The organism is Caulobacter zeae, from assembly GCF_002858925.1.
In the GTDB taxonomy this organism is placed as follows: Bacteria; Pseudomonadota; Alphaproteobacteria; order Caulobacterales; family Caulobacteraceae; genus Caulobacter; species Caulobacter zeae.
This window is the reverse complement of the sequence record NZ_PJRS01000010.1, coordinates 53,325-107,041: the sequence shown is the minus strand read 5'-3', so window position 1 is coordinate 107,041 and position 53,717 is coordinate 53,325. Positions and strand designations below refer to the sequence as shown.

The window sequence follows — 53,717 nt, the reverse complement described above, 5'->3', positions numbered from 1 at the left end:
TGGCTGCTCGAGCGGGAACTGGAGGCGAGCGAGCCGAGCCGGGCCATGCTCAAGGCGCACTGGAGCACGCTGTCGCGCGCGCTGGACACCCTGCGCCGCACCGCGCCTGACATGTGGGACGCCAACATGGACGGCGCCCGCCTGTATGTCGACGAGAGCCTGGCCGGGGCTGCGCCCGGGGCCGCCGTCAGCGCCCTGCGGACCTTCGTGCGCATCGGCCGCCTGCAGTTCTTCGGCGTCGACAAGGCCGTTCTCGACCAGTGCAACCGCATCAGCGCGCTGCGCCGCCCCATCGAAGAGCTGTTGAAGGAGACGTAGATGGCGAGCGCCTTGCGATACTCCGCGACCCTGTCGCTGCCCGCTGTCCGGGCCCGGCACCTGCGCCTGATGCAGGGCTGGAGCGACATGGGCGACGAAGAGCGGCGGCAGCAGGCCACGGAGCTGCGCCACACGGCGTCGGCGCTCGGCAAATGGCTGCAGGATCCGGCGGAGCGCGACGCGGCCCAGGGCGTCGTCGACTACTGGACCAGCGCCCTGGCCGGCTTGCCGGGCCAGGCGTTCCCGGACCTGCTGCGCCTGGACGCGCCCGATCCCGAGGCGGGGGCGGCCGTCGAGGAGCGGGCGCGCACGGTCTATGACGGCCTGGCCCCGGACGAGCAGGACCAGGCGCGCAAGCTGTTCCTGCGACTGCTGGGAGGGCCGGTCGGGCCGGACGACGCGCGAGGCGATCCCGATCTCGATCGAGTCCGGCGACGCTTTCAGGACGAGGGCGTCATCGTCGAGGGGCCGGGCGACGAGGGGCTGGTCATCGCCCACAGGGCGCTGCTGATCGCCAACTGGCCGCAGCTCGACGGCTGGAGCGCCGATCGCGCGCTCGACGAGGCGATGGTCCTGAAGCTGGAGAAGTCGGGCGTCCTGTGGGCGCGCTACGGGCGGGTGGACGACCTTCTGCGGGGGCGCGCGCTTTCGCAGGCCTTGCCCTATCGCGAGCATTCGCCCGGCATCGCCGACTATATCGACGCCAGCCTCCGGCGCCGGGCCGCCCGTCGCGTCGGGCTGGCCGGCGCCGTGGCCGGCGCGGCCCTGGTGATCGGCGGCTTCGTCTGGACGACGCTTTTCCTGAACCGCGAGCTGAAAGCCACGGAACGCAGCAACGTCACCCTCGAGAAGAACAACACCACGCTGAAAAACACCGTCGATGAACTCATCCAGCCCTCGGACACGACCCAGGCGAAGGCCGAGGTCGCCAAGGCCGGCGAGCCGCCCGGCGTCGAGGGCTACATCTGGATCGGCGGGCAGTCGCAGGCGCTGCTGGCGGGCTATCCGGACGGCGAGCGGGTGACGCCGGGAGGCGTAGTCAAGGACGGCGTCTATCGGGCGCGGGCCAATATCGCGCTTCGGCAAGGCTATCCGGACGAGAACTACAACTCTGCGCCGCGTACGGGGGTGGTCGGCGACGGCGCCTTGCTGACGGCTCTCGACGCCCCGTTCGCGATCGCGCGGCCTTCGGGCCCGCAATACTGGCTGCACGTACGGCAGGCGATCACGGTCTACATCCAGTACCGGGGGCGGCCGGAACAGGCGGCCGCCCTGCGGCGGCGGCTGCTCGACCTGGACTACGACGTGCCGGAGCCCGAGAACCGCAGCGATAATCGGATCCCCATCGCTCAGGTCCGCTATTTCCGAGACGAGGAAACGCCTTTCGCGACGCGGTTGAGGGGCGACCTGGCCGGGGCGCTCGGCGGCGAGCCCGTCCTGCCAGCGTATCGCCGGCATGCAGCCCGATCGGACCTATGTGCTGGAGGTCTGGGTCGACTTCACCGCCAAGCCCACGGCGTCGCCGGTCCGGCCCTGCGCCTAGGGGCGGTAGTCCGGGCGCGGCGGGACGGGCCAGTGCTGCTGGTAGTGGGCGTCCGCCGTGAACGACGGCGTGCGCCGCTCGCCGGTGCGCCAGTCGCCGAAGGCCTTCGACCAGGTGTCGGCCTCCTTGGCGTAGGCCCCGCCGCCCGCCACGCGCACCGTCTGGTACATGATCGTGCGGCGCGGAAGGCTGACGCCCAGGTCGTCCATCGCGTCCAGGAAGATGCGGTCGGCGAAGGGACGCTTCCCAGGTTCGCCGATCAGGTAGAGCCAGTCGTGCAGGACCGCGGCCTTGGCGTGCCTGCCGAACGGCGGGAACACGCCTCGCGCGGCCGCCGGGATCGAAGCGAAGTCGGTGACATAGCCTTCGGGGACGTCGACCTGCGCGCCTGAGGCCGGGTGAATGTAGCGGAAGGCGAAGGTCACGATGGCGCAGGTGCGCCCCTCCTTCTCGTCCTCACTGTCCAGGATGGCCACCACCAGCGGCTTGGGCATGACCTGGGGATAGGCCTCCAGGCCTTTCTCCAGAGGGGGCTGGAGGGTCACGAAGGGCATGGCGGATCTCCTCGGCCGCGGCCAGGGCGTGTCCCGGACGAAGGGTGCGCGCCCTTTGCGTGTGTCGATTTTGTCGGGCGCTTCATAGTTGTGTAACGGTCATTTCAAGCTCAATCTTGAGCTTGGGGGATGCGATGGTCAGCAGGACGGATATCGAGGACGCCATACGGGACGATCTCGTGCGCGCCGAGCAGGCTCTGAAGGCCATCCAGGGGGGCGCTCAGCCTCCCGTGACCCTAGAAGCGCTGAGGCCCGTGGCCGAGGAACGCGGCATGTCGTTGGAGAGCATGCTGGCTGACCGGCTGGAGAAGCAGGGGCTGCTCGAAGCGTATGGCGAGGCGCTGGCCGGGCGCGAGACCGCAGCGCCCATGGACCGGCGCGTCGTCGATTTCAGCGCCTTCGAGCGGGTCGGAAAGGCGGCGGCCTGCCGGATCGTGCTGGGCGACAACATCACCGGATCGGGCTGCCTGATCGGGCCCAGCCTGGTGCTGACGGCTTGGCACGTGATCGCCAGCGGAGCGCCCGGCAGCGTCGATCCAATCCGCGAGCCGATCAGCGTGCTGCTCGCCGACCAGACGCGGCGCAGCGTGCTCAAGGTCAGCCATTACCTGTCGCCCTGCACGATCGCGGAGTTCGCCAACCAGTTTCCGGCCAACGACGCCGACTTCGTCGACTGTCACGACGTGGCGTTGTTGCGGTTGAGCCGCCCGGACGGCATGCGGCTGAACTTCCTGCGCGTGCCGGACGTCGCGCCCAGGCTGCCGTCGCAGGCCAACGTGTTCGTCCTCGACTTCCCGAAGGGGCGTCCAATGGGCTGGGGCGTCGGCCGCGTCGACCCCATCGTCGGCTTCGAGGCTCGTGTTCCGCATGACAGCGCCACCGACGGCGGTTCGTCCGGGGCGGCCTGCGTCAATACACGCTACGAACTGGTGGGCATCCACCAGGGGCGGTGGGCCCTGGCGCGCCGGCTTGTGCCGTTGGCCCGCTTCCATGGGCCGGTCATGGAGCAGGTGCGGACCGACGTCGCGCCCAGGTTCCTGTGGTCCCTGACCGATACGCTCGATGGCCAGTTGGTCATCGGCCGCGATCTCTTCTTCGAAGGGGTGGCGGAGGCCTCGCGCCCCGGCGCACGCGTTCGCGGCCTGCGGGTCAGTCGCCTGGACGTCAAGGCGGGAACCGCGGGCTTGGCCTTTTCGGCGGCGCTGCTGGAGAACGTGCTGGAGCGTGACCCGGGCCGTCACGTCCTGATCCGCCTGGGCTTCGACCAACCCCTGCAGGACCTGCTGGGGCAGGTTCGCCGGCGCGCCGCCGAGGCCGGCCTGACGCTGGAGCCCGATGTGGCGCCGGAGGGGGCGCGGGCCGGCGACACGACGCCCGAGGCGGCCGCTGGCGACGAGGCTCGGCGGCTGGCGCAGGCGCTGGACGCTGCGGTTCTGGCGAAAGGTCCCGACCGACTCCTGTGGTTCTTTTTCGAGAACCCGGCCGCGGGGCTGACCGAAGGCGAGCGGATCGCTTTCGAGGCGTTCGTGGGCGCGGCGCTCAAGCAACCGCGACTGCGGATGGTGATTGCCGGCTTCGAGACTATCAGCACCCCGGGCGCGGAGTTCGCCGACGCTGGGGCGGGCGTTGGCGAGGGGCCGGCCGGCCTGGTCGTGGACTATGTAGGCCATATCAAGCGCCGCGAGGTCGAGATCCTTGTCGAGCGCGCGGGGCGCGCCTTGCAGCTGGACCTGGGGGACGTCGGCGTTCGGCAGATCACGAACCGGGCGCTCAAGAACTTGCCTCAGCAGAACGGCGTCTTCGACATCGTCCACAGCGTCGAGATCGTGGCCGTCGTGCGCGAGAGGCTGGCCGAGTGGCTCGACGACCAGGAGGACCGGTCGTGAATGTTTCCGATCCCCCGCCGCCGGAGCTGGAACCGCCGCTTCCCGAACTGGATGCTGCGGCGCCTTCGCTGACGGTGATGGAGGCCGGCGCCGAGGAGGCGATCGGGTTCGCGCGTGAGTACGCGGCCCTTTCAGGTCCCTTCGCGCCGGGCGACGCGCTGCGCGCGGCGGGCGCGTTCGGCGCGGACCAGCCGCTGGACCTGGCCGTCTCGGTGTCCGCGGCGCTGGCGGCGGCCTGCGACACCGGCGTCGGAAAGGCGGGGGCGTGGCTGCTGCGCGCCAGCGAACGCGCCTGGGACCTGAAGCGGCTGTCCGATCAGGGCCTGCTCGAGGTCGCCAAGCTCTGGCGCCGCAAACAGGGCATGGATCCGGCGACGAACGATCTGCTCGACGCGTTGGACGGCAGGGGCGATTTCTCGAGCGCCGCGGTGGCGGCCGCGCTGGAGGCGACGGAGGCGGGAAGGGACGGGGCCCTGCCCGATCTGCCCAGGCTGGCGGCGGCGCTGGAATGGAGCGGAGGGTTCGCACCGGCGGCTTCCCTGCTGGCGCGCGTGCAGGCGGCCCTGAGCCGCGCCGACCAGAAGCGCCGCGGCGACCTGCTGCTCGAGGACGGCTTCCATGGGCGCGAGGACCTGTCCCAGGCGCTGGTCGATTGGATCCGGGCGCCGGAGGACAGGCAAGGCCGGGTCCGTGCGCTCTATGTCAGCGGCCTGCCCGCGATCGGCAAGTCGACGCTTCTGGAGCATGCCTTGCGGCAGGTGGCCGGGCTTGGCGTGAATGTCGTCGTGGCGAGGCTGGATTTCGATCGAGCCAGCCTGGACGTGCTGGATCGCCTGGGACTCAGCCTCGAACTGGCGCGTCAAGTCGCCAGCCAGGCGCCGGAAATCGCCGCCGAACTGCGCGCGGCGCGCCTCGAGGCGGTCTCCACGCGGGAAGCCAGGGTCAAGGGCGGCAGAGGCCGAGGCTTTCTGCCGTACGCCCTGATCGAAGCGCTCTCCGACTATCTGCGCGATTCCAAGCGCAGGCTGGTGATCGTGCTGGATACGCTGGAGGTGCTGCGCGGCCGCGGTGAAACCCATCCGGGCCAGCTGTTCGAATGGCTCGACCAACTGCGCAGGGCCGGCTTGGGTCCGTTGGTGGTTGTCGCGGCCGGTCGAGGAGACGCCTTGGAGCCGGTCCAGGACCGGGTGGCCGTGCCGCTGGCCCTCGACAGTCTGACGGAGACGGACGCCGCGGCCCTGCTGGCGCAGTCCCAGACGCCGCCGCAGCTGTGGGGCGCGATCATCCAGCGCGCCGACGGCGACCCCATGCGGCTGCGCCTGCTGGGCGCGGTCGCCCGGCGCGAGGGCGCGGCCGGCCTGGAAAGGGATGAAGGCGCGACCGTCACCCTCTATCGAAGCCTGGAATCGCGCCTGGGCGGCCGTCACGGCAAGATAGCGCGCTTCGTCCCCTTGTTTCGCCGCTTCGACAGCAGGCTGCTGGGCGAGGTCATCGCGCCAGTCGTTGTTCGCAGGCGGCTGAGCGCGGTCGATGCCGCCGACCTGTGGGCGGGTCTCAAGGAGCAGACCTGGCTGATCGGAGGGCAGTCCGCCGCCGGCTGGCTGGAGCCTCACCGCGACATCCGTCGACGGCTGGCGGGCAAGCTTTACGAAGAGGGGTCCGACCTCGCCCACAAGCTGCATAGGCGCGCGGCCCGATGGTTTTCGCGCCAGGCCGCGCCCTGGGCGGCCGCCGAGAGCCTTTACCACCGGCTCCAGGCCACGCGCTGGGAGGAGGACGACGCGCTGAAGGGCATGAACCTGGAAGCGGGCATCGCCTTCGAGCAGAACGACCTGGACGATCTACCCGCGCCCGCCCGCGACGCGGTGCTGAGAGCCAGGGGCGAGCGAAGCTACGAGGGGCGCGGCTACGCCGCCGCAGCGGCGGGCCCGGTCTCGGCCGAAGCGGCCGGGGAGCTGCGGATGCTGATCGGCAGGGGCGACCTGACCGAGGCGATTTCCTTCTACGAGAACGTCTTTCGTCCCGCCTCCATCGATCCCGTCGGCGAAGCGGCCGAGGCGGCGCTGGTCCTGCTCTGGCGGACCGGTCGCTGGCGTGAAGCCCGGCGGTTGGCGGACGAGCGGGCCTGGTCTCGTCCATGGGACGAAGCCCTGTTCGACGCCTGGCCGGAAGCGGCGCTGGTTCGGCTGGAGATGCGGGCCGAATTCAAGTTCGCCGATCTGCGGCGCTGGTTCGGCGAGGCGGGGAACGAGGACAGGCGCGATCGAACGACGCGGCTGATCATGGCCTCCAAGGCCAACCTGGCCGCCGGCGCCTTGGGGTTCGCCGCGGCGCCTCAACGCCTACTGCCGGAACGCACCGACACCGTCGCCGCGGTCCAGGCGCTCTGGTCGCTCGATGCGCCCCGCGAGGATCTGCAGAGCGCGCTCCTGATCGCCGAGGAGCGGCGGCGGCGCATAGACCCGGCGCCGGCGGCCGAGGCGCGTTCCTTCTTTTCCCAGGCGAGGGACGCCCAGGCGATGGCCATCCTGTCGCCGTATGACGATCTCGGCGAGTGGCTGCTGCGCGACCGGCGTGACGGACGCCTCCACGACATGCTGAACGCCCGGGTCGCGGCCTTTCCGGAGTTCGCGGCCCTGCGCCACGACCCCGCCGCGCCGGCCGCTACCTTGTCGGCGCTGGGGCTCACGGCCGAATGGCTGTCGGCGGCCGGCTTTCTGCTAGGCGACCAGGACCTGCGGAGCATCGGCCGCAGCGCCGAGCGCTGGCGCAGCACCGCCGCGGGCTGGTGGCGCTATGGGCGACCGCCGCGCAACTGGCAGGGCGTGGAGACCGGTCTCGACGTCGTCACCGAGGACCGCCTCGAGGACCTGTCTGGCGGCGCTTCGCCCGGCGAGGCCGCGCGCGCCCAACTGGCGGCTTGGGCCGGCGGCGAGGTCGGAATGGCGCGGATCCTGCGCGCCGCCAAGCTCGATCGGCTGAGGGAAGATCTCGCTCAAGCGTCGCCGAAGGAGCCTCGCGAGCAGGCCCAGCGCGCGGCCTCCAAGCTTTCGCGGCGCTGGATCCCCGCCGCTTTCGTGCCCGCTTTGGCGATCCTGGCAATCGAACCCCAAGGGACGGACAGGTCATGAGCACCAAGTTGGAAGAAAGCCGGAACAGGCTGGCGAGCCTGCTGCCGCGCCGGAGCAGGACGATCGAAACCCTGGCCAACGGCGGCGGCCAGCATCTGCACAATCTGGGCCTGAACGCCCCGATTCTCGATACCCAGACACTGGCGCGCGCCCTGGAGGTCGGGCCGGGCAGGCTCGAGGGCATTGGCGTCAACAGCCTGGCGCTGGAGGCGATCGTGCGTATGACGGGCCGCCCGCCGCTGGTCGTGCGCAACAACGCCGTGGTCATCGAGCCGGAGCTGTTGAAGGAGTTTCCGAACACGATCGTCGGTCAGATCAAGAGTGTCGAACCCTCCATCCCCTCCGTGGGCCGGATCGAGTTCGTGAACCACGAGATGGCCTGGGGCGGCACGGGCTGGATCGTGGATCGCAACAGGGACGACGCCCTGGTCGTCACCAACCGCCACGTCGCCAAGCTGGTCGCCAAGCGCAACCTCGACGGCAAGGCCGTCTTCACCCGGTCGCCCTACACGGGCGCCCGCTATGGCGCGAGCATCGACTTCAACGAAGAGGTGGACGCCAGGATCAACGACGCCCGCAATGCGTCGGTCACCGCCATCGAGTACCTCGCGGACGACACCGAGGCCGATGTCGCCCTGCTGCGCGTGGGGCGGCCGGAAGGCGTCGACTGGTCGTGGCCCGATCGCCTGGAACTGGCCGATCACGAAGCCGTCCATGGCGAACTGGTGGCCCTGATCGGGTACCCCGCCTACGACACGCGCAACGACCTTACCGCCATGGAGCAGTACTTCCGCGGTCTCTACGACGTGAAGCGCTTCTCGCCCGGCCAGATCACCCATCCGGCAAGCGCGGGCATCATCATCAGCCACGACTGCACCTCGACGGGCGGCGCGTCGGGCTCGGCCCTGATCAGCCTGGAAAGCCGGGCGGTGGTGGGCCTGCACTTCGCCGGCGAGTACGGCGTGGCCAACAGCGCGGTCTCGGCCGGCACCCTGCGCCGCCTGGCGTTCGGCGCTCGCACCACCGTCGCCGGCGCGGTGCTGAAGGAGAACAGGGACGAAGCGCCGGACGGCGTCCACAGGAAGGCGGACCTGAAGGACCGGGGAGGCTACGATCCGCACTTCCTCGGGGCGGAGCTTGATGTCGGCGCGGAGCTTGATGTCCCCTGGCCCGAGCTCGAAGCCACGGTCGCCGCGGGGCTGGCGAAGCCCGACGACGCGCTGGCGGATCGGCCGCACGAGCTGCGCTACACCCATTTCGGCGTGCTGTTCTCCGAGGCGCTGAAGCTGCCGGCCGCCACCGCGGTCAATATCGACGGCGGGAAAGCCGTTCGCATCAAGCGCGGCGACGACAAGTGGTACGTCGATGCGCGCATCGATCCCGCCTCGCAGTACACCGCCAAGCACTATGCAGACCGGGCCATCGACCGGGGTCACATGGTCCGCCGCGAGGACCCCAACTGGGGGCCCGATGCGACCCAGGCCAATTTCGACACCTTCCACTACACGAACTCGGCGCCGCAGCACTCGCTGCTGAACCAGGGCAAGACCTTGTGGCAGGGGCTGGAGAACTACATCCTCGACAGCAGCCGCAGCGAGGGCTTCCGGGCCTGCGTCTTCACCGGCCCGGTCCTCAACGGCGACTACGAGTATCTGGACGAGGAGGGCGGCGTCCGCGTGCCGCTCGAGTTCTGGAAGGTCGCGGTCATGCCCGTCAAGGTCGGGAACGGCTGGCGCCTTCATGCGACGGCCTACCTGCTCAGCCAGGGCCAGCTGATCCGCAAGCTGCTGGAGGATCGCAACCGCAGCGAGGCGGTGGAGGGCTTCAGCCTCGGCGCCTATCGGACCTTCCAGATCGCGATCAAGGATCTGGAGGAGGCGACGGGCATGAACTTCCATGGTCTGCGGGACCACGACCCCCTGGCCGCCACCAGGGCCGGGACGGAGGCGATCAACGACGGCCTGCCGCTGTTCATCCCGTTGGCCGAGCCTGAGGACCTGGTGCTTTAGGCCGTACCGACAGTCACCGAATGAGACGAAAACCTCATCCTTCGACAAGCTCAGGATGGGGTTTTCTATCGCTTGGGCCTGTAACTGGTCCTCACCCCCCAGTTCGTCGAGGGGCGAGGGCCACGCACTGGGCCTGGCCGGGCCGGGATAGGCGCGCGCCTCAGGCGCCGGGCGATTTCGTGCGCGGGCCCAGGGCGGTTTCCAGGCAGCCGATGATGCTGTCGCCGCTGAAGGGCTTCTTGAGGAAGCAGGTGGCGCCCAGGTCCAGGCCCCGGGCGCGGGCGCGGTCGTCGTCGAAGGCGGTGATCAGGATCACGGGCGTGGGCACGCCGCGTTCGCCCAGCGCCTGCTGGATGTCGAAGCCCGAAAGGCCGGGCATCTGCACGTCGCTGATCAGGCAGTCGGCGCCGTCCGAGACCTCGGAGGCCAGGAAGGCGGCGGCGGAATCGAAGCTGGCGACGCGGTGGCCCAGCGAGCGGATCAGGGCCTCCAGAGAGGTCCGGACGGCTTCGTCGTCGTCCACGACGGCGATCAACGGGGCTTGCGACACCAACTCGTCCCTTTCGGTCCCGGCGGCCCGCACGGGCGGGCGGCGGCGACCAGCCTCCTATCTGCCGCAAGCGGCCAGCGGACGGAACTATACTCGGGTGTGTGGCGTCAGGTCGCGGCGGCGCCCAGCTGTTCGGCCATGCGCACGAACTCGACCACCGAGCGGGCCTGCATCTTCCGCATGGCCGCGCCGCGATGGATCTTCACGGTGATCTCCGACAGGCCGATCTCGAAGGCGATCTGCTTGTTCATCAGGCCCTCGGCGACCAGGCCCATGACCTGGCGCTCGCGCGTGGTCAGGGTCTCGTAGCGGCGGCGAAGTTCGTCGAGGCCCGAGCGTTCGGCGCGCTGGGCGTGGTCGCGGTCGATGGCGGCCATCACCGCGTCGAGCATGTCCTGGTCGCGGAACGGCTTGGCCAGGAAGTCGACGGCTCCGGCCTTCATGCCGCGCACGGTCATAGGGATGTCGCCGTGGCCGGTCATCAGCACCACCGGCATGCGGATGTCGGCGGCGTTCAGCTGGGCCTGGAAGTCGAGGCCGCTGACCCCGGGGAGACGAACGTCCAAGACAAGGCACCCGGCGTCATGCGCATGTCCCGAGCGGAAGAAGTCCTGGGCGTTGCCGAACAGGCGCGTCTCCAGGCCAACGGACCGGAACAGGCTGTCGAGGGCCTCCCGCAGGGGACCGTCGTCGTCGACAATGTGCACCGTCGGACTGGACATGGACGAATAGCTGGACCCGCCGCCGGCGCGGCGTCAACAATGGGGGAGCGCTTCCTTCGGTGAGCTCGATGCACGACCGTACGGGCGATGTCTTGGACATATCGGCCAATAGCTTGGCCGGGCTGCTGGACGCGGCCCACGAGCCGATCCTCGTGCGCGACCTGGATGGGCGGATCCTGTTCTGGAACCAGGGCTGCGAGGCCTTGTACGGCCATGGGCGCGACGTCGCCCGAGGGGCGCTGGCGCCGGATCTGCTGAACACGGTGTTTCCCGCGCCGCTGGACCAGATCACCGCCCGCCTGCTGGCCGAAGGACGCTGGGAGGGCGAGGTCACGCGCCGCCTGGCCGACGGTCGCGAGGCGGTGATCGCCCTGCGCTGGTCGCTGCGCCATGATGCGTCCGGCGCGCCCGCCCAGGTGCTGGAGACGGGGCGCGACGTCACCGAGGCCCGCAAGGCCGAGGAGGCTTTGCGCCGCAGCGAGTACCGCTTCCGCAATGTCTTCCACGCCATGAGCGTGTCGTTCTGGGAGCTGGATTTCTCGGCCCTGGCCGGCATGTTCGGGGCCCTGCGCGCCAAGGGCGTCACCAGCCTGCGAACTCACATCGCCGAGAACCCGCGCTTCGTGCGGCAGATGATGGAGGCCAGCCAGGTCGTCGACGTCAACGACAAGTCGCTGCAACTGTTCGAGGCCACGCGCGAGCAGCTGCTGGGGCCGGTCGACCGCTTCTGGCCGCCGTGCAGCGAGCACGTCTTCGCCGCCAGCGTCATCGCCGCGCTGGAGAAGAAGCCCCACTACGAGAGCGAGGCGCGTTTTCGCACCTTCGACGGCCGCGAGTTCGACGGCCTGTTCACCTGCTGCTATCCGCGCGAGTATCTGCCGCAGGGCGCGACCCTGGTGGGCGTCATAGACATCACCGACCGCCTGCGGGCGCAGGAAGACCTTGCCCGGGTGCAGGCCGAGCTGGCCCATGCGGCGCGGATCTCGACCCTGGGCGAACTGACCGCCTCGATCGCCCACGAGGTCAACCAGCCGCTGTCGGCCATCGTCACCAACGGTGAAGCGGGGCTGCGCTGGCTGCGGCGCGCGACGCCGGACCTGGAGGAGGTGAGCCGCGCCTTCGACCGGATGATCGGCGAGGCCAACCGCGCTTCGGGCGTCATCGGCCGCATCCGCACCATGGCCGTGAAAGGCGAACCGGAGAAGGCGCGGCTTTCGCTGGCCGGAATGGTCGAGGATTCGCTGCTGCTGGTGCGGCGTGAACTGACCTCCCACGACGTGGCGCTGCGGGTGCAGGTTCCCGCCGACCTGCCGCAGGTCGAGGGCGATCGGGTCCAGTTGCAGCAGGTGCTGGTCAATCTGCTGGTCAACGCCGCCCAGGCCATGGCCGAGGCGCAAGAGCGCGTGCTGACGATCCGCGGGTCGGCCCAGGGCGAGGCGGTGGTCCTGTCGGTCGCCGACACCGGGCCCGGCGTGCCGGCAGAGCGGCAGGCTCAACTGTTCAACGCCTTCTACACCACCAAGGCGGGCGGGATGGGCATGGGGCTGTCGATCTGCAAGACGATCGTCCAGGCCCACGGCGGCGAGATCGCCGTGGCGTCCGCGCCTGGAGAGGGCGCGACCTTCGTGCTGAAACTGCCTTGCGCCGGGGACCTGCAAGAGGCTGATTGATGAAAATCACTCATCAGACCGTGCAAATCTGAGCGGCTAATTTTACGGTCGCGCTCGCGCTAGTTTGGCCTCGCGAGACTCCTCACCGGGTCTCCGCCTCCCCAAAAAGCCAATCGGAATATCCTGCACATGGCCATCAAAGCCTATGGCGCCTTCGCCGCCGACAAGCCGCTGGAAGCGATGGACATCACGCGCCGCGACGTCGGCCCGCACGACGTCCAGATCGAGATCGCCTATTGCGGCGTCTGCCACTCCGACCTGCACACCGTGCGTTCGGAATGGGCCGGCACCCTGTTCCCCTGCGTGCCCGGCCACGAGATCGTCGGCCGAGTCTCGGCCGTCGGCGGCCAGGTCAGCCGCTTCAAGGAAGGCGACGTCGTCGGCGTCGGCTGCATGGTCGACAGCTGCAAGCACTGCCACTCGTGCGACGAGGGCCTGGAGCAGTTCTGCGAGAACGGTTTCGTCGGCACCTATAACGGCCCCACCAACGACGCTCCCGGCCACACCCTGGGCGGCTACTCGCAACAGATCGTCGTCAAGGACGACTTCGTGCTGAAGATCAGCCACCCCGAGGAACAGCTGGCCGCGGTGGCCCCGCTGCTGTGCGCCGGCATCACCACCTGGTCGCCGCTGCGCCACTGGAACGTCGGTCCGGGCAAGAAGGTCGGCGTCGTCGGCATCGGCGGCCTTGGCCACATGGGCGTGAAGCTAGCCCACGCCCTGGGCGCGCACGTCGTGGCCTTCACCACCTCGGAAGCCAAGCGCCAGGACGCCCTGGACCTGGGCGCCGACGAGGTCGTGGTGTCGCGCAACGAAGGTGAGATGGCGGCCCACGCCAACTCGTTCGACTTCATCCTCAACACCGTCTCGGCCAGCCACAGCCTCGACGCCTTCACCGCCCTCTTGAAGCGCGACGGGACCCTGTGCCTGGTCGGCGTGCCGGAACATGCTCACCCGAGCCCCGACGTCGCCGCCCTGATCTTCAAGCGCCGCGCCATCGCCGGCTCGCTGATCGGCGGCATCGCCGAGACGCAGGAGATGCTCGATTTCTGCGCCCAGCACGGCATCGTCTCGGAGATCGAGAAGATCGACATCCAGGAGATCGAGACCGCCTACGAGCGCATGCAGAAGAGCGACGTGAAGTACCGCTTCGTGATCGACAGCGCCTCGCTGGCCAAGGCGTAAGACCCGCAACCCGCGCGTCCGTCGAGGGCGCGCGGGTCATCCCTGGCGACGCGGTTCTCATACCTGGGTATGGGGCCGCCACACCCAGGGAGCGCGACGATAAGCCCAGGTGCGATGGCGGCGCGGCGGTCGCAGGAAGAACAATGATCCTCGAAAAGAGAGAGCCCTTGGGGGGCGCTCCAGCCAGGGATCGAAACCATGTCCTTCCTCGCCGTCGACACCGTTTCCGCCACCCCCGTCGCGCGTCTTCGGATGGCCGGCGACCTGGCGGGCGAGCCCCGCACCTTCGAGGACCTGCGCGAGGTGCTGGCGGCGCTGGAGCGCTCGCTGGAGCCGGACGCCCAGGCAGCCCGCGCCCTGGTCGCCCGGGCCTCGGCCATCGTCATCGGCGTGGATGCGCGAGCGACCGCGCCGATCCAGGGCGGCCTGGCCCCCTGGCAGGCCCGCAAGCTGCGCAAGCACATCGACGAGAACCTCGACGGGACTCTGACCACGGCCGCGCTGGGCGAACTGGTGGCGCTGAGCGCCAGCTATTTCGGCCGGGCCTTCAAGGCCACCTTCGGCGAGACGCCGCACGCCTACATCACCCGCCGCCGGCTGGAGGCGGCCAAGGACCTGATGCTGGCCACCCGCGACCCGCTGAGCCAGATCGCCTACCAGTGCGGCTTCGCCGACCAGTCGCACCTGTGCCGCCTGTTCCGCCGCTCGGCCGGCGTGGCGCCGCAGGCCTGGCGCCGGGCCAACCGCATGGCGGCCTGAGGCGCGTCTCCACCCAGCGACCGTTCCGGCCGAACCGCGCGCCGGCCCGGCCGATCCGGGCCACACGTCCTTCCGGGAGATCCCAGGAGGACAAGACCATGGCCAGGTGGTTGAAGACCGGCGCGGACGTGACGGCGGTGGCGAATGCGGACCGGGCGGTGCGCGAGACGGTGGAGGGCATCCTCGCCGACGTGGCCGCGCGCGGCGACGCGGCGGTGCGCGACCTGTCGGTGAAGTTCGACGGCTGGGATCGCGAGAGCTATCGCCTGTCGAACGCCGAGATCCAGGCCTGCGTCGAGCAACTCTCCGACCGCGACCTGGCCGACATCGAGTTCGCCCAGGCCCAGGTCAAGAACTTCGCCCAGAAACAGCGCGAGACCCTGCTCGACCTCGAGGTCGAGACCCTGCCGGGCGTGGTGCTGGGCCACAAGCATATCCCCGTGGGCGCGGCCGGCTGCTACGTGCCCGGCGGCAAGTATCCGCTGCTGGCCTCGGCCCACATGTCGGTGCTGACGGCCAAGGTGGCCGGCGTGCCGCGCGTGGTCACCTGCGCCCCGCCGTTCGGCGGCAAGCCCGCCCCGGCCATCGTCGCTGCCCAGGCCCTGGCCGGCGCCGACGAGATCTACTGCCTGGGCGGCGTGCAGGCCGTGGCGGCCATGGCGTTGGGCACCCAGACCATCGCGCCGGTCGACATGCTGGTCGGCCCCGGCAACGCCTATGTGGCCGAGGCCAAGCGCCAGCTGTTCGGCCGCGTGGGCATCGACCTCTTCGCCGGCCCGACCGAGACCCTGGTCATCGCCGACGACACGGTGGACGGCGAGCTGTGCGCCACCGACCTGCTGGGCCAGGCCGAGCACGGCCCCGACAGTCCGGCCATCCTGCTGACCACCTCGCGCAAGCTGGCCGAGGACACCATCGCCTGGGTCGAGAAGTTGCTGCAGGTGCTGCCCACCGCCGCCATTGCCCGCCGCGCCTGGGAGAGCTTCGGCCAGGTGATCCTCGCCGACAGCGACGCCGAGATGGTCGAGATCGCCGACCGCATCGCCTCCGAGCACGTGCAGGTGATGACCGCCGACCCGGACTATTTCCTGCGCAACATGACCAACTACGGCGCGCTGTTCTTAGGGGAGCGGACCAACGTCTCGTACGGGGACAAGGTGATCGGCACTAACCATACCCTGCCGACCAAGCTGGCGGCCCGCTACACCGGCGGCCTTTGGGTGGGCAAGTTCCTCAAGACCTGCACCTACCAGAAGGTGCTGACCGACGAGGCCTCGGCCCTGGTCGGCGAATACTGCTCGCGCTTGTGCGCCCTGGAAGGCTTCGCCGGCCACGGCGAGCAGGCCAACATCCGCGTGCGCCGCTACGGCGGCCGCGAGGTGCCCTATGCGAGCGCGGCCTCGCCGGTGCTGGCGGCGGAGTAGGGACGGTGCAGCTGCCGCGCACGCCCTCGTTTCGCCTCGACGGCCGCCGGGCCCTGGTGACGGGGGCGGGCAGGGGCATCGGTCTCGCCGCCGCCGCCGCCCTGGCCCAGGCCGGGGCCGAGGTGACCCTGGCGGCGCGCTCGGCGGGCGAGATCGAGGCGGCCGCCCAGGCGATCCGCGCGGAGGGCGGGCAGGCGCAGGCCCTCGTCCTCGACGCCGGCGACCTTTCGGCGGTCAAGGCCGCGATCGCGACGGCGCCGGCCTTCGACGTGCTGGTCAACAACGCCGGCACCAACCGTCCCAAGCCCTTTGTCGAGGTCACGGAAGACGACTACGACGCCGTGCTCGACCTCAATCTCAAGGCCGCCTTCTTCGTGGCCCAGGCCGTGGCGGCGCGCATGGTCGAGGCCGGGGCGAAGGGCTCGATCGTCAACCTGACCTCGCAGATGGGCCATGTGGGCGGCGCGCGGCGCAGCCTCTACTGCGCATCGAAATGGGGGCTGGAGGGCCTGTCCAAGGCCATGGCGCTAGACCTGGCGCCGCACGGGGTCAGGGTCAACACCATCGCCCCGACCTTCATCGAGACCCCGCTGACCAAGCCGTTCTTCGAGGATCAGGCGTTCCTCGACAGCGTGCTTTCCAAGATCAAGCTGGGGCGCCTGGGCCAGGTCGAGGACCTGATGGGCGCGGTGGTGTTCCTGGCGTCGGACGCGTCGGCGCTGATGACCGGCAGTTCCCTGGTCGTCGACGGCGGCTGGACGGCCGACTGAGGGCTCGACGCCTCCCGCGAGCTAGGCTAGGCCTCGCTTACCAGTGCGGGCATGGCGAAACTGGTAGACGCAGCGGACTTAAAATCCGCCGGCCGCAAGGCCTTGCCGGTTCGACCCCGGCTGCCCGCACCAAACGATTTCAATGGCTTAGGTGAAATCCCCCTCCCCAGAAGGGCGACTTTGTGCGCTTCGTGAAGCGCATTGATTTTCCTAACTTTTCCGACGTTTTCCCAGCTTTCCCCTCAGCTCCGAGCGCACAACGAGCGCACGAAGGTTCACCGCTCGTTCTGACCGCGAAACGGTTTCGTCCTCCGGTCGATTGACTCTTCCGCCGCGCAGGATGAGAACATTTACGGAACATCTGGAGCCGACAAATGCCTTCCCCTCCGCGCTCAGGAGCGCGCGACGGCGCACGCCTGCGCGCCCCTGTTGATCGACCGCCCCGCATCCTGCGCAGGGACGTGGTGAAGCTGAAGCGCATGACGGCGCTGATCGGCGCGCGGCGCGCCACGCTGTGCTTCACCTTCCGCGGCTCGACGAAGAGTGCGCGATCATCGGTGACCCACGTGAACCGCGAGCACGTGCCGCCTTTCGAGGGCGACGAAGCGTGGTTTGAGGTCGAGATGGTTCAGGCCAAGCCCTGGTCCTATTGGCGCGCCGTCCGCCAGGTGGAGCCGCCCGATGCCTGAGCCGTCCGACAGCGATCGGCGCAAGGCCGCCCAACTCAGCGAGACCTTCGCCAACGTGCGCCTCGTTGAGGCGCTGGAGCGAGGCTGGGAGATTGGCTTTCGTTGCCAGTTCTGCGGCCATGGCAAGACCTGGCGGCGTGACGTCATGCTCGGCCGCGCGCGCGGGCTGCTGAACTGCACCATGACCGAGATCCAGGCCAAAGCGGTCTGCCCTCGTTGCCCGGGCCGGATGCCGATCATGACTTTCAATGGTGTGCTCTACCCCGCCAATCCGGCCAAGGCCCGCTGGGACGTAATGAACGCCCTCCTTGAGGCGGGCCTGATCCCGGCGCACTACGGCTATGGCCATGGCGGCCGATGACGTATGGCGCAGATCTGGCCGACCCTACGCCGTATCAAGACGGCGCTGACGATCCGCTGCCTCCGTTGCGGTAACCGGGCTATTTGGAGCCGAGAGAAGGCGATCGTGAACCTGGGCGGACACACCATGCCCCACGAGATCCGCGGCAAGCTTCGGTGCAGCCGTTGCGGCGCTCGCGGTTGCCAGGATCTTATCGACGTCGACGCCCAGATGTAGCCGCAAACAGACTTAGTAGCGCCATGGCTGAACCCACCAGGCGCTGACCGCGACGCCGACGAGGCCAGCGCCGCCCAACACCCATTTGGAGGAGTGTCCAGCCATCGCCATGGCGATCACAAGGCCGGCGGCCAAACACGAGGCGACCAATACCCAGCCAACCCAGGCCCACAGCCTGCCATTTCCCATGGGCGGAATGTCGGGATCCGGATAGTTGTGAGCCATGCTTTCCAGCGCCCCTGGCCTTCGCTAAAGCAACCTATAGGGGCACTCCGGAGAAGCGACAATCGCGAGCCCGAGTGGTGACCAGGTCCGCGAACCGGCCTACTGAGCGCAGATGCTCGCTGCCCTCGCTCTCGCTAACGCTCTGCCCGTCATAACCTGCGACGCTCCCAAGGTGCATGACGGCGACACCCTTCGCTGCGGGCCCGAGCGGGTACGCCTCTTTGGTGTCGACGCTCCGGAGGTCAAGCGTGGCAAAACACCGGCCGCCCCCTTCGCCTACGAGGCCCGCGACGAGCTGATCCGCCTAACCCGTGGTCATGTTGCGTGCCGCTTCGTAGAGCGCGACCGCTACAAGCGGTTCGTGGGAAAATGCTGGTCGAACGCCAGCCCCGACATCAACGCGGCCGTCATCCGGTCGGGCTACGCCACCGAATATCGTCGCTACAGCAAGGGTGCCTACGCAAAGGCCGAAGCCGAGGCCAAGTCTACGGGTCGGGGCCACTGGGCCGGCCGCTGATCAAGCCTTTCAGCCTCTGGTCGATGTCGGCGCCCGGATGTAGCGTTCGTACATGAGCCAGTGGAAGAAGCCCGATCGCGCGCCTGACCACGAGCAATTCGAGGAAGGTCCGCCGCCCGACGCGGTGAGACAGGTCGAAAGCGACGCACGACATCACTACGAGCTGTTCGTCGACATGGGCGATCCAGAGCACGCCCCGCGCGGGTGGTGGATGCTGCGCCGCTGGGATCGGCGGCCGGACGATGTGTAATCTCTACAGCCTCAAGACCGCCGACCTGTTCGAGACTTGGGCCAAGGTCCTGCGTCTGCCGGTCGTGTGGGAAGGCCAGGCCAGCAACTTCGAGCCACGGCCTGAAATCCGCATGACCGAGGCCGCGCCGATCGTGCGGCACGTCGGCGGCCAGGCGGCGGTGTCCATGACCCCTTGGGGATGGCCGGGGCCTCGGGGGCCGGTCTTCAACTTCGTCAGCGAAGGCCGCGATTTCTCCGGCAGCGACCGCGTGCTGATCCCAGCCGACGCCTTCTATGAGTTCACCGCGCCTCAACCAGGCCAGAAGCGAAAGACGCGCTGGCGCTTCACGATGCCCAGTAGTCCGCTGTTCTGGGTCGCCGGTATCGTGAAGAATGGCGCGTGGACGATGCTGACCACAGACCCGGGGCCGGATGTTGCGCCCTACCATGATCGGCAAGTCGTGGTCTTGGCAGGCAAACAGGGCCGCGACTGGCTCGACCTCGCCCGGCCGCCCGCCGAAATCCTTCAGGCCTTGCCGGCCGGTACCCTTGCCGTCGAGAGGGACTTTCCACCGCCAGCCGTGGACCTTTTCACCGCATGAGCGAGCCCATCGACTACTGGCGTGAGATCGTCCGTCGTGGCGTGCTAGCGGTTGGCTACTCGCTACAGAGGACGGTCGGCGAGCCGATCCTAGCCGCCGAGCTGGTCCAGCCCCAGGAGGGGCTGATGCTTCGCGCCGCATACGCGACGATCGAGATGCACAAACTGGCCGGCGTCGAGACCGGCACGCTGGTCCATGCGGCGCGCCGACGGCTGGCAGCGGCTTTGGAAGTCAGTTCCGCCGCCCGCGAGCTTGCCGCCTATCAAGACCTGCTGACGGCCTGCCTATGGGCTGAGGTGGCGGACGATCCGCCGCGTCGCCTGGAGAGCCTAGCGTATCCACACGAAGAGTGACCGCTCCCTTCTCGGGATCTGACAAGCACGTCACACTGTCCCGTTGGCGTCGCCGCAGCGGCCGATGGCCGCCCAGGGCGGCAGTTGGGAACGTCAGCTAGGGGTGGAAAATCGCCCTCCGCACCTATCCTTAATATGACAGGTCGCAGACCGCCTGCGTCGCCCAGGCGCTAGGTCGATCAGGGTGTCAAGCGAGCAGCGTCACGACATGAAACGTCGTAGAGTTCGGAACCGACGCGCAGTCTCAGTCGTCCATTAATCTTGTTGAACATGCCAAGTACCTCTGCCGCTCCGCTCTCCGCGATAAGCAACTGATCACCGATATCATCAAGGTTGGAGTAATACTGCGCGACGGGATCGCTCAGTTTGAAATTCCCATATGTTTTGTTCCAAGCTTGCACATACACGGGGTATTTCGTGACGCTCGCCGCAACATTGTCGATCGGAGCGGATGTGTCAGGTCGGTTGACCTGCTGAACTGTGCCCTTGCAAACGAGCGAGGTGGTCTTTCCTGAGCAACCAGCAAGCACGATCGCAGCGCCCGCGATCAAGACAATCCGAAGCATGAGGCGCCCCAATCCACGACCACAGAGCGACATACACCTGTAAGTCGACTGTCCCAATCTCCAAGATCGGTCTTCCCACGTTGACGATGACGGCTGACCCAGCGTCGTTTGCCAGAGACCGAACCATCATGATGTCCGACTAGGGTCGAGGGCGGTCTTGGGTGTCGCGGCCGATAGACGGCGTTGCGACGACGGAAAGCGGAACGTATTGAGCGCGCTAGGCCTTGATCCCAGGGAAACCAAGGAGACGGTCATGGCCGACAATCTCGCAGACCGCGGCCCGCAGGACCGCGCGCGCATCAACATCAACGAACCGCATGAAGTCCGTTATTGGACCGAAAAGTTCAACGTCACGGAAGATCAGCTGGCCCAAGCTGTCGAAGCCGTTGGAGTCAGCGCCGACGCCGTAGCCGCGCACCTGCAGCGCGGATCTTACTAGGCCCAGCCGTGCTCACGCCCCATGGCTACACCTTCACCGTTGAGGTGCGTGGTCAGAAATGGCGCGGGACCTGGAAGGTGGAGGGGCGCGACGTCTCCATCTCAAGCGCCTATGGCTCAGCGTCGCGCGCGCTGGGGCGGAAGGACCCTGCCAAAGTGGCGCAGGAAGCTCTGACAGAACTTGTCCATGCTTGGGTGCGCCGACAACTCTAGATCACCACGCGGGGCGGAGCATCTGTCAGATCCTCGAAATCGCCGATATCGAGGCCCTTGGCCACGACATCAGCCCTGGTCAGCACCTCAGTCTCCACCTCCCTCAGAACCCGCACCCGGACGCCGCGATAGCGCTGGCCGCGCACGGCTGAAGTCGTTTCGGTGCGGATCTCCGTGCCGTAGAGGCTGGCCCGAAGGTACAGCAGCCCGGGCTTCAGGCCCTCGTCGCCGCTGGTGGCCGCCTCGGCGGCCATGTCGTCGAGAAGCGCGTCGATCTCTTCCTTGGTCATCGCGCGGCGTCTACGGCGATTCCTGAACGCAGCAAGCCCCGCCGGCCCGAAGGACAAGCGGGGCCATGTTGGTCGCTCGACCCAAAGGGAGCGGCGGCCCGTAGGCCGTGGTCGGCTGCCGGTTCGGTCCGGCCGGCTGCCGGGCTATCGCCACCCTGCGCGCTTAAGCCAGGATCGCGGCCGCTGCGCCGCGTTGACCTCGTCGATCAACGAGATCGCGCCGCCGGCGCGCGCCCGCTCCGCCTCCTTGACCGCCTCTTGCTCGATAGAGAAGCGCATCAGGGGCTTGACGTAGACCTCCCAGATCATCCGACGCTCCTCGGCCGCCGACGCGGCGAGCGGCAGGGCACTGGGCGCCGGCAGGTCCGGCTTGGGCCGATCTTGCAGCGGCTCGCGGAGGTTAGCGGGGACCGGAATGGTCGGCCGCGCCGCCGGCGTCGCGCACGCGGTCAATGCCAGCGCTCCAAGCAGCCAGGTCGTCGTCAGGATCGGTCGAAGCATCGAGCGCATCTTGGGCCTCTTCAGCTCTGCGGTTGATGGATAGGGTCTGGACGGCGGTAGAGCCGGCGACGCCGGCCGCGGCCGTGCTGATGTCGGCCTGGACCTCGGCGGCGCCGGCGCGCACTTCCGCGGCCTGCCGCCGGCCGAAGGGATCGAAGTTCCAGGCCAGCGCCACGAGAACCGCCAGCACCAGCGTCACGAGGAGCCCGTCCACGAACGAGATCGTGGGCACCTTCATCGGAAGATCCTCACGCCCTTCGCAAGCCAGGCCGAGCGTTGATCCAGCCCCTCCTGCGCGCCCTGGACGGCGCGGGTGATGGCCTCGATGTCGTTCCGGTCGGCCTCGTCGTTCAGCGCCTTGTGCTTCCAGTAGGCGAGCGCGATCCTGACCGCCGTCTCGGGGATTGCAGCCAGCTCCGGCTCGGCGCGCAGCGGCAGTCCCGACCAACCTTCGGCCAGGCCGTAGTTCGCCTCGAAGGTGATCATGAAGATCCCGCGCCCGCGGTACTTCCAGCCGTCCCCCGGCCTCACGTTGCCGAAGCGGCCGCCATAGGCGTTGTTCGCGAGCGCCTCGGGCTTCCTGGCCAGCGTTTTGGCGAGGGCATTCGGAACTTTGACCTTCGCCTTCGGATCGACCGCATAGCGGCCGGGCCAGACCTGCGCCATGCGCTCGGCGGAATAGGAGAGATCCTCCTCGAACCGGGTGAAGCCCTTCGACTCGTGAGCCGCTTGCGCGAGGAAATGGCAGACCCGCTGCGGAGTCGTCAGGCCGGCCGCCACGCGGCCAGCTTCGAGCGCCGGCACGATGGCCAGGGCATTGGAGAGCGTGCAGCCGGGCGCGAAGGCCCGAAAACGGTCCTGGGTGATGATCACGGATCACCTTTCATCGATGAAAAAGAGGAAGGAGGGGCCGGGAGGCTGTGCTTGGCCTAGTCGGCGCCGAGAGTGTCGAGCCGGCGCAGCAGCGCGCCGCCATAGGAGGCCAGCAGGTAAACGAGCAGGCCAAGGAGCAGGAGAGCGTCACCGAGGCCCGGCTCCCGGCCCAGGGCGCGGCCAGGGCCGGCCCAAACGATACCCGCGGCGATGGCGGCCAGCCCGAGCCGCTGCGACATCGACAGCGACCCACCCCAGCCCAGCAGCGCCACGACAACGATGACAGTGACGATGAGCGCGCCCAGGGCGCAGGAGAGGATGAGCACCATATTCAGGCCTCCCCCGTGCTGATCCGAACCTTCAGCAGCGAGAGCGGGTCGCCCGCCACCTTCGCGAGCCAGGGCGCCAGGCCCGCGAGCACGATCATCCCGAATAGGCCCGTGAGGAACCCCACGGCTTGGCCAACCTCCGCCGGCGGCGCGCCCCAGGGCGAGAGCTTGCTCAACGCCCAGACGAGCGCCGGAGCAAGCCAGCAGGCGCACGCCAGACCGACGCCCACGCTGAGAGCCTTGCCGCGCACGGTCAGCTTCTCGCCGAACGCTAGGCTCAGCACGGCACCCGCCGCGCCCGGCGCGAGAGGGGCGAGTTTGGTCAGGACGGCCACGATCTGCGGCTCGCCCGGGTTGTCGGCCATTGGCCTCTCCTTCAATGTCAAACGTCACGGCGGAACTGCTGCGCAGCTCAGCGTTCAGAATCCCACTGGCCCAACCGGCGAGTGGAAGGGGGATGTGAATGGGCCGAGGGAGGGGAAAGGGTGCGCGACAGCCTCCGCGCGTCTGCGCCTACTGCGGCGGGCCGGGCAAATCCTCACGGGAGCACTATTTCCCTGAATGGATGCACCAGTATCTAGACCATCTGCCCAAGAGAATTACTCCGTCCCAGGGTGGAGGTTCGCATCTGCGGCTCGGCCAGCCCCTGCGCGCTGTTCCGGCGGTCACGCGCATCTCCAACCGTCGCAGGTTCGATGACACCTCTCCGCGCGTGTGCCAGGACTGCAATGTTAAATGGATGTCGCGCCTCACCAACGACGCGCGGGTCGTGCTTGAACCCCTACTCTTCGGCGACAAGTCAGAGATTTTTCCCGACGAGCAGGACCTGATCGCTCAGTGGGCGATCATGACGGCAATGACGATTGACACACGTCAGGGGACCGCCGCCGTGACCGATGAAGAGCGTCACCTGTTTCGGGGAAACCCCGATGATCGTCGACGCCCAGTCGATCCTGACTGGCGCGTGTTCATCGGAAGGCACACTGGCGACGATTGGAACGCCAAGTATCAGTGCATGAACCTGAATCTCTCGAACCAGGGCACACACGTATCATCGGTGAGTAACACGCTCTTCGCCCTAGGGCGTGCAGTGTTCCTCGTCATGTCGTTCTACGACCCGCCGCCCGATCTTAACGGCGTGTTTGAGTTCATGGGATTGGTTCAGATCTTCCCCTCGCATGGTGAGGATGTGATCTTTTGCGATCTTCAAGTGCAGGACGGCGTCGCCATGCACGTGATCAAGGATTTTCTGGCAAGCCTAATCGCGAGCTACCGCAGCAACGCTCAAATCTGGGCGGTAGAAAACCTGCTGCTCCCTATGGCTGAATAGCGTCAGGCCGCGAACTTGGCCTTCTCGACGTCCATGGGGATCAGCGCGACGGTGTCGATAGCATAGCCGTCGTTGTCGTGCGTGCCGTCCGGGGTCGACTGCTCGTAGATCAGCGCGCCGGCCAGCATCGGCACCGCGGCGCTCTCCTGACGGGTGATCGTGTAAGGCCCCGCACCCTCGACCTTAGCCACGGTCGCGCCAGTGTAAGTGCCGTCGGGGTTCTTGACGGCATACTGGTAGCCAACCTTCAGCAGCTCGCTCGTCACGAACTGGGTGAAGTTCGTCACCCCGTCGCCCACCGCCGTCACCACCTGGCCGGCCGGCTTGAGATTGCCCGGCCGCACCTTCCCGGCCGCATCGCCAGACCGGTAGGCGAAAAAGTCGACCACGGCCGTCAAACGCCCGCCCATCAGCGCCCGGATATGGGCGTTCGTCTCTTGCAGCGCCGTGGTCCAGGGCGCGGCGATCGTCTGGCCCTCGGTGGTGGTCCAGCGATCGGCCGAGGTCGGCGTCGCCGGGATCGTACAGCCCACCAGTCGAGCCCCAGGATACCGGGCCAGGAAGCGGTCAGCCCAGCCATTAAGGCGGGCGATCCACGCCGCTGACGTGGTCTGCTGGTCGTTACGGCCGTGCTGCATCCAACAGGCTGTCCAGGGATTGGCCCCACCGTTCATGGCCTTGACCTCGTCCATGACGTCCCAGCGCATGGTGGCGATGGTCGCGCCGGCCCCGGTCAGGTCGCGATAGGCCGCGGCGCCCGGCACGCCCATCACGAAATGCGGGGTGCGCCCGCGCGTCGTGTCGTTGCGGTCGAGCAGACGCCGGAAACTTCCCATGTTCCCGCGCGCGTCGGCCGTGGCGGCGATGCCCTGGCGGCCGTCGCCGATGCTGTCGGCCGGCATCAGCACCACCTCGCGGCCGTCCCAGCCCTTGGCGACCATGAGGTCAGGGCCGTAGGCGAGGAGCTGCGAGTTCGTGGCGTTGCCTACGGTATTGTAGAAGGCGTCGTAGGCGGCCGAGATCGGCGCATCGGCCGCGACCATGGCCTTGACGCCGGCCAGGCTGGCGGCCTGCCAGACCTTTTCGCCGCGATGCTTCTGGATGCGATAGGCCCCGAGGTAGTTCTGCCCGGCCTCGACGTGCCAATAGGTGATGACCTCGACGTCGCTGTCGCGCGGCATGTTTTCCGGCAGCACCACGCGAGCGAACCCGCCCTTGGCCCCCGAGGCGATCGTCAGGCCCGGGTTGACGCCAAAGCGCGCCGGGTAGTCGACGCCACCGACGCGCAGCACGACCTCGTCGATGACGATGTCGTTGCCGGGCAGCACCGACTCGGCCGGCGAGGTGTTGCCCTCGGCCAGGGCGAAGCCCGAGAAGTGAAGCAGGATGTCGTTGATGGCGTACTGCGGCGAGCAGAACTTGATGCGGCTGGCCAGGTAGTTGACGCCCGCCGTCGCCGGCATGACGAACCCGCTGTTCCACCGGTTGCGGGTGAAAGCGAACATGTAGCGGTCGGCCGCCATCGCCATGGTCTGGAAGGTCTTGGCGTGGTTCGGGTTGGTGGCGGGCGCGAACTTCTGCCGGATGGTCAGGGCGAAGTCGCCGGCCTTGAACGCCGAGGCCCCGCGCACGATCCGAAAGCCGTCCTGCTGGTTGCCCACCAGCTTCACCCGGCCGTCGTTGGGCGAGATGGAGACCAGCGCGCCGGGCTGGATACCGTCGGTGATGGTCAGCAGGACGGCGTCGGCCGCGACGTTGACCGAGAACGAGCGGCCGTCGAGCACCGGGTCGGGGATGGTCGGGATGGCCGCCGCCAGCGCCGCAGCGACGCGAGGCGCGACCAGGGCGTCGAGTTCGGCGTCGGTCGGCGTGTGGCCGTCATTCCCCTTCGGCCCCTGGCTCGTCACCGTCAACGACTTCGCGGCTTTCATGACCACGGTCCCGACAGTCCCGCCCGAGCTGGCCAGCACCGGGGCGTCGCTGTCCTGGCCGTCGACCACCAGCGCGAGGCCCAGCTCGATGGCGACCACCCCGACGGCGATGCTCTCGATGTCGTCGCCGTCGACGAGCTGCACCTCGAAAGCGAAGTCGCCGAGCGGATAATCGCGCGTCGCCTCGGCCGGGGCGCGGATGCCGATGCGGGCCTCGTCAGGCCAGAACGACAGGTGCTCGGCCGGCAGCGCGAAGCTGTCGGCCGCCCTACGCGGCTGCGACTGCGGCACGAGGGCGACACGCGGCGACATGCCGGCAAGGCCGGTTCGCGGCGTGCCGTCGGCGTTTTGCAGAACGAAATCCTGCGACCAGCGCGCGCCAGTGCGCACAGCCGCCAGGGGCGTCGTGATCCGCACCGATCAAGCCTCCTCTGTCGGGCTATCGGCCGCGTCCGCCAACGCTAGCTGCGGCGCCACGTCGGCGGCCCAGACGCTGACGACGGCGTCGATCTGGCGCGCGAGGACGTCGGCGTTCACGGACAGGCGGCCCGACGGCCAGGTCACAACCACAGCCTTCAGCGCCTCTGACAGGGCCGGCAGGGTGTATGACCCGCCCTCGAAGATGGGCCGGGCGGCGCCGTAGCGCAGGGCGACGGCTTGCGCCGCCTCCAGCGCCTGGGCTGCGGCGCGCCGCGCCAGTTCGGCCGCAAGGTCCTCTTGCGGCACGGTCGATAGATCGGTCATCCGATTGTTCCTTGTTGTCAGGGAGTGCGCTGCACGCGCAGCTCGGCGTGAATGCCGTTGCCGGTGATGGTCGGTCCGCTGCTGCGCCACAGGCGCAGCGCGTAGCGGACCGTTCCATTGAGGGTCCGATCAGGCAGTCGCATGAATGCGTCCATCGGCTCGCTCGACTGGATGTCGAGAAGTCCACCGCCGCTGTCTTCGATGGTCAGCAGGCCTGATGCGCGCACGGCCGTGGACCCGCCGGCGGTCGTCTGCTCGACGATTTCCCAGCCGCCCGACCAGGTGCCGGTCGTCGACAGGGCGCCGGCCACTTCCTGAGTGATCAGGAACTTGGCCTCCACGAGATCGCTGGCCGCGACGCCCGACAGGTCGAGCTGAACCGCGAGCGCATGCGCGCCGGTGTTCGGGGCCAGGTTGGACTGTTGCCCATAGCGGCCCGTGACGGCGTCAGGATTGCCCGACCCCGTCCCCAGCTCGGCCGTGCCGTAGTAGACCTTGCCGTCTGTCGCGAGCGCGAAATGGCCGTTGATCTTGGTCATGGCCGCCACGCTGATGGCGCTTGGCCCAAACCACCAAACCAGGTCACTCGACGACCCGAATCCCGGTCCCAGCGTCAGGCGCTTGCCCGCCACGTCGATGGAGACCGGAGCGCCGAAGAACACTTCGCCGCCGACGATCTTCAACACGTCGATCACAACCCCGCCGACCGTGTTGGCCAGCGAAATCGCCTTGGCGACCATGCGGATCAGCGAACCGCCCTCGTCGGCGACGACCTCGACCTTGGCCTCTTCCGATCCGCTGGATGCGGTCAGCTTAAGCCAGGCCACGACGCGCCCCTGCACGGTCGTCATCGCCGATTGCAGCAACCCGGTCGCGGCGCGTAGGCCGCCGAAGCTGGCCGTGGTCGAGGCGTCATAAGTGCTGATCGCCTGGTTCGCGTCGGCCAGGCTTTGGGCGATGGCCTGGCTCTTGGCCACCTGCACTTCTCCAGTCGGGCTGGTGAAGCGGGCGTCGGTCGTCGTCTGGTACGACGCGAACGAGGCCGACAAGGTCGAGTACGCCGTTAGCGCCGTGGAGGCGTCGGCCTGGGCGGCGCGAACAGCGGCGTCAACCGGATAGACGTCAGCCACTTGGATATCGATCGTCTTGGCCGAACGACCGCTGGCGTAGCCGTCCCAGGTGGCCATGGCATAGAAGGTCACGACGACCGGCGAAGGCACGGTGACCTTCTTGGTGAACCGTCGATACCCCGGGCCGCCCGCGCCGATCACACCGCCGTTGTCGGGATCGACGCCGCAGTCGATCCGTCCGATCTCGCCGCCGGGATACGAGGCCAGGAGGCCGCAGCCGCGCCAGTCGCCTGACGTGACCATGGCCTGGAACTCCAGGATCCAATCACCCGGCGTCAGGACGACGCTCTGCACGATCCCATACATCTGGGTCGCCGTCGTCGACCAGCGCGGGGCGTAGCGCCCGCCGGGCGCGGGCTGGCGTGTGGCGGCCGAGCCGTTCAGGTACTCGCTCCAGCCGTCGGGAATGCCCGCCGCCGCCGTGTACGCCCCGAACCGAGCGTTCGCGACGATGGAGTCTCCCTGCTGCATGGAGACGCCGACGCGGTCGGTCAGCACGGCCAGGCTGCTGTCGCTCGCCGCCTGCGCCAGTTCCAGGCTCGCCGTCCGGGCCAGACTGCTTTTGGCCGTCGACAGGTCGTTGAACGGCAGGGCCACCGCACCCTGGTTGACCATCACATACGAGAAGGTCGAGTTCAGGTGGCCGTTGGGCACGGCATAGCAGATTTGGAAGCCGTCAGGGACCTGACCCGCCACGGTCGCCGGCACGGTGACGCCCCTGAGTTCGGCGCGCTTGGCCCAGCTCATCACGCCGTTGTCGAGGAACACCGCCGCGCTGTTGCCCAGCTGAACGCCGCCGCGCATCCAGGTGAAGAACACGAACGCCCTGGCCGAGCCGGAGCTGCCGCCCGGGTCGCCTTGCAGGCCAAGGCTCCACACGTCGCCGGGGCTGGTCCCGTGGATCTCCGAAAGCAGGACCCGCGTGGCCCCGCTGGTGTTCGCCACCGCGCCGAAGTACGGGCCGTATTGCGGATCGTTGCCCACCACGAAGCCGCCCGATGGCGCGGTCCAGTACCGCAGGGCCTGAGGATCGGCGGCATTGCCGTTCCTCAGCGCGTTGGCGACGACGCGGCGGCTGGCCTCGAGGTCGCCGATGCGGGCCACCGCTGCGGCATTCTCGGCCGTTCGCAGGGCGACCTCGTCGGTCAGTCGCGCATCCGCGCCGTCCGCCTGGACCTCGACGTCGGCCAGGCGCTGGATCACGCCGGTTCCTGGCGTCTGAAGCAGAGCCAGGGCCTGGCCCGACTCTATCGACGCGGCCTGCGCGGCAGCTTCGACGGCGGCGATAGCCGGCTGCACCGACGCGCCGGCGTCAGCGACGATCTGGGCCGGGGTCTTGCCCTCGACCGTCCCCGCGTCGAGGCCGCCTGTCGTGGCGTCGGGCAGCGGGGTCGCGGTCGCGGGGTCTTCGACACCGCGAACCGTCCGGTAGCGGATGCGCGATTGATAGGTCGCGCCAGCCGCCAGACCATCGAGCGGCAGGCTCACGGTCGGGTTGTCGTCACCGTCGACAGCCAGGGAAGACACCGGCCATTCCCGCGAGCGCCATTCGCCGACGGTCGGCGCGATCTGCCGGTAGTCGACGATGACGTGGGTGGCGTGCTGGTTGGCCAGCACCACCTTGTAGACGATCACCGGCAGCGCGCCGTCGGGACCAGCGGTCGTGCCGCCCTCAACGCTCACGTCCTCGGCCGGCGGCGCGCCTGGCATCAGGGCGTCGTTGCCGGTCAAGGTCGGGATCGGCGGCGCCGTGGTCGTTTGGCCTAGCGCGAAGGCGTGCTTGGCCGTCGTTTCCGACCGCAGTTCCAGCGTCACCGAGAAGGTCGACGGATCGAACGCCCGCTTGGTGATGACGGCGAGCTGGCCGTTCAAGCCCAGGTCGGGGACGTTCAGCGTCAGGGCGTCGCCAGGAACGAAGCCCTTCCACTTCGGCCCAAGCCGAAGGGTGATCGGCCCGAACTCGCGGCTGTTCTCGATGTCGTAGCGGGCGAGCTGGCCCGCCTGGGCGAGATCCTGGACGTAGGGATAGTCGATCTCGCGCGTGCGCTGCTGGTTGCGATCCTCGGCCACGTGCGCGGCCACGATGATCGGATCTGCGGCGACGATTTCCCAGCCGTGCGCCTCGGAGCGATAGCGTGGAACCGCGCCATTGATCCGGTCGCGGCGGCCCCGCGTGCCGGCCGCCGAGCACGGGCCGACGATGTCGCGGGCCTCGACCGTCGCCAGCGACACACGCGGCGCGTTGACCATGCAGCCGATCTTGCCGCCCAGGGGGAAGCACTCGCCGCCGCCGGCCTGCGCCATGGAGCGGAGCACCGCCCACTTGTCATCCGTCGACCAGGCCGTGCCGCCGATCTTCCAGCCGTTGGCGTCGGCGATATTGGCGGCCTCGACGAACTGGGCGACGGGCAGGAAGGCCAGGGCCGCGCCGATGCCGAGAACCCGGGCGCCGTTCTGATAGCGCCCCATCGCCCAGGTCAGGGCGTGCAGCCACGGGTTCTCCGACCAGACGAAGGTGTTCTCGTCGTTCGCCCGGCAGGCCCCAGCGCCGCCGGGGTAGGTGCTGTCTAGACGGGGGTCGTACACCCTGGCGGCCCGGATGACGTACAAGGGCTTGACGTCGCTGGCGTAGACCTTCTGGTCGTACTCGCAGGCCGTCAGGCTGACGGCCATTTCTCCGAGCGTGTGTTGCGCAGTCCATTCGGGCGGATTGCCGCCGTGGTCGGCCGGGGTGTCCTTGGTGCCGGTGGCGGTGAAGCGCAGATAGCTGCGGCTGTCGGGCGCGCCCGTGCGGCGCACCTGCCACATGCGGTTCTTGTAGGTCCCGCTGGCACCTTCGCCCGCGTCCGACGTGAACGAAACGGTTTCGTCGTTGGTCGAGAAGCTCTCGAACCCATCGATGCGGACACCAGAGAGCACCGAATAGAATAGGCGGTACTTGTTGCCTTCCTTGAGCGGGCCGGTGACGGTTCCATAGACGATGCGTCCAGCGACAGCCGTCCGGCCGAACGGATAGGGCAGGCCTGACGACGGGTCATAGGCCTGCTGGACGGGGCTGCCGCCGGTGGCGACGCCGGGACGCTTGGTCAACAGCGTGCCCACGGCGGTCAGACCAGCGCCGACGCTGGACAGGGTGGAAAGCGAAGCGCCAAAGAGCGTCCAGCCGCCGCCCAAGCTGGCGACAGCGGAAGCCGAGGCGCCGAGGAGGCCGACGCCCGCCGCCGCGCCAATGCCGGTGGCGATCAGGGCGGCGCCTGCGATCACCATGCCGGCGGTCTTGAGGGCTTTGGCCATTAGATGACGCTCCACACGATGGCGTCGGTCAGGGTCGGTTGAATGATCGCGCAGCAGTCGCTGTCTTGGTGCCAGCCCAGGGCTCGGCCGTTGGGAAGCGCGATCCACAGCGCCGGCAGGGCGTCCTCGCCGGGGACGGCGATGATGTCGCCCGGCAGCGCGCGGGCCAGCGTGGTTCGCACCAGGCCCATGCTGTCGAGCGCGGCCTCGACGCTGTCGAAGCCCAAGGCGTTCAAGCGGCGCAGGCCACCGACCATTGAGCGGTATTCGCCCGACTTCGGCAGCTTGGAGCCGTAACCCAGCTTGCGCAGGACGAACGAGGCCATGCGGACGCAATCGTTCGTCCCGGCCCGCAAGGGGCGGTCCTTGAAGCGACGCACAACGGCGTCGGCCGCCGCGTGGCGGCGAAGAAGGGTGGTCACAGGATGGAAACCCCTACGCGGCGCAGGATGGCCTTCTGCGCGTCGCTGACGACGTAGCTGCTCGCCCCGCCGGCAACGGCGCGCGAGCCTTCCTTGCCCCAGGGCAGGTTCGTCGGGTCAGCGGTGTGGAAGTCGAGGCCTTTGTGATTGGGCCAGACCGATTGCAGCCAGGACGACGTCAGGCGAACCCCTTCGTCCTGCTCGAATAGGCGCTCGAAGATCGAGACGATTTCGACGTCGACCGACCGCTCGCCCTTGTCGATGTTGATGGTCGCCACGTCCCATTCCCCGACGAACAGCTCGTAAGGGTTGGGGATGACCAGGCCCGTTGTCCGGTCGATCGCGCCGACCATCAGCGTCGTGGGCGACCCTTGGTTCAGCGCCGAGGTCAGCGCCGCCGCCGCCGTGTTGGTCGGCGGCTGGAACGTCAGGGTCAGGTGCGGCGCCTGCGTAGGGTCGCCGTCGGAAAACTCGCTGATCCCCGAGCAGACGCCATAGACGTCGTCGCGCCCGGCGAACCACCGGTTGCCGATAAGCAGGCTTCCAGCGCCGTCGAGCAGGCACATGTCCCGGTCGGGAAACTCCACCAGCATCGCCCCGAAAAGGGCGACGTTGGCTTTCTCCAGCTCGGCGGCGAGTTGCGGGTGTAGCTCGCTCATGGCTACTCCCGCTCGACCAGGGTGAAGGAGAGGCCGACCTCTTCCGCGAGATCCGGCTCCCACGCGCCTTCGTTGCCTTGCACCAACCCCTCGATCTTGGGGGCGGCCAGCTCGATCACGGCATTGTCCGGCGGGACGATCCGCAGCATCGGCTCGATGGTGACCGTGACCGCCCCGAGGTTCGAGGCGACAGCGTCGGCCGTGATCATGTGGAGGTAGCGCCGCCCGCCCGCGTTCAGCGAGAAGAACCAGCCTTCCTTGATCGCCTTGTTCGGCGGCAGGCCGTCCAGCGAAAGCACCGTTCCGCCTTGACCCGCACCGTTGACGCGCGGCGCGCCTTCGTCGCCTACGCCGTTGCCGAGCTGCGGCCAACCGAGCACGCCGCTGGACCGCTTTGCCTGCAACAGCCGCGAGACCCAAACGCGGGCCTCTTCCTGATCGAGCTTGGGCAGTTCGACAGCGAGAGCGAAGCGCGACCCCAAACGCTCGATGCGCTGCACCGGGCCGCCCAGGTAAGGCGTCAGGTCGCCACCGTAGTCGACCAAGCGAGGCCTGGGCGACAACGGCAGGGGACACGTAGGGAAAAGAACGGCCATTAGGCCCCCGCGATACGGTAACGGTTCTGGCTCCGAGCCGCGCTCATGGCGCGATCGGCCCCGGTCTGAGACGCGGCCATGCCCGCGCCGACGGCGATGGGCGTGGCCTCCTGTCGAACCTTGGTGGTGAAATAATCCGAGGCCTCGGTGACCACATGGATGACCCGGTCGCGCCCGACGTAAGGCGTCGCTGCTGTGCCGTTCAGCGCGCGGAGGCTTGCCCCGCTACTGATGACCGTGGCCGGTCCTTTGACGATCTCCGGCCGGCGCTCGCCCGCGATGCCCCACTCGCCGGCCCCGATCGAACCGCCGCTGTCGAACATGCCCGCAAAGCTGCTTGCGACCTTGGCCACGGAACTTAGGAAGCCGCCGCCCGAGCCGCCGCCGGCAGAGCCGAGCTTTTGCAGCCAGGTCGCCAGCTTGTCGGCCAGGCTGTCGAGCAGCTTGGCCTTCACCCGGTCGCCGAAATAGTCGGCCAGCGATCCGGCCCCACCACGGGCAGCGTCGAAAGCCTCAAGAATGTTGGCCTTGAGGTCTTCCTTCTGGGCGTTCGCGAGGGCCGCCCGCGCCGAAGCCTGGGCGTTGGCGAGGCCAGTGCGCAGCCTCTGCTTGTCCTCTTCGGAAAGCGACGGGTTACGCGCCATCTCGTCTGTCAGGCCGGCCGCCTCTTGCGCCTGCCGCAGTTCGAGCGCCCTGCGTTCGAGAGCGGAGCGCTCGGCGAACGTTTGCGCCATCTCGATTTGCGAGGCCAGAATGTCGGCCTCGAACCCGGCTAGCGTCGTCGACAGACGGTAGGCTTCGGCGCGCTGCGCCTCGTCGCGCTCAGTCTCGATCAACTCCCGTTCTGCCGCCCTGGCTTTACCCTCGGCCGCGCGGATCTGGTCGGCCTGGGCTTGGGTCAGCTCGTCCTTTTTGACGGCGAGGCGCAGGTCTTCGTCCCGAGCCTTCTCATCGGCGGCGATCCTGTCCAACTCGATCTTGGCCCGCTCGGCGGCGGTGTTGGCCAAGCGCTGGCGAGCGCCAAGCTCGGCGTCCTGCGCCGAGGCCATCGCCGCGTTGAACCGGTCGGCCTGACGGGCGGCGAGGTCGGCCGCCTTTTCGGCTTCCGACTTGCCACCCTTCGCACCGCTGCTGCCGCCACCGACGGGCTTGAGTAGGTCCGGCGTCAGCTTGAAGCCATCCGGATCGGCAGGCTTGCCGGTCGCCGCGTCGGCTTTGGCCTTCGCGCGGGCGTTCTGCTCGCCGGCCAGGATGCCAAGGGCGTTCCTAGCCGGCGTCGTATTCGCGCCGAAGTCGCCGTACATCGTTTGGGCTTGCTCGCCCTTGCGGCTGGCGTCCTTGCGCAGCAAGCCTTGCAGCTTGACGATGTCGGCGTCGCTCATCTTGCGGACGAGCGACGGGTCGGCCAGCAGGTTCTTGACCGCCGTGACGCGGTTGCCACCCTCGACTGCCTTGGCCATGCCCGCGATACCCGTGGCGACATACCCGACGCCGACGGCCGCCAGGCCGCCTGTCATCAGAGCAGCACCCGCCCCGCCGCCAGCCGCGCCAGCAGCAGCGCCGCCCGCACCGGCCGCGCCCGCTGCCGCGTTGGCGGCCGCGACGCCAGCCATCGCCGTTCGCGCCGCCTGGGCGTACTTGATGAGCTTGGTCAGACCCTCGATCGCGGCGGCGATCGGCCCGCCGGCGGCTACCAGCGCCACCAAGGCTAAACCGCCCATCTGCACACTGCTTGGCAGCTTGTTGAACTCGACGAGCATGGCGTTGGCGGCGTGAGCCACGTCGGTGGCCACCGGGAGGAAGTTCTTTCCCAACTCGACCGATGCATCGCGGTATTCAGCCCGCATTGCCTTCAGCTGGTTTGCCAGGCTGTCTTTAGTCTTGATCGCATCGCCGTCGGTTTTGATCGTGCCGGCCATGATTAGGTTCAGGCGGGCGACAGATTTCGCCGCTTCTGACGCGTCTTCTGCATTGCCCTTAAAGCCCAATCGCAGAAGCTCAGCCTTCACCGCCGCTTCGTTGAGCGCTACGCCGAACCGCTTAAGTGGCTCGGCCTCGCCAGAGATACCCGAGAGGATTGCCTGATAGGCCTCCGCGTCATCCACGTTCCAGAGCGAGCCGATGTCCACTGATCGCTTCTGAATCGCTTGGGTCGCTTCAAACGCCTTGTCCGCCGCGAGGCCAACGCCTGTCAGGATGAGCTGCGTCTTCGCCATTTGGGCTTGGGTTTCGTCGAGCGCCCGCCCGACCTGGCCGCTGTAGGCCTCGGCAAACTTCTGCGCGACCGGCGCCATCTTGCCGAACGCCACCTCGAAGGCGTTGGCGGTTTCGCTGGCGTCGCTCGCGGCCTTCACCGCATAGGACGTCACCGCCCCGAACGCCACGCCCGCCATGAGCGAACCGCGCCCGAAGGCCTGTCCCATCTCGGCCGCAAGCTTGTCGTACTCGCGTTGAGCATCGCGCGCCGTCTGGCGCACATTGACCAAGGCCCGCTTGTTGGCGTTCTCCAGACTGCGGAGATCCGCCGACATCTGGTAGACGAGTTGTTCCAGGTCGGTGCGGGCCATTGGGGCCTCCGGTCAGATGACCGAGGCCGCGCGGGTGCTCAGCCCGGCGCTATCCGCACCAAGCCTTGACCAAGGCCTCGAATTGTTGGGACGGCATGTCGCCCTGCACGATCAGGGCGTTGGAGGTCCGGGCGGGATCGCCACGGAAGATGAAGTGCTGCCCACTGGCCGTTCCACAGACGGCGGGTTCGTGAACACCCTGGACGATGCGACTTTCGGCAGGTGTAAGCCCGTGCGCCCGCACTGCCGCCTCGGCTCGCGCCTGCAACTCGCGCTCGCCTTTCTCTCGCGACTGCCGCCCGCAAAAGGCCAGCGCCAGCACTACGAATAGGAGCGCAGCCATAATCTGAATGAGCTTCATGATTCCCCCGTCTAGACGGCGCGCCAAGCACCGCCCGACGGGGGCTCCAGAGTCAACCAAGGCGCGCCATACGCTCCCGATGCTCGGCGCTGCTGGGAGCGCGCGCACGGGGCGCTTCGCCGTTGGCGATGTTGTGCGCCCGCAGGAGGGCCGCGAACTGCCAAAGGCTCAGCCGGTCTACATCGTCCGGCTTAAGCCCCATGGTCAGGCCGTTGCCGTAGATCGACGCGAACCGGATCTTGCCCTTGGGGAGCGCGCCGGCTTCTTCGCGCCCCCCGCCGGCTCCCCCAGCGGCTCGTCAGGCACTTCTCCCAAGCCAGCCTTGACGATGCCGAAGGCGAGGGCCAGGTGCGTCTTGAAGTCGACGACCGGGTCGACCCGCGTGCGAACCAGAGCGCCGGCCGCGATCTCCGACATTCCGCCGCCGACGAGACCCTGCAGGATCGGCTCGCGCACGTCGTCGATGCGCCAATCGCCGATGGCGCCCATCGCGGCCGCTTGGGTCAGCGTGACGCCTTTCTCTAATACCGTGGCGATGGTCACGAGCCGCCGATAGATTTCGCCCGGGCCGGCATCGCATTTTTCTTGGATGCGACGCCATTGGGCGAGCCCCAGGCGAAACAGATACTCGTCATCGCCCCAGACGAGCGTAACGGAACCGTCGCGGCTCATGATCAGCCTCCGGCCGGGGCCGCGAAGGTGATTTCGAAGTCAGGATCGGCGATCGCGAGCGAGATATCGAACACCTGATCGTCTTCCGAGTCACCGCCGAGGCTCATGCTCTCGATCTGCCACATGCCGGTGATGGTGAAGCCCGTCGCGGCATCCTCGATCAGCTTCCCCGAGAAGGCCGTACCGGTCTGCCAGAGCTTCACGAGGGTCATGGCCGACGGGATGTCCGCCGTCCCGGCCCCGGTGAACTTGATGTCCTGCGACTTCACCCTCCGCACCGGTCGCGCCGGGGCCTTAGGGTCGGTGCATTTCTTCCTCATGCTGGTCGACAGCTCGTTGGTCAGGTCGACCTTGCGGCTCGTGTTGATCGAGCAGGACAGGTTGTAGTTGGCCGGCACTGCGGGGTCTTGGAATTTGAACCCCAGCTGGTGGCCGGCCTCGCCAGCGACGTAATCGCTCATAGTGCTTTCTCCGCTTAGTGCTGGCCGATGGGCCAGCGGGTTGCTAGCCGGCCCCGTGGACGGTCCAGCGAATTTCGGTGACGAAGTGCTCGACGGTCGGGTCAGGGTCGCCAACCGGGCGCGACCTGACTTCCTCCCAACTGCTGACGCGCCAGCCGTTCAGCGGTAGGGGACGCACCAGCTCCTTGATGACGGCGTCGGCCAAGGCCCCGGCCTTAAGGGTGCAATCCGGGCCTTGCGCCCAGCAATGGACCGTCAGGATGATGTCGGCCGACACGCCGCAGCCCCGGCCGCGAGGAACCCGCTCCGGCGCGCCGAAGGTGATGCGCGGATAGACGGCGTCGAAGTCCTGGCCCCGGGCGTAGATCGCTGGCCCGTCCGCCGTCGCGAAGACGATGGCCAGGACGTCGGCCGACGCGACCAACGCGGCATCGGCCGCGATCTGGATTTCTACGGTTGGGCTGGTCATCGGAGCGCTGCGATTTCCTTCGCCGCCTTGCGGGCAGCCTTGACCATCCGCGTGCGCAGCACCTTTCGCCACGCACGGATGGTGGGGAAAAAGAAGGGTTGAGCCCGCGTGCCGGGATGGGTCCGCCGGGCCTTGCGGCCGTGCGTCTTGTGCTGCTTGTAGTCAGTGGCGCGGGCGCCCACGCGCTGCGTCCGAACGCTGCCAGACGTGCCGAACTCCACCCAGCGGGGATAGAAAACCTTGTTGTTGCCGGCGAAGACCGAGAACAGAAGGCCCGCCCGATTCAAGGCCGAGCCCCAACGGCTCAGGCCCTTGCTGCTCGCGCCGAAAGCGCCGGTGGCGCTGGTCTTGGGCGGCTCGCCCTCGCAAGATCCGATCGAGGTGCGCAGGTCCCCGCTGTCGGCCGGGGCTGCCCGGCGGATGGCGTCGGCGAGGTCTTCGGCACTCATCTCCAGTTCGTCGGCAATGGCCATGCGGACGCTGTTCGGAAGCGCGGCGAGCTGCCGCGTGAGGCGGTCCAGGCCCTTGACCTTGCTAGCCATCGCTGCCGCCCATCTCCAAGGTCAGGGTGCGCCAGCGATCATCGCCGGCAAGGTCGAGCGGCGGGCTCTTGATGTCCCAGGTTCGCGCTTCATCGCGAGCGTCGACCACACGCATAGCCGCCGTGATCTGGCGCACGACCGAGTCGGCCGGAACGTCCAAGATCCAGACCGACACCCCGGCGGCGCGGTCGGCGATCACGCTCTCGCCACCGCGCTGCGGCAGCAGACGCACCCGCCGGTCCGGGCAGAACGTGACCCACTCTTCCTTGATGACGCCCCCGACGCGCTCACCCTTGCGGCGCACCTCGAAGCGAACCCGTTCGCGCAGCTCGCTGCGCCCGGGCGGTTTCCAAGCCATAGCCGATCATCTTTCAGCGAGCAGACGCTTGGCGTCCTCGCGGTTGGGCGTGGCCACTGTGACGGCGCGCCCCAGGCCGATAGCCTGGCCAGCACACTCGCGCGTAACCCGCCGCACCTGGCCGGCCTTGTAAGCCGTCGTCCTGCGCCGGTCGGCGGCAGGGGTGAAATCGTGGTCAGAGGTGAAGCGAACCCAGGCCATGCCTAGACCCTTAGCCACCGGTAAGGGTCGACGAGCATTCGCGCCGAGGCCGGCAACCGCGCCGCGTCCAACTGACCACCCCCGTAGAGAACGCTGAGCACGATCAGCGACGCGACCTTGAAAGCCGCTTCGGGAATGTCGCCCTCCGGCACGGTGGCGATGTTGCAATGCTGAAGCACCGCGGCGACCGCAGCGTTGCTGAGAACCTCGATGTTGGTGTCGTCGTCAGCGTGCAGGACGTTGAGATGCACCTTGGCTTCGTCGAGCGTGAACAGAGGCCCCGTGGCGGTGACGACGACGTTCAACATGATCAGGCCTCGGCGATCGGCTCAGGGGTGACCTCGTCGGCCAGCTTCATGCCGAGGGCCTTGCTGACGGCCTCGACGCCCGAGAAGGTCGGGTCGTTCAGTTCGACGAGGTCGGTGTCAGGGGCATCGGCTTGCTTGTCGGCGGTCTTGGCCATGGGGGTCTCCTTTGTTGGCCCGGCTTGCCGAGACGGGTAGCGCCCGCCTGGGAAAGCCGGGTCGGCACTGAGCCGACCCGGTACGAATGCCGATGTCAGGTGTTGGCGGCGATCTTCAGCGCCCGCATCGACTGCGGGTTCTTCACCCCGCCGCCGACGCGCTTGGTGACGTAGAACATCACGAAGGGCTTGTTGGTGTAGGGGTCGCGCAGGACGCGGATGCCGATGCGGTCGATGACCAGATAGGTTTCGCGCATGTCGCCGTAGAGGGCGGCGATGTTGTCGGCCGCGACGTTGGGCATGTCGGGCGTATCGACCACGGCCTCGCCCGCCAGCGTCGCCGGCTGGCCGGCCTGGAAGGACGGCTGCCACAGGTAGTTGTTCTGGCCGTCCTTCAGCAGGCGCGCCTTCGACTGCGTCTGGCGGTTCATGAAGAACTTGGCGTTGGCCGAGTGCGCCTTGGGCAGGTCGTAGATGATCGAGATGATGCCGTCGCCGGTCAGGGCGGCGGCCGCCCCCGAGTTCACGACGGTGATGGCGCCCCAAGGGTGCTTGGCCGCGTTGGCGGCGCCGGTCACGTAGGTCAGGACGCCGAACGGCTTGTTGGTGCCGTTGCCCGAAAGGAAGGCGATGGCCTCCTGGCGCGCGAACTCGGGCTCGATTTCGTTCTGCAGCCAGGCCTCGATGTCGATCTCGCTATCGTCGAGCAGGGTCTGCGTCGCCGAGGCGTTGGCGTAGAGTTCGCCCGGCAGGAAATCGAGGATCGACAGGCCCGGCGTGCCGGTTTCCGGGCGCGCGGCGGTTTCGCCGACCCAGCCCGAGCCGATCACGCGGTCGTTGAAAAGCTTCTTGAAGCCGGCCTTGGAAATCGGCTGGACAGTGGCGTGCTCGCGGATCGGCGAGACCAGCTTGAGCTTATCGCTGATCGTGCGATCCCACTCGACCGGGGCGGTGTAACCGCCGTCGGCGTCGCTGCCGCGCGACATGGCCGCCTGGATGTCGCCGGTACGGACGTGGGCGTTGAAGGCGCTGGCGTACTCGATCTGCTCGGGCGAGCGGCGGTCGGAGATGTCGCCCGTCCGCTGCGCCGCCATCTTGGCGTTCAGGTCGTCGATGGCCTTCTGGAAGTCGCCGACGGCGGCGTCGATCTTCTGCACCTTCTCGTCGAGAACGGCGTCGGCCTTGCCTTTCAGCTTCTCGTCGTTCGCGGCCTTGAAGGCGTCGAACGCGGCTTGCAGCTGGCCGATCATGGCCTTGGGGTCGTTCACGTCGGCGCGGATGCGCTGACCGATGATGGCGCGGGGGAAGGCGTGCGCCATGGCGCCAGCCAGGATGGCGGGCGGCACGGCCGCGGCGAGGGCGCGCGAAGTCGCGCCGGCCGTAGCCGGCGTCACGATGGTCTTGTTCATGAGGGTGCCTTTCAGGCCTGGAAGGATGCAATCAGCGCGGCGAGATCGCCGTGCCAGTCGGTGTCCCCAGCGCCGGGCGTGGGGGGCTCATCGTGGGCAGCGCCAGGCGTGCCCTTGATCTTGTTGATGCGCTCGCGCGCTTGGGTGCGGGTAAGGCCGGCGGACACGAGCTGAAGCTCCATCGCCCGCAGCTCGTTGATCTGACGGTCGCTGGCCTTGGCCTTCTCGTCGGTCGTCAGCTTGTCGGCGGACAGGAGGGCGTCAGCGAACTTGCGCTCGATGGCCTGCGAGCCGGACATGAAGGTCTCGGCGTCCATCCACTTGACGATGTCGGCCACCTTCTGGCCGGTGCGCGCGGCGTAGACCTCGGCCATGGCGGCATCGAACGGGGCGAGGAACTCGGCGGTCTCTGCCATGTCGTGCCGGTTGCCCATGGCGAGCACCCAGCAATTGTGGATCATGATGAAGGACGCCGCGCCGATCTCGACCCTGTCGCCGGCCATGGCGATGATGGACGCGGCCGAGGCCGCCATCCCCATGACCTTGACCGTGATCTCCTGCGAATGCTCGCGCAGGACATTGTAGATGGCGATGCCTTCGAACATGTCGCCGCCGGGCGAATTGATCTGAACCTCGACGGGGCGGTCGCCGATGGCGCGCAGCTTGGCCGCGACGCCCTTGGCCGTGACGCCGCCACCCGTCCACCAATCCTCGCCGATCGTCTCGAACATGGTGATGACGTTGTCGCCCTGGGCCAGGGCGCGGACGCCTGCGGCGTCCTCGCTCCAACGGTCCAGCACGCTCGGCGTGGTGAAGGCCTGCACGTCGCGGCGGGCGGGAACGGGCAGCGCGCCCGGTCGGGCGCTAGCGTGAATTCGCAGCGGCAGGCGGCTCATCGGCGTCCTCTTGCGGTTGGCTGGCGGGCTTGGCTTGAGAGCCCGGGTTGAGCTTGTCGCCGCCGTCGCGGGCGGGTAGGTCGTTGAGGTCGCGAACCTCGTTTTGCGTCATCCAGCCGGGGGCGCCGCCGGCCCCGAGGGCCTTGGCGAAGAACTCGCCCTGATCCTTCACCGAGCCCCGCAGCAGGGCGTTCGGGTTGAACTTGATGGAGAAGCGATCCTTCTCGGCGTCTGCCAGCATCGAGCGCTCAGCGGCCTGCTGCCAGGCCTCGAACCAGGGGTTCAGGGCGTACTGGACGAAGAACTGGCCAAGCGCCGTGACGCCCGAGCCCCACGACGTCTCATCCACCATCAGCAGCGGGCGCGGTACGCCCGTGACCCGGGCGATTTCCTCGACCTGCATCTTGCGGAAGGCGGCCAGCTCGGCGTCGCGAGCGGTGGAGCCGACCGCACCCCACTTCATCCCCTCCTCGAGGATCATGCTTTGCCAGGCGTTGTCGGCGCCTTCCTTCTCGGAAAGGCTCTCCTTCAGGCGGCCGTAAGCCGTCTCCGACAGCGATCCTGGATGCTCCAGCACCCCCGAAACGAACGCGCCGTTCTTGAACAGTCGAGCGGAGGCCAGCTCGGCGCTGATCGCCAGGCCGATCGCCTCGCGCGCCTGCCGGACCAGCGAAAGGCCGCGGAAGCCGTCGAGCGACAGACCTCGCAGGTGGAAGATTTCGCTGGCGGCGAAGACGCGGCGTCCGCCTTTCGGCGGGGAGTACTCGTAGGTAACCGACCAGTCGTCGGCCTGCACTGGCTTCACCCAATCTGGATTGAGCGGGATCAGCCGCACCGGCTCGCTTCGACGGCTGCGCACCTGATAGCTGCGGACGATCAGGGCGTAGGCATCGCCGTAGACCAGCGCTCGGAGCTGCATCAGCGACCGGAAGTCGAACGCCGTCTGCCAGCCGTTGGGCTCCCTGTGCAGGAGCCGATAGAGCGCATGGCCCGTCGCCTTCTCCTTGGTGGTCTCGTCGATCACCTGGAAAGGCAGCATCCCGATCGCGTAGGAAATCAGGCTCAGCGCCCGGAACATCGCCGGGTTACGCAGCGCGGTCTCGACGTTCACCGTCGCGCCCGAAGCCGAGGCGTAGCCGCCACGGAAGAACTCGGCGATCAGGGGATCGGACAAGGACAGCGCTAGAAGGCCCGCGGCGCTGCCGCTGGACGGTCGCGAGCGCAGCGAAACGGTTTCGCCCTCGGAGAGAACGAGGGGACGGGGGATGGCCATTCGCCCTCCTCAGATTTTGCGAATGCCGCGGTCCTCGTAGACCGAGCGGCCGTTAGCCGCGACGGGGTTGCGGCTCATCAGGTCGAAGGCGTTAAAGCTGGCGATGAGCGGGTCGATCTTGGCCGAGCCCGACACCTGCTTGGTGATCAGCAAGGCGTTGCCCCGCTTCTCGCCCTTGGCGTTGCCTACGCACCAGTTCATCAGCCGCGAGCCGCTGTGAAACAGCGCTAGAGCCTTCAGCTTGCGCTCCATGCCCCACACGCTGCCCGACAGCCGGTAGCCCTGCGGGATAGAGACCGCCTGACCGCCGGCCGAGATGCCGGCCAGGTCCAAGGCGTCAACCAAGTCGGCGACGCCCGCCGGGTCGAGCCCGACGGCCCCGGTCTCCGGCAGCAGGCCCGCATCGCGCAGGCGAATGCAGATGGCCACGATGTCGGCGATGTCGTCACCAGGGGTTTCGCACGCGACGAGGTCCTTATCGGCCTCGAACTCTCGGAGTTGGGTGACGATGTCCTTTCGACGTTCGAAAACGTCCGTCTGCGCCCAGGCCCGGTTCCACAGCAGGAAGTCGCGGGTCTCGCGACAGCGACCCATCACGGCGAAGCCGAACAGGTCGTCCAGGCCGCCGCCGTCGATGCCGACGGTGCAGACCTCGGAGCGGCGCATCAGCTCGTCGAGCGTCAGCGTCGTGTCGGCCGTCGCTTCCCAGTAGTCGGCGCCGCGCCAGCGGTTATGCGCCAGGCGCAGGCCGATCTCGACGTTGAGGTGCTTGGCCAAGAAGACCTGCAACTCACCGCCGGTGGCGTTGATCACCTTTCGCAGCTCGTCGGTCAGCCACTCGACGTCGACCGACCGGCCGATGTTCGGGTTGGTGACGTAGAAGTTCTTCGGCAGCAGATACGCCTTGGAGGCGATCATGCTTTCGGGGAACTCGTAGAGCACCGGCAGGAAGCGAGGATCGTCGATCTCGCCGTCGCGGACGTCGCGGGCGTAGTCGAGCTTCGCCTTGAACACGCCCGCCGGCTCTTCGTCGGCCTGCGTCGTCAACCAGATAACGAAGCCTTCCGGCCTTGAGACCAGGCCGCCGGTCGCTTCCCGCAGCATGGCGTCGGCCTTGGGCCGCTTGCCGAAAATCCAAAGCTCGTCGACCAGGACGAATGACGATTTGACGCCTGACACCGTGTCGGAATCGGCCGCGATGACCTTCAGGATAGCTTTGGTCTGCCGGTGCGTGATGGTGCGGGTGTGCTCCTGGACATGGAGCAGCGCCGCCAGCGCGTTGTCGGCGCGCACCATATCCCGGGCGGGCGTAAATGCGTTGTTCGCCACCTCAAGGGTTGGCGCCAGGATCAGCAGCAGGGCCGAGTGTCGCCAGTTTCGGATCAGCGCGGTGAGCATGATCCCGGCAGCGATCGTCGACTTGCTGTTCTTCTTGCTGATGAGCAGGAAGAATTCGCGGATGAGCTGGCGTCCCGCGTCGGCATCGTAGGCGCCGAAGATGGCGCCGACGAAGTCGAACACCCACTGTTCACAAGCTTCGCCGAAGGTCGGCTGACCTGGAGCATCAACGATCCGTAGTGACTTGAAGACTGCCAGTGCCTCTTCGGCCTCATTGGCGAAGAGCGGAGCGGGAATCAGCGAGCGGCGTCCGACTATTCGCTGCTCCCAGTCGACACACGCGGTGTCGAAGGCCATCAGCTATTGTCCACCGCAAGGCGAGGTCCTCGACGCGGCGCGTAGATTCCGCCTGCTTCGACAACCTCCTGGGCGGCTTGGTTCCGTTCCTCCTTTTTACCCACCTGGGGACCGGCTTCCGAGAGCGTCTTCGCCGCGAGGGCAAGTGCACGCAGCACGTCCGACCGCTGCTTCAGCGACGTGGCCTGCCGGAGCGCCTCGCACTGCTTGGCCTGATCCCCGCCAGTAGCCTGAACGATGAAGGCATCGAGTTCACCGATATTGCAGGTCGTGGCCTCGAGCTCGTCGAGCAGGCGAAGAACCAGGTTTCGGCCGCGCCCGATGATCGCCACCGGGCTAGCCGCAGCCGCCGTCAGGGCGGTTCGCGGTGAGCCCCCAGCCGCATTGGTTGACGCCGGTGCGCGGTGCGTACTTTCGGGCCGGGCCGCGCGCTCCCACCCGCCAGACTTGGCCCTCTTGCGAATGGCGCCATCGGACACACCGTACCACTTCGCCATTTCACGCAACGACATGGATCCGTTACGGAAATCGTGCTCGATCGCCGCCCAGTCGATCGCTTGTTTTCGATCGGCCATGAGCATCGGCGCGTACCTGTACGCACCCTCCTATTTTGTGAGCCCGGGAAAAAATCTGCGCGTGCGGGGGTCGCCGGTCTTCCGCCCAGAGGCATCCAGACTTTTGCCCCCCCCCCTCCCGTTGCCCCACATGGTGGGTGGTTAGGGGGCGAGGCGCCGTTGGCGCTCCAGGCGCTGCTTCCAGCCGTCGTGACAGGCCTTGGTAAGGGTCTGGAGGTTGGCCTCCGACCAGAAGAGGGCGGGGTCGCCTCGATGCGGCTCGATGTGGTCGCAGACCAGATCGCTAGTGTCGCATTCGATGCGGGCGCAGCCGCATTGGCAGGTGAAGAGGTCGCGTTCGAACACCCGAAGGCGCAGGTCTTTCCAGCGCTTGAGGTTGTACCAGCCGCGCCAGGGTTCGGCCTGGGGGCTGTGGCCCTGTTCATCCCGGCGGAAGGCCACTCGTACAGGCAGGGCCGATAGGCGTGGCGGGAGCGCTGAAAGCTTCCCCACTATCGAGCCGGCGGTCGCGTCGGTGACGTTTGCCGCGTAGTCCCATTCCTAGCCATTGCCGTAGCTCCGAACATAGGGTGGAGGCGCAGTTAACGTGAGTAGCAATTAGCCCTGAAAGTTCATGGGTCGGTAAGCGGTACGCTGAAGGTTGTTTCTCAGAAACCACCCTTAGGAGATGAAATGCTCATTTTAGCGATTGTTGCTGCCGCCGTGACCGCTGCACTTCTCTGGCTAGCTAACAAGGTTCACTACGACAATGCGCTTAAGGTGGGGCAGAGTTTCGAGGCCCACGTGATCGACAGGGCCAAGGCGTGGGGGCTGCGCGCACTAGCTGCGATCACATTCACGGTGGCCGGCGTCAGCGCTCTCTATGCCTGGGACGCTGAGACAACCTCTTCGGCATTCAGCTTCATCGGTTCCGTGATCCAGCGGATCAAGGCGTAGAAGTAAAAGAGCCCCGCAGGTGGACCGGCGGGGCTCTCTGGTGGCGCAAAGCGACACCGTGAACGCATTTAGAACTTGTTCGCGCGGATTGGTCAAGTGGGTTCGGCTCCGGGCACAGCTCCCTCACTGCTCGCCCTCTCGAAAGCAGCATCGCCAAGTGCCTCTCGCAAACCAAAATCCTTAATAGTCTTTGCCGAGAGGTTGTGGAAAAAAGCAAACTCCCTAGCGAAATCGGCAAATCGCCCGCGGCCATCGCCATAGGCACATGTAAAAGCGATCATAGCGAGCTCGCTCTCGGATAGCTGCGCCCGAAGAATGCGGGCGTATCGATAAGCGTCGGCTTGAAGAGGTCCGTCTACAAGATCTTTGATTATATGGTACGTAAATCTGTGATAATGTGCGGAAACGTAAGTGAACCTATTGGCGAGTTTTTCTTTTTCTATAATCGATGAATTGATGTCAAAACTTGTGTTAACTGTGCGAAACATCGCGTTTATCGCATTTCGGCCCATCAGGGGCTTGCCGTCCTCGTAGAAGACCATCTCGCCCAGGATGGCTAACCGAAGGTCCAGCATGCGAAAGAAGCGAGCCTCCGCAGCGCTTAGAGATGCTGCCTCATCTTGTTGTCGCTCTCGCTTATGAAGCCTCTCGGCTGATGCTTTAGCTATACGATCGAGCCGATTGTCACGCTGCTGTTGAAGACGATACGCTTCCCTTTCCTCTACCAGTGTTCGATAAGTAAAAAACGCGGCGAGCGTGGTCATAAACGCGCTGAGGATCCCAAAGGAATCGCCGAGCTGACCCGTCCTTTCAAAGTTCCACTCCTTGCCGGGCCAGATATTCAGGCCGGTGGCCCCCAAAGCTACAAGGCCCCACCAAGCCACGAACACCGCCAAAAGCATTACGAGAAACCAAAATATACTTGGCTTTCCGGATTCTTTTGTGGCCACTGCACTTCCTCCAGCCATGAGCGCGTAATGTGCGCATTCATTGAATGGCAGAGGTTAATTCCCGCCTAGCGCGTACCGCCGCTATCGACATACCCCGAAGTGGATCGCCTCCATATCTAGGGCGGTCATCAGATCGGCCTCGAGAATGGCAGCCTTACGGTCGTCGCCGCCGGCCACCTCGCGAAGCGTCGTGCCGATGCCGCACACTGCTTCCAGGAGAGCCACCAGGCGCCGACCATGCGCCTCACCCATGGCGCGGTAGATGTGCAGGTTGGCTGCGTCGAGGTCGAACACCGCGCGAAGCCGAGCGTCGGCCGGGCTGTCGCCGGCGCGGCCGCCGACGTTGTCGTTTAGGGCTGACTTGATGCTGTCCCCCCGGGCCCGGGCGTAGAGCTCGCCGTAGCGTTGGCCGGCGTCCCGGCGGTGCGGCGTAACCCGGCCCTTTTTCACCAGCCAGAGAAAGCCGTCCCGGGTCGACGGTCCGCCCGGCGTGTGCGCCGTGAGCACGCCACGGCGCCGGGCCTGGCGCTCCGCGGCCTCGGCCGCGGCGGCCGCCTCGCGAGCAGCCGCACGCTGGTCGAGCTTTTCCTCAGCGTCCTGCAGAAAGCGGCCGGCGTCGGGATAGCGGCCGGCCATGATCGCCTGCTCCGCTTTCCGCAGGCTCGGGGTCACACCGCAGCGGTGGTCGTTGTCGGCGCGGATCCGTAGGGCGTCGAGCTTGTCGCCGAGCTGGCGGCGGACGAGCGAGGAGGCCATCGAGGAACTGGACTTGAGCTGGGCGGTCATGCGGCAAGCCATTGAAGGAGGTTGATCCTGGAGGGGGACGAGCAGGCAGGCGAGCGGAGGCCTAGGCGCCGCTGAAAGGCCTTGGCATACCTATCCCCACGGTCCGCCTGTGGGCCGATTGAGCGTCGAGATGACGCCCCAGCTGAGAGAGAGACGACATGAAGAATCCGAGGATCTTCGATGGCATCGGTGCGCTGCAATTCGGCGAAAGCGACGCCCCGGTTCGCTACCACCTGACGGTGGTGCAGGACCGCCGCGGCCTCTCCGCGTTCGGCACCGTCGAAGGCGACGTGGATACCCTGCGGCAAGCCCAGGATGCTCCGGACACCCATCTGGTGCTCTCGGGAGGCGATCACGAACTTAAGATCGTCATCACTCGCCACACTTACGGTGAACCTGCCGAGTTCAAATCGGACGGCAATATCGCGCCGGCTCTTCGCCCCTAAGCCGAACTCAACATCGGGCTGCCTCATCGTTGCACTCCAGTGCTCAAGGCGGCCCGATCACGGTGAACGTGCTCGCCATGGACCTCCAACCTCACGCCGGTTCGGGTCAGCCAGTCCCGCAGCTCGCGGTGGATCCGATCGGCCGCCATGATGTTGCGGGCGACGAGCGTCCGGTCGGCGTCACGCCAGCCCGCTGGATCGATGAACTTCAGCGCGAAGTCCTCTCCGGCGACGTCCACGACGCTGGCTCGGAGGGCGGGCGGGCCGGGGAAGGCGCAGACCGGTGCCGCAGCGACGGCGGACGGTCCCAGCCAGTGCTCGTACCGGCCATCTTTGAGCCAGAGGTGGAAGCCGGGCCCGCCAGTGCGTTTGGCGTCCTCGTCGGCAGCGACGTACCGGGCCATCGCTCGCGCGAGCGCCTCGCCGCCGACGCGGTCACGAACTCGACGCCACTCGGGCCAGGCCTTCGCACGGCTGCTCCGGGTGCGGCCTTTGTCGGTGCAAGCCTTCCACGCGGCGGCAAAATGCTCGTCGCTCGCCCAGGGGTCTCTCTTCGCGTTCACGCCGTCGGGGACAGACGTGACGGTCGCGATCGGCGGAGGCGATCCGACAGGGACGGTAGTCCCTTCTTGTACTGTCTGTATTGTCTGTAGTCCCAGTCCCGGCGGGACAGAGGGGGGTGTCCCGTGGGACCCGCCTCCATCTTCTTCGTGTCCCGTGGGACAGGTGGGTGTGTCCCGTGGGACCGCAGCACTTTTCGCCGGGACTTTGCCCTGCGAGCGGACGCGCCGACGATACTCCGCCTTTCGAGCGGACTCGGCTTTTCGCGTGGCGCCGCGGCGCTCCCAGCTGTCCAGCACCTGCTCGCAGACGGTCGGGTGATACCATCGGCCGTCGGAGCACAGCGTCCAGGGCGCCATGATGTCGGCCTTGAACTCAAGGAACGCGTCGACGTCCATGCCGTAGCCCGCGGCCTCGGCCAGCTCGTCATCGTCGTCCGGCAAGGAACCCGCCGGACGGGCCTTATAGGCCTCCCCCCAAAGCATGATGTTGCGGGCACGGGCGACGTCGCTCGCGCGCCGCCACCACTTCGATTTCCGAAGCCGGTCGAAGTAGAGCGGAAACCAGTCGTCGCCGGCCATCGAGCATTCCGCCGGCACCAAGGGGTCGGGAAGATCGGTCACTCGTAACCCCTGTATGAAAGGCGGTCGTATCCTCCGGCGCTGTTCTCGCGCGCCAGGTTGCCGAAGCGGGTGGTGTCGCCGTCGAAGGAGAGCTTTACGGTCCCGATCGGGCCGTGCCGCTGCTTGGCAATGATGACGTCGGCCTCTCGCTCACAGCGGGACATGTCGTCCTGCCAGGCCATATGCTCGGCAGTGCCGGCCTTGGGCTCGGCCCGGCCGATGTAGTAGGCCTCGCGGAAGACGAAGAGCACGGCGTCGGCGTCTTGCTCGATCGAGCCGGACTCTCGCAGATCCGCCAGTTGCGGGCGCTTATCCTCGCGGTCCTCCACCTTTCGGCTTAGCTGCGAGAGGGCGATCACCGGCACGCCGAGATCCTTGGCCAGGGCCTTGAGGCCGCCCGTGATCTCGCTGATCTCCGCGACCCGGTTCTCGGGGCGGCCGCCGGCCTTGGCGAGCTGCAGATAGTCGACGACGATCAGATCCAGGCCTTGCCGACGCTTAAGGCGCCGGGCCCGAGCGGTGATCTTGGCGATGGACGTTCCACCACCGTCGTCGATATGCAACGGGATCCTACGCAGGGTCGCCGTGGCGTCGCGCATGCGCCGATATTCTTCCGGCTCTATCTGGCCCCTGCGGATCCGGTCTCCAGAGACCCCGGCGACGTCGGCCACGATCCGTCCGGCCAACTGCTCCTTGCTCATCTCCAGGGAGTAGAAGGCCACCCGACCACCGCGCACGGCTTTGACTGTCCCATCGGACTGGGCCTCGCCAATGAAGTTGCGAGCGGCATGGAAGGCGATGTTGGTCGCCAGGGCCGTTTTGCCCATCGACGGCCGGCCGGCGAGGATGATGAGGTCCGACGGGTGCAGGCCTCCGAGCTTCGCATCCAGGTCGACCAAGCCGGTGGACAGGCCGGTGACGCCGCCGCCGCGGCTCATCGCCTGGGCGGCCGTCTCCATGAATCCATCGAGCGCTACCTCGAATGCTGAGAAGCCTCCTTGCCCGCCGCGGTCTTCCGCCAAGCCGAACAAGGCCTGTTCGGCGCTCTCAATCAGCTCATGCGCCGACCCCACGCCCGCGGCGGCCGCGCTATGGCTGGTCTGATCGCCGAAGCTGATCAGGTCTCGACGGAGCGAGGCGTCGATCACCGCCCGAGCGTAGTCGACGACGTTCGCCGCCGGCGGTGCATGGTCCAGGAGGTCGGCCAGGTAGCGCACGCCGCCGAGCTCATCAAACGCGGGCTCCCCCTTGAACTCCTCGGCCAGCAGGATTGTGCCGGCCAGTTGCCCCTGGCGAATATGGGTCTCGATCGCCCCGAAGAGCCGTTGGTGGAACGGCTCGTAGAAGCGATCCGGCCGAAGGTTGTCGGGTAGCCGCTCGTAGGCGCCATTGTCGTAGAGCAGAATACCTAGCAGGGCTTGCTCGGCTTCGAGGTTGAAGGGGAGGTGGCGCGACGCAACCGCCGAAGGGCCGCTCACGCGCGCACGCTGGCGGCAAAGGCCCGGCTCGCCGCCCGGGCGACCGGCGCCGCATCGGCCTCGATCGCCGCGACGGCCAGAGCGCGGACACCCATCAGGGCCTTCAGGGCTTCGTCGATCTCTTTCATCGCGGCCTCAGCGTCGAGGCGATCGAAGTCACCGTCGGCCGCACGCTGGATGACCATCGCCAGAGCTTCGCCAGATTCCTTGGCATAGCTCGCGAGCGCTGCCTGGATCGCGGCGGGCGCGGTATCTGGCGCGGGCGGAAGGAACACACCGCCGGCTTGCAGAGACAGGTCCTCGGCCAGAGCCGTTGCGCCGGCGCGGCTAAGGGCCCGCGCCTCCTCGAACGAGAGCGTGGCCTTCTTGCGACGCTCCACGTCGGGATCGGCGGCGGTGTAGAGCCAGTTCGTCGAGCGCTGAATGATGTCGGCCGCGTCTTCCAGGCCGCCGACCTGATCGATCGCGATTGAGAGCGCTGCATGCAACGAGCCATGCCGGCGCGGCTTTGTCGGACGGAAGCCGGTCATGCGGTCGCCCCGAAAGCCAAGCTCCCGTTCGGGGCGACGGCCCTCCTCAGCCGAGCGACAGTGCTCCACATGGAACACGACCTAAGCCCCCCGTCTCCGGGCGCGTTGCAGACTTCTTCATGGCGAGAAAATCGAGCCGCCATTGAAGAAGGAACACGGCCATGGCCGACGAACTGCGCCTGCGCACCCCGCAGGAAAAAGCCCTCGAACAACTCCTTCGCGGAGTTCTGTTCTGGATTGAGTACCGCTTCCCAGGAGGGATGGAGGAGATCTTCCGGGTCGGAGCCGGTTCTCCCCGCTTCGACGTCGAGACTGACGTTGCGTACGGCGATCTTGTCGCGACGATCAAGAACAAGGCCCGACAGGCGGGGCGCATCGAATAGCCGCCGGCATCGGGGGCTGCTGTGATGCAGCCCCCGGAGTTGCCCCAAGTCCGCGATGGTTCGGCGATCCACCCTGACTTGGCTTTGGCCATCGAGCACGCGATCGTCGCCGGCGCCTGCCGACGGTCCGCGGCGCTGAACCCGCCCGACCGTGCGATGTGGCGCGCCATCGCGGACTCGCAGAGCCGCAAGGCGATCGAGCGATTGAACGCTTACTTGGCTGTCCGCTGTGGGGCGTGAAACCCACGGCGAGCGCCTGGAGCGCATCGAGCAGGTCATGACCCGCCTCTTGGTGGAAATGGATGCGGTTCGGATCGTGCTAACGCTCTTGTTCGAAGCCGAGGCCGACGCGGCAGACGACGCCGAGCGGATACCGCTCCAGGCAGAGGTCGCCTGGCTGATCGAAGACCTGCTGGACAAGATCGCCACCGACGGCGCGGAAGGACCACGCGCCTGGCTCGACGAGGCGGCCGCGCTGGCGGCGCGGGACCTATTAATCGGCGGCCGCGGTAGTGCGAATACCGACGATAGCTGTGAGGCGCCCGCTAACGAGAATGCGCGGAAGTGAGGCTCCAACATCAAGCGGCCCTGCCGCTAGGCCGGACCGACGACAGAACCAAGGCGTCTAGGGTGGCTTCCGCCAACGCAAGTCGTCGGACTCCAATATCGCTGCTGCCATCTGCGATCTGTCCGAGGCGCTTTCCATCGTTGAATAGCTTTGTCGAGATTGTCGATCGGCTAAGCCCGAGGGCGGCTGCGGTCTGATCGCAGCGCCTGAGAAAGGAAATCAGGCAGGGCTGAAGTTGGGTCATAGCCCGAATTGTCGGGAAGTTTCCCAAATTGTCAACGGGGAGGGTCCCGAATAGGTTCGACCCCGAAGGGAGCGCCAATGCCGCCTGAGCCATCTATACAAGCCGAACGCATCCGGGATCGCATGAGTGCGATGCGGCTCAACCCCTATAGTGCGGCGAAGAAGGCGGGCTTGGGCGAGAGTTTTGTTCGCGACATTCTGCGCGGCAAAGTGAAAAGCCCCAGCGCTGAGCGCCTCGCTAAGCTCGCCGAGGCTTTGGAATGTAGCGTCAACTTCCTCCTCGGGCTCCCTGAGCCCGAATTTGCGGTCGGCGCACTTCACAACTTTGCGCTTGGGGTGGATGAAATCCCATCGCCGCTAGCAAGGTCCGACGCGGATAGCCACCAACAACGGCCGGGCGCCGTACTTCTGCCGATACGCTTTGAGCTCATGACCTCGGCGTTTAGGCGTCGCGGAGAAATTGAGAGGGATCTAGGTTTTGAGGTCGCCTCCTCTCCCCCCAGCTTCGACAAGCGCGCTCAGTGGTTCGAGGTTGTGCGCGACACTGGAGCTGACTTGATCGCTCCTGCCGGATCTCTTTTACAGGTGGCTGAGCTCACAGAGGCGGATCGGAGCACCGTTGCTGATGGGGATGTGGTGATAATAGAGAAGCACCTGATAGGCCCTTCCGCTGCATACTATCTGGTAGAGCGCTCGGTTAGAGTAGTAAAGAATAGATATCCCGACTTAGGGCTGTGGTTCTACGAGTATGCCTCGACGGATCATGAATACTGGGGAATAAGCGATGATATATTTTTAGACGAAAATAACCCGGATCCAAAGCCTTTAGATTTGGACGTTTTTCGCGATCTTTTGGAAGAGTTTCGACACCTTGCAGGCAGACTGGACGCCTCAACGCTTCAGGATAATGAAGCGGCCTTTGAGAGTTTGCTGCAACAGCGGAAATCGCGGCCGCGCTTGATGGGCAAGGTCCTTAGGGCGCTGGTGCCCATCGACCCTCAAGGGGGATTCGGGCTAACCCCTCAGGCACCTCCGCGAAAATTCCCGAGCTAAGCGCTTTACTCGGGAAAATTCCCGAACTATCGTCCTCCATATTCCTATGGAGGACACGACCATGCTCGCCCAATCGACCAACACCCAGATCGAAGCCACACCCAAAGCGGCCCTGAGGGCCAAAGCGGAAAGCCTGCTCCCGATCATCACCTACGAAGATCGCCGGGCGACCTACGACGGACTGGTG

Annotated in this window: 60 protein-coding genes, 1 tRNA gene and 1 pseudogene (2 of these 62 cut by a window edge); 26 read left to right on the top strand and 36 right to left on the bottom strand. The window is 67.3% G+C overall.

The window, feature by feature from the left end:
• Both SGCZBJ_RS04025 and SGCZBJ_RS26410 read left to right on the top strand, forming a co-directional pair.
• Positions 1-318, top strand: partial view of a hypothetical protein gene (locus SGCZBJ_RS04025; protein WP_101716736.1) — the 3' end only. The gene continues 1,002 nt to the left of window position 1, outside the view; only the last 318 of its 1,320 coding nucleotides appear in the window; its start codon lies off the left edge, out of view; the stop codon is at positions 316-318.
• Positions 319-927 (top strand): annotated as a pseudogene (locus SGCZBJ_RS26410) (nSTAND1 domain-containing NTPase); the annotation flags it as partial.
• 930 nt (positions 928-1,857) lie between these two features.
• Here SGCZBJ_RS26410 and SGCZBJ_RS04015 read toward each other — a convergent pair.
• Positions 1,858-2,415, bottom strand: a complete 558-nt coding sequence (locus SGCZBJ_RS04015; protein ID WP_101716734.1) for a DUF1353 domain-containing protein — start codon at positions 2,413-2,415, stop codon at positions 1,858-1,860.
• 134 nt (positions 2,416-2,549) lie between these two features.
• Here SGCZBJ_RS04015 and SGCZBJ_RS04010 point away from each other — a divergent pair, with 134 nt between their 5' ends.
• From SGCZBJ_RS04010 to SGCZBJ_RS04000, 3 genes are read left to right on the top strand one after another with little or no spacing between them, the layout of a single operon-like run.
• Positions 2,550-4,301 carry a trypsin-like serine peptidase gene (locus SGCZBJ_RS04010; protein WP_101716733.1) on the top strand — a complete coding sequence of 584 codons (1,752 nt, stop codon included), beginning with the start codon at positions 2,550-2,552 and terminating at the stop codon, positions 4,299-4,301.
• Positions 4,298-7,432, top strand: coding sequence for an ATP-binding protein (locus SGCZBJ_RS04005; protein WP_240621408.1), 3,135 nt, complete (start codon positions 4,298-4,300; stop codon positions 7,430-7,432). Before SGCZBJ_RS04010 ends, SGCZBJ_RS04005 begins: the two co-directional genes overlap by 4 nt.
• Positions 7,429-9,441: a DNA/RNA non-specific endonuclease gene (locus tag SGCZBJ_RS04000; RefSeq protein WP_101716732.1), complete on the top strand. Its 2,013-nt coding sequence runs from the start codon at positions 7,429-7,431 to the stop codon at positions 9,439-9,441. Before SGCZBJ_RS04005 ends, SGCZBJ_RS04000 begins: the two co-directional genes overlap by 4 nt.
• Positions 9,442-9,601: 160 nt before the next feature.
• Here the strand turns inward: SGCZBJ_RS04000 and SGCZBJ_RS03995 are convergent, their stop codons facing one another.
• Together SGCZBJ_RS03995 and SGCZBJ_RS03990 are read right to left on the bottom strand one after the other, a co-directional pair.
• A complete protein-coding gene (locus SGCZBJ_RS03995; protein ID WP_101716879.1) occupies positions 9,602-9,991 on the bottom strand; it encodes a response regulator transcription factor in 390 nt (129 codons plus the stop codon).
• A gap of 107 nt (positions 9,992-10,098) precedes the next feature.
• A complete protein-coding gene (locus SGCZBJ_RS03990; protein ID WP_101716731.1) occupies positions 10,099-10,713 on the bottom strand; it encodes a response regulator transcription factor in 615 nt (204 codons plus the stop codon).
• Between the two features lie 68 nt (positions 10,714-10,781).
• Between SGCZBJ_RS03990 and SGCZBJ_RS03985 the strand changes: the two genes are divergently transcribed.
• The 8 genes from SGCZBJ_RS03985 (at position 10,782) to SGCZBJ_RS03950 (ending at position 17,571) form a co-directional block, all read left to right on the top strand.
• Positions 10,782-12,383, top strand: a complete 1,602-nt coding sequence (locus SGCZBJ_RS03985) for a sensor histidine kinase (RefSeq protein ID WP_101716730.1) — start codon at positions 10,782-10,784, stop codon at positions 12,381-12,383.
• 129 nt (positions 12,384-12,512) lie between these two features.
• A complete protein-coding gene (locus tag SGCZBJ_RS03980) occupies positions 12,513-13,568 on the top strand; it encodes an NAD(P)-dependent alcohol dehydrogenase (RefSeq protein WP_101716729.1) in 1,056 nt (351 codons plus the stop codon).
• Positions 13,569-13,766: 198 nt separating this feature from the next.
• Entirely contained in the window at positions 13,767-14,327 is a 561-nt protein-coding gene (locus SGCZBJ_RS03975; protein WP_101716728.1) for a helix-turn-helix transcriptional regulator, read from the top strand.
• A 98-nt stretch (positions 14,328-14,425) separates the two neighbouring features.
• The gene (gene hisD, locus SGCZBJ_RS03970; protein WP_101716727.1) at positions 14,426-15,751 is read left to right on the top strand and encodes a histidinol dehydrogenase; all 1,326 of its coding nucleotides are present in this window, start codon (positions 14,426-14,428) and stop codon (positions 15,749-15,751) included.
• Positions 15,752-15,756: 5 nt separating this feature from the next.
• Positions 15,757-16,521 carry an SDR family NAD(P)-dependent oxidoreductase gene (locus SGCZBJ_RS03965; protein WP_101716726.1) on the top strand — a complete coding sequence of 255 codons (765 nt, stop codon included), beginning with the start codon at positions 15,757-15,759 and terminating at the stop codon, positions 16,519-16,521.
• Between the two features lie 45 nt (positions 16,522-16,566).
• Positions 16,567-16,653, top strand: a tRNA-Leu gene (locus SGCZBJ_RS03960).
• 347 nt (positions 16,654-17,000) lie between these two features.
• Positions 17,001-17,210, top strand: a complete 210-nt coding sequence (locus SGCZBJ_RS03955) for a hypothetical protein (protein WP_240621407.1) — start codon at positions 17,001-17,003, stop codon at positions 17,208-17,210.
• A complete protein-coding gene (locus SGCZBJ_RS03950; protein ID WP_101716724.1) occupies positions 17,203-17,571 on the top strand; it encodes a hypothetical protein in 369 nt (122 codons plus the stop codon). Before SGCZBJ_RS03955 ends, SGCZBJ_RS03950 begins: the two co-directional genes overlap by 8 nt.
• A gap of 228 nt (positions 17,572-17,799) precedes the next feature.
• On the opposite strand, the gene SGCZBJ_RS25345 is transcribed toward SGCZBJ_RS03950, so the two are convergent.
• Positions 17,800-18,012 carry a hypothetical protein gene (locus tag SGCZBJ_RS25345; protein ID WP_133149183.1) on the bottom strand — a complete coding sequence of 71 codons (213 nt, stop codon included), beginning with the start codon at positions 18,010-18,012 and terminating at the stop codon, positions 17,800-17,802.
• Positions 18,013-18,124: 112 nt separating this feature from the next.
• Here SGCZBJ_RS25345 and SGCZBJ_RS03940 point away from each other — a divergent pair, with 112 nt between their 5' ends.
• Genes SGCZBJ_RS03940 through SGCZBJ_RS03925 form a run of 4 tightly spaced genes read left to right on the top strand, consistent with a single transcriptional unit; the run spans position 18,125 to position 19,715 of the window.
• Positions 18,125-18,529: a thermonuclease family protein gene (locus SGCZBJ_RS03940; protein ID WP_101716722.1), complete on the top strand. Its 405-nt coding sequence runs from the start codon at positions 18,125-18,127 to the stop codon at positions 18,527-18,529.
• 52 nt (positions 18,530-18,581) lie between these two features.
• A complete protein-coding gene (locus SGCZBJ_RS25340) occupies positions 18,582-18,779 on the top strand; it encodes a hypothetical protein (RefSeq protein WP_133149182.1) in 198 nt (65 codons plus the stop codon).
• The gene (locus SGCZBJ_RS03930) at positions 18,772-19,362 is read left to right on the top strand and encodes an SOS response-associated peptidase family protein (RefSeq protein WP_101716720.1); all 591 of its coding nucleotides are present in this window, start codon (positions 18,772-18,774) and stop codon (positions 19,360-19,362) included. Before SGCZBJ_RS25340 ends, SGCZBJ_RS03930 begins: the two co-directional genes overlap by 8 nt.
• Positions 19,359-19,715: a hypothetical protein gene (locus SGCZBJ_RS03925; RefSeq protein ID WP_101716719.1), complete on the top strand. Its 357-nt coding sequence runs from the start codon at positions 19,359-19,361 to the stop codon at positions 19,713-19,715. Before SGCZBJ_RS03930 ends, SGCZBJ_RS03925 begins: the two co-directional genes overlap by 4 nt.
• Before the next feature lie 179 nt (positions 19,716-19,894).
• Here SGCZBJ_RS03925 and SGCZBJ_RS25335 read toward each other — a convergent pair whose 3' ends face one another.
• Positions 19,895-20,281 carry a hypothetical protein gene (locus tag SGCZBJ_RS25335; protein WP_133149181.1) on the bottom strand — a complete coding sequence of 129 codons (387 nt, stop codon included), beginning with the start codon at positions 20,279-20,281 and terminating at the stop codon, positions 19,895-19,897.
• Positions 20,282-20,534: 253 nt separating this feature from the next.
• On the opposite strand from SGCZBJ_RS25335, the gene SGCZBJ_RS03920 reads away from it, so the two are divergent.
• Positions 20,535-20,720 (top strand): DUF3606 domain-containing protein, encoded by a 186-nt coding sequence (locus tag SGCZBJ_RS03920; protein WP_101716718.1) that lies wholly within the window; start codon positions 20,535-20,537, stop codon positions 20,718-20,720.
• A 208-nt stretch (positions 20,721-20,928) separates the two neighbouring features.
• On the opposite strand, the gene SGCZBJ_RS03915 is transcribed toward SGCZBJ_RS03920, so the two are convergent.
• The 6 genes from SGCZBJ_RS03915 to SGCZBJ_RS03895 all read right to left on the bottom strand — a co-directional run bounded on the left by SGCZBJ_RS03915 (position 20,929) and on the right by SGCZBJ_RS03895 (position 23,290).
• Complete coding sequence (locus tag SGCZBJ_RS03915) at positions 20,929-21,222, bottom strand: hypothetical protein (protein WP_101716717.1); 294 nt, start codon at positions 21,220-21,222, stop codon at positions 20,929-20,931.
• Positions 21,223-21,366: 144 nt separating this feature from the next.
• On the bottom strand, positions 21,367-21,531 hold the full coding sequence (locus SGCZBJ_RS25830) for a hypothetical protein (protein ID WP_205685313.1): 165 nt from the start codon (positions 21,529-21,531) through the stop codon (positions 21,367-21,369).
• Between the two features lie 91 nt (positions 21,532-21,622).
• On the bottom strand, positions 21,623-21,961 hold the full coding sequence (locus SGCZBJ_RS03910; protein WP_101716716.1) for a hypothetical protein: 339 nt from the start codon (positions 21,959-21,961) through the stop codon (positions 21,623-21,625).
• Positions 21,958-22,596 (bottom strand): glycoside hydrolase family 19 protein, encoded by a 639-nt coding sequence (locus SGCZBJ_RS03905; RefSeq protein ID WP_101716715.1) that lies wholly within the window; start codon positions 22,594-22,596, stop codon positions 21,958-21,960. Before SGCZBJ_RS03905 ends, SGCZBJ_RS03910 begins: the two co-directional genes overlap by 4 nt.
• A 56-nt stretch (positions 22,597-22,652) precedes the next feature.
• On the bottom strand, positions 22,653-22,925 hold the full coding sequence (locus SGCZBJ_RS03900; RefSeq protein ID WP_101716714.1) for a hypothetical protein: 273 nt from the start codon (positions 22,923-22,925) through the stop codon (positions 22,653-22,655).
• A 2-nt stretch (positions 22,926-22,927) separates the two neighbouring features.
• On the bottom strand, positions 22,928-23,290 hold the full coding sequence (locus tag SGCZBJ_RS03895) for a hypothetical protein (RefSeq protein WP_101716713.1): 363 nt from the start codon (positions 23,288-23,290) through the stop codon (positions 22,928-22,930).
• Positions 23,291-23,664: 374 nt separating this feature from the next.
• Here SGCZBJ_RS03895 and SGCZBJ_RS03890 point away from each other — a divergent pair, with 374 nt between their 5' ends.
• Positions 23,665-24,255, top strand: a complete 591-nt coding sequence (locus tag SGCZBJ_RS03890; protein WP_101716712.1) for a hypothetical protein — start codon at positions 23,665-23,667, stop codon at positions 24,253-24,255.
• A 2-nt stretch (positions 24,256-24,257) separates the two neighbouring features.
• On the opposite strand, the gene SGCZBJ_RS03885 is transcribed toward SGCZBJ_RS03890, so the two are convergent.
• The 7 genes from SGCZBJ_RS03885 to SGCZBJ_RS03855 are packed head-to-tail and all read right to left on the bottom strand — an operon-like array spanning position 24,258 to position 35,598.
• Positions 24,258-26,603, bottom strand: coding sequence for a hypothetical protein (locus tag SGCZBJ_RS03885; RefSeq protein WP_101716711.1), 2,346 nt, complete (start codon positions 26,601-26,603; stop codon positions 24,258-24,260).
• Between the two features lie 3 nt (positions 26,604-26,606).
• Positions 26,607-26,930, bottom strand: coding sequence for a hypothetical protein (locus tag SGCZBJ_RS03880; protein WP_101716710.1), 324 nt, complete (start codon positions 26,928-26,930; stop codon positions 26,607-26,609).
• 17 nt (positions 26,931-26,947) lie between these two features.
• Positions 26,948-31,354 carry a phage tail protein gene (locus SGCZBJ_RS03875; protein WP_101716709.1) on the bottom strand — a complete coding sequence of 1,469 codons (4,407 nt, stop codon included), beginning with the start codon at positions 31,352-31,354 and terminating at the stop codon, positions 26,948-26,950.
• Positions 31,354-31,776: a DUF6950 family protein gene (locus tag SGCZBJ_RS03870; protein ID WP_101716708.1), complete on the bottom strand. Its 423-nt coding sequence runs from the start codon at positions 31,774-31,776 to the stop codon at positions 31,354-31,356. Before SGCZBJ_RS03870 ends, SGCZBJ_RS03875 begins: the two co-directional genes overlap by 1 nt.
• Entirely contained in the window at positions 31,773-32,435 is a 663-nt protein-coding gene (locus tag SGCZBJ_RS03865; RefSeq protein WP_101716707.1) for a hypothetical protein, read from the bottom strand. Before SGCZBJ_RS03865 ends, SGCZBJ_RS03870 begins: the two co-directional genes overlap by 4 nt.
• Positions 32,436-32,437: 2 nt before the next feature.
• Positions 32,438-32,980, bottom strand: a complete 543-nt coding sequence (locus tag SGCZBJ_RS03860) for a hypothetical protein (protein ID WP_101716706.1) — start codon at positions 32,978-32,980, stop codon at positions 32,438-32,440.
• 50 nt (positions 32,981-33,030) lie between these two features.
• Positions 33,031-35,598: a coiled-coil domain-containing protein gene (locus tag SGCZBJ_RS03855; RefSeq protein ID WP_101716705.1), complete on the bottom strand. Its 2,568-nt coding sequence runs from the start codon at positions 35,596-35,598 to the stop codon at positions 33,031-33,033.
• 16 nt (positions 35,599-35,614) lie between these two features.
• Here SGCZBJ_RS03855 and SGCZBJ_RS25325 point away from each other — a divergent pair, with 16 nt between their 5' ends.
• Positions 35,615-35,929 (top strand): hypothetical protein, encoded by a 315-nt coding sequence (locus tag SGCZBJ_RS25325; protein WP_133149179.1) that lies wholly within the window; start codon positions 35,615-35,617, stop codon positions 35,927-35,929.
• Positions 35,930-36,163: 234 nt separating this feature from the next.
• Here the strand turns inward: SGCZBJ_RS25325 and SGCZBJ_RS03845 are convergent, their stop codons facing one another.
• The 13 genes from SGCZBJ_RS03845 to SGCZBJ_RS03785 form a co-directional block, all read right to left on the bottom strand.
• The gene (locus tag SGCZBJ_RS03845) at positions 36,164-36,631 is read right to left on the bottom strand and encodes a gene transfer agent family protein (RefSeq protein WP_101716703.1); all 468 of its coding nucleotides are present in this window, start codon (positions 36,629-36,631) and stop codon (positions 36,164-36,166) included.
• A 2-nt stretch (positions 36,632-36,633) separates the two neighbouring features.
• Positions 36,634-37,092, bottom strand: coding sequence for a hypothetical protein (locus tag SGCZBJ_RS03840; protein ID WP_101716702.1), 459 nt, complete (start codon positions 37,090-37,092; stop codon positions 36,634-36,636).
• Positions 37,093-37,135: 43 nt separating this feature from the next.
• Complete coding sequence (locus tag SGCZBJ_RS03835; RefSeq protein ID WP_101716701.1) at positions 37,136-37,561, bottom strand: DUF3168 domain-containing protein; 426 nt, start codon at positions 37,559-37,561, stop codon at positions 37,136-37,138.
• The gene (locus tag SGCZBJ_RS03830; protein ID WP_101716700.1) at positions 37,558-38,103 is read right to left on the bottom strand and encodes an HK97 gp10 family phage protein; all 546 of its coding nucleotides are present in this window, start codon (positions 38,101-38,103) and stop codon (positions 37,558-37,560) included. Before SGCZBJ_RS03830 ends, SGCZBJ_RS03835 begins: the two co-directional genes overlap by 4 nt.
• Complete coding sequence (locus SGCZBJ_RS03825) at positions 38,096-38,461, bottom strand: phage head completion protein (RefSeq protein WP_101716699.1); 366 nt, start codon at positions 38,459-38,461, stop codon at positions 38,096-38,098. The genes SGCZBJ_RS03830 and SGCZBJ_RS03825 overlap by 8 nt, the downstream gene beginning before the upstream one ends.
• Positions 38,462-38,664: 203 nt before the next feature.
• Entirely contained in the window at positions 38,665-38,970 is a 306-nt protein-coding gene (locus tag SGCZBJ_RS03815) for a head-tail connector protein (RefSeq protein WP_101716697.1), read from the bottom strand.
• Between the two features lie 2 nt (positions 38,971-38,972).
• Entirely contained in the window at positions 38,973-39,125 is a 153-nt protein-coding gene (locus SGCZBJ_RS25545) for a hypothetical protein (protein ID WP_165799231.1), read from the bottom strand.
• A gap of 95 nt (positions 39,126-39,220) precedes the next feature.
• Positions 39,221-40,534, bottom strand: coding sequence for a phage major capsid protein (locus SGCZBJ_RS03810; RefSeq protein WP_101716696.1), 1,314 nt, complete (start codon positions 40,532-40,534; stop codon positions 39,221-39,223).
• 11 nt (positions 40,535-40,545) lie between these two features.
• Positions 40,546-41,430, bottom strand: coding sequence for a head maturation protease, ClpP-related (locus tag SGCZBJ_RS03805; protein ID WP_101716695.1), 885 nt, complete (start codon positions 41,428-41,430; stop codon positions 40,546-40,548).
• Positions 41,399-42,703 (bottom strand): phage portal protein, encoded by a 1,305-nt coding sequence (locus tag SGCZBJ_RS03800; RefSeq protein ID WP_101716694.1) that lies wholly within the window; start codon positions 42,701-42,703, stop codon positions 41,399-41,401. Before SGCZBJ_RS03800 ends, SGCZBJ_RS03805 begins: the two co-directional genes overlap by 32 nt.
• Positions 42,704-42,712: 9 nt before the next feature.
• Positions 42,713-44,398 carry a terminase large subunit gene (locus SGCZBJ_RS03795; protein WP_101716693.1) on the bottom strand — a complete coding sequence of 562 codons (1,686 nt, stop codon included), beginning with the start codon at positions 44,396-44,398 and terminating at the stop codon, positions 42,713-42,715.
• Positions 44,398-44,979, bottom strand: coding sequence for a hypothetical protein (locus tag SGCZBJ_RS03790; protein ID WP_101716692.1), 582 nt, complete (start codon positions 44,977-44,979; stop codon positions 44,398-44,400). The genes SGCZBJ_RS03795 and SGCZBJ_RS03790 overlap by 1 nt, the downstream gene beginning before the upstream one ends.
• A 135-nt stretch (positions 44,980-45,114) precedes the next feature.
• Positions 45,115-45,414 carry an HNH endonuclease gene (locus SGCZBJ_RS03785; protein WP_205685312.1) on the bottom strand — a complete coding sequence of 100 codons (300 nt, stop codon included), beginning with the start codon at positions 45,412-45,414 and terminating at the stop codon, positions 45,115-45,117.
• A 231-nt stretch (positions 45,415-45,645) separates the two neighbouring features.
• Here SGCZBJ_RS03785 and SGCZBJ_RS03780 point away from each other — a divergent pair, with 231 nt between their 5' ends.
• Complete coding sequence (locus tag SGCZBJ_RS03780) at positions 45,646-45,909, top strand: hypothetical protein (RefSeq protein ID WP_101716691.1); 264 nt, start codon at positions 45,646-45,648, stop codon at positions 45,907-45,909.
• A gap of 92 nt (positions 45,910-46,001) precedes the next feature.
• Here SGCZBJ_RS03780 and SGCZBJ_RS03775 read toward each other — a convergent pair whose 3' ends face one another.
• Together SGCZBJ_RS03775 and SGCZBJ_RS03770 are read right to left on the bottom strand one after the other, a co-directional pair.
• Entirely contained in the window at positions 46,002-46,859 is an 858-nt protein-coding gene (locus SGCZBJ_RS03775) for a putative phage abortive infection protein (protein WP_165799230.1), read from the bottom strand.
• 81 nt (positions 46,860-46,940) lie between these two features.
• Complete coding sequence (locus SGCZBJ_RS03770) at positions 46,941-47,645, bottom strand: hypothetical protein (RefSeq protein WP_101716689.1); 705 nt, start codon at positions 47,643-47,645, stop codon at positions 46,941-46,943.
• A gap of 158 nt (positions 47,646-47,803) precedes the next feature.
• On the opposite strand from SGCZBJ_RS03770, the gene SGCZBJ_RS03765 reads away from it, so the two are divergent.
• On the top strand, positions 47,804-48,091 hold the full coding sequence (locus SGCZBJ_RS03765) for a hypothetical protein (protein ID WP_101716688.1): 288 nt from the start codon (positions 47,804-47,806) through the stop codon (positions 48,089-48,091).
• A gap of 23 nt (positions 48,092-48,114) precedes the next feature.
• Here SGCZBJ_RS03765 and SGCZBJ_RS03760 read toward each other — a convergent pair whose 3' ends face one another.
• Genes SGCZBJ_RS03760 through SGCZBJ_RS03750 form a run of 3 tightly spaced genes read right to left on the bottom strand, consistent with a single transcriptional unit; the run spans position 48,115 to position 51,283 of the window.
• Complete coding sequence (locus SGCZBJ_RS03760) at positions 48,115-49,275, bottom strand: DUF1376 domain-containing protein (protein ID WP_101716687.1); 1,161 nt, start codon at positions 49,273-49,275, stop codon at positions 48,115-48,117.
• On the bottom strand, positions 49,272-50,753 hold the full coding sequence (locus SGCZBJ_RS03755; protein WP_101716686.1) for a replicative DNA helicase: 1,482 nt from the start codon (positions 50,751-50,753) through the stop codon (positions 49,272-49,274). Before SGCZBJ_RS03755 ends, SGCZBJ_RS03760 begins: the two co-directional genes overlap by 4 nt.
• Positions 50,750-51,283 (bottom strand): phage regulatory CII family protein, encoded by a 534-nt coding sequence (locus SGCZBJ_RS03750; protein WP_101716685.1) that lies wholly within the window; start codon positions 51,281-51,283, stop codon positions 50,750-50,752. Before SGCZBJ_RS03750 ends, SGCZBJ_RS03755 begins: the two co-directional genes overlap by 4 nt.
• A 161-nt stretch (positions 51,284-51,444) precedes the next feature.
• Here SGCZBJ_RS03750 and SGCZBJ_RS03745 point away from each other — a divergent pair, with 161 nt between their 5' ends.
• The 4 genes from SGCZBJ_RS03745 to SGCZBJ_RS03725 form a co-directional block, all read left to right on the top strand.
• Positions 51,445-51,666 (top strand): hypothetical protein, encoded by a 222-nt coding sequence (locus SGCZBJ_RS03745; protein ID WP_101716684.1) that lies wholly within the window; start codon positions 51,445-51,447, stop codon positions 51,664-51,666.
• Between the two features lie 277 nt (positions 51,667-51,943).
• Positions 51,944-52,234 carry a hypothetical protein gene (locus SGCZBJ_RS03735; protein WP_133149178.1) on the top strand — a complete coding sequence of 97 codons (291 nt, stop codon included), beginning with the start codon at positions 51,944-51,946 and terminating at the stop codon, positions 52,232-52,234.
• A 321-nt stretch (positions 52,235-52,555) separates the two neighbouring features.
• Entirely contained in the window at positions 52,556-53,530 is a 975-nt protein-coding gene (locus tag SGCZBJ_RS03730; RefSeq protein WP_101716681.1) for a helix-turn-helix domain-containing protein, read from the top strand.
• A gap of 61 nt (positions 53,531-53,591) precedes the next feature.
• Positions 53,592-53,717, top strand: the 5' end (the start) of a protein-coding gene (locus SGCZBJ_RS03725; protein WP_133149177.1) for a hypothetical protein. 900 nt of this gene lie beyond the right edge of the window; the window shows 126 of its 1,026 coding nt (coding positions 1-126); the start codon lies at positions 53,592-53,594; its stop codon lies beyond the right edge, outside the window.

Bases quoted from the DNA above. Each gene is read 5' to 3' on its own strand.
- SGCZBJ_RS03940 (WP_101716722.1), top strand. From the start codon at position 18,125: ATGCTCGCTGCCCTCGCTCTCGCTAACGCTCTGCCCGTCATAACCTGC.
- SGCZBJ_RS03895 (WP_101716713.1), bottom strand. From the start codon at position 23,290: ATGGCCGACAACCCGGGCGAGCCGCAGATCGTGGCCGTCCTGACCAAA.
- SGCZBJ_RS03825 (WP_101716699.1), bottom strand. From the start codon at position 38,461: ATGGCTTGGAAACCGCCCGGGCGCAGCGAGCTGCGCGAACGGGTTCGC.
- SGCZBJ_RS03800 (WP_101716694.1), bottom strand. From the start codon at position 42,703: ATGGCCATCCCCCGTCCCCTCGTTCTCTCCGAGGGCGAAACCGTTTCG.
- SGCZBJ_RS03875 (WP_101716709.1), bottom strand. From the start codon at position 31,354: ATGGCCAAAGCCCTCAAGACCGCCGGCATGGTGATCGCAGGCGCCGCC.
- SGCZBJ_RS03840 (WP_101716702.1), bottom strand. From the start codon at position 37,092: ATGAGCGATTACGTCGCTGGCGAGGCCGGCCACCAGCTGGGGTTCAAA.
- SGCZBJ_RS03880 (WP_101716710.1), bottom strand. From the start codon at position 26,930: ATGACCGATCTATCGACCGTGCCGCAAGAGGACCTTGCGGCCGAACTG.
- SGCZBJ_RS03765 (WP_101716688.1), top strand. From the start codon at position 47,804: ATGAAGAATCCGAGGATCTTCGATGGCATCGGTGCGCTGCAATTCGGC.
- SGCZBJ_RS03975 (WP_101716728.1), top strand. From the start codon at position 13,767: ATGTCCTTCCTCGCCGTCGACACCGTTTCCGCCACCCCCGTCGCGCGT.
- SGCZBJ_RS03745 (WP_101716684.1), top strand. From the start codon at position 51,445: ATGGCCGACGAACTGCGCCTGCGCACCCCGCAGGAAAAAGCCCTCGAA.
- SGCZBJ_RS25345 (WP_133149183.1), bottom strand. From the start codon at position 18,012: ATGGCTCACAACTATCCGGATCCCGACATTCCGCCCATGGGAAATGGC.
- SGCZBJ_RS03890 (WP_101716712.1), top strand. From the start codon at position 23,665: ATGTCGCGCCTCACCAACGACGCGCGGGTCGTGCTTGAACCCCTACTC.
- SGCZBJ_RS03925 (WP_101716719.1), top strand. From the start codon at position 19,359: ATGAGCGAGCCCATCGACTACTGGCGTGAGATCGTCCGTCGTGGCGTG.
- SGCZBJ_RS25545 (WP_165799231.1), bottom strand. From the start codon at position 39,125: ATGGCCAAGACCGCCGACAAGCAAGCCGATGCCCCTGACACCGACCTC.
- SGCZBJ_RS25325 (WP_133149179.1), top strand. From the start codon at position 35,615: ATGACCGAGGCCGCGCGGGTGCTCAGCCCGGCGCTATCCGCACCAAGC.
- SGCZBJ_RS04015 (WP_101716734.1), bottom strand. From the start codon at position 2,415: ATGCCCTTCGTGACCCTCCAGCCCCCTCTGGAGAAAGGCCTGGAGGCC.
- SGCZBJ_RS03805 (WP_101716695.1), bottom strand. From the start codon at position 41,430: ATGAGCCGCCTGCCGCTGCGAATTCACGCTAGCGCCCGACCGGGCGCG.
- SGCZBJ_RS03730 (WP_101716681.1), top strand. From the start codon at position 52,556: ATGCCGCCTGAGCCATCTATACAAGCCGAACGCATCCGGGATCGCATG.
- SGCZBJ_RS03845 (WP_101716703.1), bottom strand. From the start codon at position 36,631: ATGAGCCGCGACGGTTCCGTTACGCTCGTCTGGGGCGATGACGAGTAT.
- SGCZBJ_RS03955 (WP_240621407.1), top strand. From the start codon at position 17,001: ATGACGGCGCTGATCGGCGCGCGGCGCGCCACGCTGTGCTTCACCTTC.
- SGCZBJ_RS03810 (WP_101716696.1), bottom strand. From the start codon at position 40,534: ATGAACAAGACCATCGTGACGCCGGCTACGGCCGGCGCGACTTCGCGC.
- SGCZBJ_RS03915 (WP_101716717.1), bottom strand. From the start codon at position 21,222: ATGACCAAGGAAGAGATCGACGCGCTTCTCGACGACATGGCCGCCGAG.
- SGCZBJ_RS03770 (WP_101716689.1), bottom strand. From the start codon at position 47,645: ATGACCGCCCAGCTCAAGTCCAGTTCCTCGATGGCCTCCTCGCTCGTC.
- SGCZBJ_RS03735 (WP_133149178.1), top strand. From the start codon at position 51,944: ATGACCCGCCTCTTGGTGGAAATGGATGCGGTTCGGATCGTGCTAACG.
- SGCZBJ_RS03910 (WP_101716716.1), bottom strand. From the start codon at position 21,961: ATGAAGGTGCCCACGATCTCGTTCGTGGACGGGCTCCTCGTGACGCTG.
- SGCZBJ_RS03985 (WP_101716730.1), top strand. From the start codon at position 10,782: ATGCACGACCGTACGGGCGATGTCTTGGACATATCGGCCAATAGCTTG.
- SGCZBJ_RS03790 (WP_101716692.1), bottom strand. From the start codon at position 44,979: ATGCTCATGGCCGATCGAAAACAAGCGATCGACTGGGCGGCGATCGAG.
- SGCZBJ_RS04000 (WP_101716732.1), top strand. From the start codon at position 7,429: ATGAGCACCAAGTTGGAAGAAAGCCGGAACAGGCTGGCGAGCCTGCTG.
- SGCZBJ_RS03930 (WP_101716720.1), top strand. From the start codon at position 18,772: ATGTGTAATCTCTACAGCCTCAAGACCGCCGACCTGTTCGAGACTTGG.
- SGCZBJ_RS03780 (WP_101716691.1), top strand. From the start codon at position 45,646: ATGCTCATTTTAGCGATTGTTGCTGCCGCCGTGACCGCTGCACTTCTC.
- SGCZBJ_RS03750 (WP_101716685.1), bottom strand. From the start codon at position 51,283: ATGACCGGCTTCCGTCCGACAAAGCCGCGCCGGCATGGCTCGTTGCAT.
- SGCZBJ_RS03920 (WP_101716718.1), top strand. From the start codon at position 20,535: ATGGCCGACAATCTCGCAGACCGCGGCCCGCAGGACCGCGCGCGCATC.
- SGCZBJ_RS03950 (WP_101716724.1), top strand. From the start codon at position 17,203: ATGCCTGAGCCGTCCGACAGCGATCGGCGCAAGGCCGCCCAACTCAGC.
- SGCZBJ_RS03815 (WP_101716697.1), bottom strand. From the start codon at position 38,970: ATGTTGAACGTCGTCGTCACCGCCACGGGGCCTCTGTTCACGCTCGAC.
- SGCZBJ_RS25335 (WP_133149181.1), bottom strand. From the start codon at position 20,281: ATGCTTCGGATTGTCTTGATCGCGGGCGCTGCGATCGTGCTTGCTGGT.
- SGCZBJ_RS03830 (WP_101716700.1), bottom strand. From the start codon at position 38,103: ATGGCTAGCAAGGTCAAGGGCCTGGACCGCCTCACGCGGCAGCTCGCC.
- SGCZBJ_RS03990 (WP_101716731.1), bottom strand. From the start codon at position 10,713: ATGTCCAGTCCGACGGTGCACATTGTCGACGACGACGGTCCCCTGCGG.
- SGCZBJ_RS03900 (WP_101716714.1), bottom strand. From the start codon at position 22,925: ATGGTGCTCATCCTCTCCTGCGCCCTGGGCGCGCTCATCGTCACTGTC.
- SGCZBJ_RS03865 (WP_101716707.1), bottom strand. From the start codon at position 32,435: ATGAGCGAGCTACACCCGCAACTCGCCGCCGAGCTGGAGAAAGCCAAC.
- SGCZBJ_RS25340 (WP_133149182.1), top strand. From the start codon at position 18,582: ATGAGCCAGTGGAAGAAGCCCGATCGCGCGCCTGACCACGAGCAATTC.
- SGCZBJ_RS04010 (WP_101716733.1), top strand. From the start codon at position 2,550: ATGGTCAGCAGGACGGATATCGAGGACGCCATACGGGACGATCTCGTG.
- SGCZBJ_RS03855 (WP_101716705.1), bottom strand. From the start codon at position 35,598: ATGGCCCGCACCGACCTGGAACAACTCGTCTACCAGATGTCGGCGGAT.
- SGCZBJ_RS03795 (WP_101716693.1), bottom strand. From the start codon at position 44,398: ATGGCCTTCGACACCGCGTGTGTCGACTGGGAGCAGCGAATAGTCGGA.
- SGCZBJ_RS03980 (WP_101716729.1), top strand. From the start codon at position 12,513: ATGGCCATCAAAGCCTATGGCGCCTTCGCCGCCGACAAGCCGCTGGAA.
- SGCZBJ_RS03835 (WP_101716701.1), bottom strand. From the start codon at position 37,561: ATGACCAGCCCAACCGTAGAAATCCAGATCGCGGCCGATGCCGCGTTG.
- hisD (WP_101716727.1), top strand. From the start codon at position 14,426: ATGGCCAGGTGGTTGAAGACCGGCGCGGACGTGACGGCGGTGGCGAAT.
- SGCZBJ_RS25830 (WP_205685313.1), bottom strand. From the start codon at position 21,531: ATGATCTGGGAGGTCTACGTCAAGCCCCTGATGCGCTTCTCTATCGAG.